59 protein-coding genes and 1 pseudogene (1 of these 60 running past the window's edge) are annotated in these 55387 nt (G+C 58.1%); 16 read left to right on the forward strand and 44 right to left on the reverse strand.

Features of this window, described 5'->3' with window-relative positions; genetic code table 11:
* Positions 1 to 29 precede the first annotated feature (29 nt).
* From FYB76_RS13055 to FYB76_RS13075, 5 genes are all read left to right on the forward strand, one after another.
* Positions 30 to 221 carry a type II toxin-antitoxin system RelB/DinJ family antitoxin gene (locus tag FYB76_RS13055; RefSeq protein ID WP_004883046.1) on the forward strand — a complete coding sequence of 64 codons (192 nt, stop codon included), beginning with the start codon at positions 30 to 32 and terminating at the stop codon, positions 219 to 221.
* Between the two features lie 61 nt (positions 222 to 282).
* On the forward strand, positions 283 to 1692 hold the full coding sequence (locus FYB76_RS13060) for a Shedu immune nuclease family protein (RefSeq protein WP_004883043.1): 1410 nt from the start codon (positions 283 to 285) through the stop codon (positions 1690 to 1692).
* A gap of 105 nt (positions 1693 to 1797) precedes the next feature.
* Positions 1798 to 3936, forward strand: a complete 2139-nt coding sequence (locus tag FYB76_RS13065) for an AAA family ATPase (protein ID WP_004883041.1) — start codon at positions 1798 to 1800, stop codon at positions 3934 to 3936.
* A 2-nt stretch (positions 3937 to 3938) separates the two neighbouring features.
* On the forward strand, positions 3939 to 5738 hold the full coding sequence (locus FYB76_RS13070; RefSeq protein ID WP_004883039.1) for a UvrD-helicase domain-containing protein: 1800 nt from the start codon (positions 3939 to 3941) through the stop codon (positions 5736 to 5738).
* A gap of 288 nt (positions 5739 to 6026) precedes the next feature.
* Entirely contained in the window at positions 6027 to 7274 is a 1248-nt protein-coding gene (locus FYB76_RS13075; protein ID WP_154133897.1) for a hypothetical protein, read from the forward strand.
* Positions 7275 to 7513: 239 nt separating this feature from the next.
* Here FYB76_RS13075 and FYB76_RS13080 read toward each other — a convergent pair whose 3' ends face one another.
* The 3 genes from FYB76_RS13080 to FYB76_RS13090 form a co-directional block, all read right to left on the reverse strand.
* The gene (locus FYB76_RS13080; RefSeq protein ID WP_004883035.1) at positions 7514 to 8581 is read right to left on the reverse strand and encodes a YhcG family protein; all 1068 of its coding nucleotides are present in this window, start codon (positions 8579 to 8581) and stop codon (positions 7514 to 7516) included.
* Complete coding sequence (locus FYB76_RS13085) at positions 8578 to 9777, reverse strand: site-specific integrase (protein WP_004883034.1); 1200 nt, start codon at positions 9775 to 9777, stop codon at positions 8578 to 8580. The genes FYB76_RS13080 and FYB76_RS13085 overlap by 4 nt, the downstream gene beginning before the upstream one ends.
* Positions 9778 to 10034: 257 nt before the next feature.
* Entirely contained in the window at positions 10035 to 10496 is a 462-nt protein-coding gene (locus FYB76_RS13090) for a CBS domain-containing protein (protein ID WP_008330875.1), read from the reverse strand.
* A 314-nt stretch (positions 10497 to 10810) separates the two neighbouring features.
* Here FYB76_RS13090 and FYB76_RS13095 point away from each other — a divergent pair, with 314 nt between their 5' ends.
* On the forward strand, positions 10811 to 11131 hold the full coding sequence (locus FYB76_RS13095; protein ID WP_154133898.1) for a DUF962 domain-containing protein: 321 nt from the start codon (positions 10811 to 10813) through the stop codon (positions 11129 to 11131).
* A 53-nt stretch (positions 11132 to 11184) separates the two neighbouring features.
* Here the strand turns inward: FYB76_RS13095 and FYB76_RS13100 are convergent, their stop codons facing one another.
* Positions 11185 to 12537: a YihY family inner membrane protein gene (locus FYB76_RS13100; protein ID WP_229296961.1), complete on the reverse strand. Its 1353-nt coding sequence runs from the start codon at positions 12535 to 12537 to the stop codon at positions 11185 to 11187.
* A gap of 290 nt (positions 12538 to 12827) precedes the next feature.
* Between FYB76_RS13100 and wrbA the strand changes: the two genes are divergently transcribed.
* The 3 genes from wrbA to FYB76_RS13115 are packed head-to-tail and all read left to right on the forward strand — an operon-like array spanning position 12828 to position 15323.
* Positions 12828 to 13469 carry an NAD(P)H:quinone oxidoreductase gene (gene wrbA / locus FYB76_RS13105; RefSeq protein WP_088754938.1) on the forward strand — a complete coding sequence of 214 codons (642 nt, stop codon included), beginning with the start codon at positions 12828 to 12830 and terminating at the stop codon, positions 13467 to 13469.
* Positions 13466 to 13858, forward strand: coding sequence for a DUF2069 domain-containing protein (locus FYB76_RS13110; RefSeq protein ID WP_154133900.1), 393 nt, complete (start codon positions 13466 to 13468; stop codon positions 13856 to 13858). The genes wrbA and FYB76_RS13110 overlap by 4 nt, the downstream gene beginning before the upstream one ends.
* Before the next feature lie 58 nt (positions 13859 to 13916).
* Positions 13917 to 15323 carry an FAD-binding oxidoreductase gene (locus FYB76_RS13115; RefSeq protein WP_154133901.1) on the forward strand — a complete coding sequence of 469 codons (1407 nt, stop codon included), beginning with the start codon at positions 13917 to 13919 and terminating at the stop codon, positions 15321 to 15323.
* Positions 15324 to 15510: 187 nt separating this feature from the next.
* Here the strand turns inward: FYB76_RS13115 and FYB76_RS13120 are convergent, their stop codons facing one another.
* Positions 15511 to 17625 (reverse strand): bifunctional diguanylate cyclase/phosphodiesterase, encoded by a 2115-nt coding sequence (locus FYB76_RS13120; protein WP_154133902.1) that lies wholly within the window; start codon positions 17623 to 17625, stop codon positions 15511 to 15513.
* Between the two features lie 480 nt (positions 17626 to 18105).
* On the opposite strand from FYB76_RS13120, the gene FYB76_RS13125 reads away from it, so the two are divergent.
* Complete coding sequence (locus tag FYB76_RS13125) at positions 18106 to 19446, forward strand: phospholipase A (protein ID WP_229296962.1); 1341 nt, start codon at positions 18106 to 18108, stop codon at positions 19444 to 19446.
* A 79-nt stretch (positions 19447 to 19525) separates the two neighbouring features.
* On the opposite strand, the gene gorA is transcribed toward FYB76_RS13125, so the two are convergent.
* The gene (gene gorA / locus FYB76_RS13130) at positions 19526 to 20893 is read right to left on the reverse strand and encodes a glutathione-disulfide reductase (RefSeq protein ID WP_154133903.1); all 1368 of its coding nucleotides are present in this window, start codon (positions 20891 to 20893) and stop codon (positions 19526 to 19528) included.
* A gap of 64 nt (positions 20894 to 20957) precedes the next feature.
* On the reverse strand, positions 20958 to 22613 hold the full coding sequence (locus FYB76_RS13135; RefSeq protein ID WP_154133904.1) for an iron ABC transporter permease: 1656 nt from the start codon (positions 22611 to 22613) through the stop codon (positions 20958 to 20960).
* A 108-nt stretch (positions 22614 to 22721) separates the two neighbouring features.
* Here FYB76_RS13135 and FYB76_RS13140 point away from each other — a divergent pair, with 108 nt between their 5' ends.
* Positions 22722 to 23867 carry an ABC transporter ATP-binding protein gene (locus FYB76_RS13140; protein WP_154133905.1) on the forward strand — a complete coding sequence of 382 codons (1146 nt, stop codon included), beginning with the start codon at positions 22722 to 22724 and terminating at the stop codon, positions 23865 to 23867.
* A gap of 58 nt (positions 23868 to 23925) precedes the next feature.
* Here the strand turns inward: FYB76_RS13140 and FYB76_RS13145 are convergent, their stop codons facing one another.
* The 10 genes from FYB76_RS13145 to FYB76_RS13190 all read right to left on the reverse strand — a co-directional run bounded on the left by FYB76_RS13145 (position 23926) and on the right by FYB76_RS13190 (position 33268).
* Positions 23926 to 24156, reverse strand: coding sequence for a hypothetical protein (locus tag FYB76_RS13145; protein ID WP_008330905.1), 231 nt, complete (start codon positions 24154 to 24156; stop codon positions 23926 to 23928).
* A gap of 152 nt (positions 24157 to 24308) precedes the next feature.
* Positions 24309 to 25700 (reverse strand): TAXI family TRAP transporter solute-binding subunit, encoded by a 1392-nt coding sequence (locus FYB76_RS13150; RefSeq protein WP_088754931.1) that lies wholly within the window; start codon positions 25698 to 25700, stop codon positions 24309 to 24311.
* 60 nt (positions 25701 to 25760) lie between these two features.
* Entirely contained in the window at positions 25761 to 26204 is a 444-nt protein-coding gene (gene cynS / locus FYB76_RS13155) for a cyanase (protein WP_034329823.1), read from the reverse strand.
* Between the two features lie 134 nt (positions 26205 to 26338).
* On the reverse strand, positions 26339 to 27193 hold the full coding sequence (locus FYB76_RS13160) for an ABC transporter ATP-binding protein (RefSeq protein ID WP_088754929.1): 855 nt from the start codon (positions 27191 to 27193) through the stop codon (positions 26339 to 26341).
* A gap of 13 nt (positions 27194 to 27206) precedes the next feature.
* The gene (ntrB, locus tag FYB76_RS13165; protein WP_088754928.1) at positions 27207 to 28055 is read right to left on the reverse strand and encodes a nitrate ABC transporter permease; all 849 of its coding nucleotides are present in this window, start codon (positions 28053 to 28055) and stop codon (positions 27207 to 27209) included.
* Positions 28055 to 29458, reverse strand: coding sequence for a CmpA/NrtA family ABC transporter substrate-binding protein (locus FYB76_RS13170; RefSeq protein ID WP_154133906.1), 1404 nt, complete (start codon positions 29456 to 29458; stop codon positions 28055 to 28057). Before FYB76_RS13170 ends, ntrB begins: the two co-directional genes overlap by 1 nt.
* Before the next feature lie 190 nt (positions 29459 to 29648).
* The gene (locus tag FYB76_RS13175; RefSeq protein WP_121045044.1) at positions 29649 to 30311 is read right to left on the reverse strand and encodes a response regulator transcription factor; all 663 of its coding nucleotides are present in this window, start codon (positions 30309 to 30311) and stop codon (positions 29649 to 29651) included.
* Positions 30308 to 31510: a PAS domain-containing sensor histidine kinase gene (locus tag FYB76_RS13180; RefSeq protein ID WP_088754926.1), complete on the reverse strand. Its 1203-nt coding sequence runs from the start codon at positions 31508 to 31510 to the stop codon at positions 30308 to 30310. Before FYB76_RS13180 ends, FYB76_RS13175 begins: the two co-directional genes overlap by 4 nt.
* Positions 31511 to 31566: 56 nt before the next feature.
* The gene (locus FYB76_RS13185; protein WP_154133908.1) at positions 31567 to 32328 is read right to left on the reverse strand and encodes an SDR family NAD(P)-dependent oxidoreductase; all 762 of its coding nucleotides are present in this window, start codon (positions 32326 to 32328) and stop codon (positions 31567 to 31569) included.
* A 220-nt stretch (positions 32329 to 32548) separates the two neighbouring features.
* Complete coding sequence (locus FYB76_RS13190) at positions 32549 to 33268, reverse strand: FadR/GntR family transcriptional regulator (protein ID WP_088754924.1); 720 nt, start codon at positions 33266 to 33268, stop codon at positions 32549 to 32551.
* Positions 33269 to 33542: 274 nt separating this feature from the next.
* Here FYB76_RS13190 and FYB76_RS13195 point away from each other — a divergent pair, with 274 nt between their 5' ends.
* The 3 genes from FYB76_RS13195 (at position 33543) to FYB76_RS13205 (ending at position 36793) form a co-directional block, all read left to right on the forward strand.
* Positions 33543 to 34448 (forward strand): LysR family transcriptional regulator, encoded by a 906-nt coding sequence (locus FYB76_RS13195; RefSeq protein ID WP_154133909.1) that lies wholly within the window; start codon positions 33543 to 33545, stop codon positions 34446 to 34448.
* 138 nt (positions 34449 to 34586) lie between these two features.
* Positions 34587 to 35441 carry a putative hydro-lyase gene (locus FYB76_RS13200; RefSeq protein WP_154133910.1) on the forward strand — a complete coding sequence of 285 codons (855 nt, stop codon included), beginning with the start codon at positions 34587 to 34589 and terminating at the stop codon, positions 35439 to 35441.
* A gap of 107 nt (positions 35442 to 35548) precedes the next feature.
* Positions 35549 to 36793: an MFS transporter gene (locus tag FYB76_RS13205; RefSeq protein WP_154133911.1), complete on the forward strand. Its 1245-nt coding sequence runs from the start codon at positions 35549 to 35551 to the stop codon at positions 36791 to 36793.
* 149 nt (positions 36794 to 36942) lie between these two features.
* On the opposite strand, the gene FYB76_RS13210 is transcribed toward FYB76_RS13205, so the two are convergent.
* The 4 genes from FYB76_RS13210 to FYB76_RS13225 form a co-directional block, all read right to left on the reverse strand.
* The gene (locus tag FYB76_RS13210) at positions 36943 to 37284 is read right to left on the reverse strand and encodes a hypothetical protein (RefSeq protein ID WP_154133912.1); all 342 of its coding nucleotides are present in this window, start codon (positions 37282 to 37284) and stop codon (positions 36943 to 36945) included.
* Positions 37285 to 37341: 57 nt separating this feature from the next.
* The gene (locus tag FYB76_RS13215) at positions 37342 to 37704 is read right to left on the reverse strand and encodes a hypothetical protein (protein ID WP_154133913.1); all 363 of its coding nucleotides are present in this window, start codon (positions 37702 to 37704) and stop codon (positions 37342 to 37344) included.
* Positions 37705 to 37747: 43 nt separating this feature from the next.
* Complete coding sequence (locus FYB76_RS13220) at positions 37748 to 38041, reverse strand: hypothetical protein (protein ID WP_154133914.1); 294 nt, start codon at positions 38039 to 38041, stop codon at positions 37748 to 37750.
* A 73-nt stretch (positions 38042 to 38114) separates the two neighbouring features.
* Positions 38115 to 38642, reverse strand: coding sequence for a hypothetical protein (locus tag FYB76_RS13225; protein ID WP_195724635.1), 528 nt, complete (start codon positions 38640 to 38642; stop codon positions 38115 to 38117).
* A gap of 11 nt (positions 38643 to 38653) precedes the next feature.
* Between FYB76_RS13225 and FYB76_RS13230 the strand changes: the two genes are divergently transcribed.
* A complete protein-coding gene (locus FYB76_RS13230; protein ID WP_195724636.1) occupies positions 38654 to 38974 on the forward strand; it encodes a hypothetical protein in 321 nt (106 codons plus the stop codon).
* Between the two features lie 120 nt (positions 38975 to 39094).
* Here the strand turns inward: FYB76_RS13230 and FYB76_RS13235 are convergent, their stop codons facing one another.
* The 23 genes and pseudogenes from FYB76_RS13235 to FYB76_RS13345 form a co-directional block, all read right to left on the reverse strand.
* Positions 39095 to 39382 carry a toxin-antitoxin system YwqK family antitoxin gene (locus FYB76_RS13235; protein ID WP_154133917.1) on the reverse strand — a complete coding sequence of 96 codons (288 nt, stop codon included), beginning with the start codon at positions 39380 to 39382 and terminating at the stop codon, positions 39095 to 39097.
* Positions 39383 to 39593: 211 nt separating this feature from the next.
* Complete coding sequence (locus tag FYB76_RS13240) at positions 39594 to 40004, reverse strand: SMI1/KNR4 family protein (RefSeq protein WP_154133918.1); 411 nt, start codon at positions 40002 to 40004, stop codon at positions 39594 to 39596.
* A 23-nt stretch (positions 40005 to 40027) separates the two neighbouring features.
* The gene (locus FYB76_RS13245) at positions 40028 to 40384 is read right to left on the reverse strand and encodes an SMI1/KNR4 family protein (RefSeq protein WP_154133919.1); all 357 of its coding nucleotides are present in this window, start codon (positions 40382 to 40384) and stop codon (positions 40028 to 40030) included.
* A 60-nt stretch (positions 40385 to 40444) separates the two neighbouring features.
* Complete coding sequence (locus FYB76_RS13250) at positions 40445 to 40873, reverse strand: hypothetical protein (protein ID WP_154133920.1); 429 nt, start codon at positions 40871 to 40873, stop codon at positions 40445 to 40447.
* Positions 40874 to 41367: 494 nt separating this feature from the next.
* Positions 41368 to 41811, reverse strand: a complete 444-nt coding sequence (locus FYB76_RS26640) for a hypothetical protein (RefSeq protein ID WP_195724640.1) — start codon at positions 41809 to 41811, stop codon at positions 41368 to 41370.
* A pseudogene (locus tag FYB76_RS13255) lies at positions 41741 to 42121 on the reverse strand (SMI1/KNR4 family protein). The gene FYB76_RS26640 and the pseudogene FYB76_RS13255 overlap by 71 nt, the downstream one beginning before the upstream one ends.
* 456 nt (positions 42122 to 42577) lie before the next feature.
* Positions 42578 to 43156, reverse strand: a complete 579-nt coding sequence (locus FYB76_RS13265) for a hypothetical protein (protein ID WP_154133922.1) — start codon at positions 43154 to 43156, stop codon at positions 42578 to 42580.
* Positions 43157 to 43516: 360 nt separating this feature from the next.
* Entirely contained in the window at positions 43517 to 43939 is a 423-nt protein-coding gene (locus FYB76_RS13270; RefSeq protein WP_154133923.1) for a hypothetical protein, read from the reverse strand.
* 64 nt (positions 43940 to 44003) lie between these two features.
* Entirely contained in the window at positions 44004 to 44405 is a 402-nt protein-coding gene (locus tag FYB76_RS13275) for a ribonuclease E inhibitor RraB (protein WP_195724637.1), read from the reverse strand.
* An 87-nt stretch (positions 44406 to 44492) separates the two neighbouring features.
* The gene (locus tag FYB76_RS13280) at positions 44493 to 44813 is read right to left on the reverse strand and encodes a hypothetical protein (RefSeq protein WP_154133925.1); all 321 of its coding nucleotides are present in this window, start codon (positions 44811 to 44813) and stop codon (positions 44493 to 44495) included.
* Positions 44814 to 45391: 578 nt separating this feature from the next.
* Entirely contained in the window at positions 45392 to 46081 is a 690-nt protein-coding gene (locus tag FYB76_RS13285) for a hypothetical protein (RefSeq protein WP_154133926.1), read from the reverse strand.
* 66 nt (positions 46082 to 46147) lie between these two features.
* Positions 46148 to 46549 (reverse strand): entry exclusion lipoprotein TrbK, encoded by a 402-nt coding sequence (gene trbK, locus FYB76_RS26810; RefSeq protein ID WP_229296963.1) that lies wholly within the window; start codon positions 46547 to 46549, stop codon positions 46148 to 46150.
* A gap of 177 nt (positions 46550 to 46726) precedes the next feature.
* A complete protein-coding gene (locus FYB76_RS13295; RefSeq protein WP_154133927.1) occupies positions 46727 to 47143 on the reverse strand; it encodes a hypothetical protein in 417 nt (138 codons plus the stop codon).
* 81 nt (positions 47144 to 47224) lie between these two features.
* A complete protein-coding gene (locus FYB76_RS13300) occupies positions 47225 to 47677 on the reverse strand; it encodes an Imm50 family immunity protein (protein WP_154133928.1) in 453 nt (150 codons plus the stop codon).
* A 54-nt stretch (positions 47678 to 47731) separates the two neighbouring features.
* Positions 47732 to 48184 carry a hypothetical protein gene (locus FYB76_RS13305; RefSeq protein WP_154133929.1) on the reverse strand — a complete coding sequence of 151 codons (453 nt, stop codon included), beginning with the start codon at positions 48182 to 48184 and terminating at the stop codon, positions 47732 to 47734.
* An 11-nt stretch (positions 48185 to 48195) separates the two neighbouring features.
* A complete protein-coding gene (locus tag FYB76_RS13310; protein WP_154133930.1) occupies positions 48196 to 48681 on the reverse strand; it encodes a hypothetical protein in 486 nt (161 codons plus the stop codon).
* A 165-nt stretch (positions 48682 to 48846) separates the two neighbouring features.
* Positions 48847 to 49479 (reverse strand): hypothetical protein, encoded by a 633-nt coding sequence (locus tag FYB76_RS13315; RefSeq protein WP_154133931.1) that lies wholly within the window; start codon positions 49477 to 49479, stop codon positions 48847 to 48849.
* Between the two features lie 165 nt (positions 49480 to 49644).
* Positions 49645 to 50070, reverse strand: coding sequence for a hypothetical protein (locus FYB76_RS13320; RefSeq protein WP_154133932.1), 426 nt, complete (start codon positions 50068 to 50070; stop codon positions 49645 to 49647).
* Between the two features lie 38 nt (positions 50071 to 50108).
* The gene (locus tag FYB76_RS13325) at positions 50109 to 50408 is read right to left on the reverse strand and encodes a hypothetical protein (RefSeq protein WP_154133933.1); all 300 of its coding nucleotides are present in this window, start codon (positions 50406 to 50408) and stop codon (positions 50109 to 50111) included.
* Positions 50409 to 50483: 75 nt separating this feature from the next.
* Complete coding sequence (locus FYB76_RS13330; protein ID WP_154133934.1) at positions 50484 to 50912, reverse strand: hypothetical protein; 429 nt, start codon at positions 50910 to 50912, stop codon at positions 50484 to 50486.
* Positions 50913 to 51248: 336 nt separating this feature from the next.
* A complete protein-coding gene (locus FYB76_RS13335; RefSeq protein WP_154133935.1) occupies positions 51249 to 51704 on the reverse strand; it encodes a hypothetical protein in 456 nt (151 codons plus the stop codon).
* A 644-nt stretch (positions 51705 to 52348) separates the two neighbouring features.
* Entirely contained in the window at positions 52349 to 52771 is a 423-nt protein-coding gene (locus tag FYB76_RS13340; protein WP_195724638.1) for a DUF2314 domain-containing protein, read from the reverse strand.
* Positions 52772 to 53260: 489 nt separating this feature from the next.
* Positions 53261 to 54184 carry a LysR family transcriptional regulator gene (locus FYB76_RS13345; protein ID WP_154133937.1) on the reverse strand — a complete coding sequence of 308 codons (924 nt, stop codon included), beginning with the start codon at positions 54182 to 54184 and terminating at the stop codon, positions 53261 to 53263.
* A 114-nt stretch (positions 54185 to 54298) separates the two neighbouring features.
* Here FYB76_RS13345 and FYB76_RS13350 point away from each other — a divergent pair, with 114 nt between their 5' ends.
* Positions 54299 to 55387: the 5' portion of an MFS transporter gene (locus FYB76_RS13350; protein ID WP_154133938.1), read on the forward strand. 114 nt of this gene lie beyond the right edge of the window; the window shows 1089 of its 1203 coding nt (coding positions 1–1089); the start codon lies at positions 54299 to 54301; the stop codon falls past the right edge of the window.

Raw genomic sequence — 55387 nt, forward strand, 5'->3', positions numbered from 1 at the left:
ATGTAGCTACATCTATTGTGAGCGCAACAATGGCAAGTAACGACGTCGTTCGTGCCCGGATTGACGGGCAGATTAAAGAAGCCGCAACTGTTGTTCTGGCTGAAATGGGGTTATCAATTTCGGATGCGATTCGGATGCTGCTGACCCGAATCGCGGCAGATAAGGCACTCCCCTTTGACATCAATCGTGTGTCGTCCGATTCTGATCGGAAGGCACCATAAGGTTGCGCTGAGGCAAGGCCCGCAAATCGTTTCTCTGAACAGTAGGGATCAAGAATAGTTCATGGCATCTATCAGACCTTCAGCATTCAATCAACGTGAGCGTTTGGACGGCGGCCCCTTCCTTGTCATTGAAGCAGCCGAACCGGAAGAGGAAGGCATTAACGTTTTCTTCACTGATATTCCCGCAGCGGAGCGCAAGCCGGATTCGCCAATAGCGAGACTGCTCAATGTGTGTCCAGACAGATTGACCATTTGGCCTCTTAATATTCGAGAAGATCGCGACGATTACCTGCAACCTAAATACGGCACCCTTGAACGCATCGTCGTCGCTCGGCCTGTTATCGAGCCCTACATACTGCCAGAGACTACTGACGATGTCGTTGGGCTTCTTGAGCAGTTGCCGGATGGGTTTGCCAAAGATTTTCGATTCGGTTTGGGGCTTCTGTGGGAATATCGGCAAATTTGCGAAACAGCCGCCAGCTTAGAAAACGTAAGCATACTCATTGTCCACAAAGGAAATGACGCGAAAATTGATTCGCCATTCTTTATTCTCGGAATAAGAAGATTTCATGAATTAAGAAAAGAATTAAATCGCATAGCCTCTCGCCACCAGAGAGACGCGCGCAAGGACAAGCAATTTCATGTCTACCAGACCTTATTACATGCTGCCGATTCAGCACAATTTCCCGCTCTAAAGAAGAGCGTAAGACCTGATGCACTAACGGAAATGACCGATGGTGGGCGGCAGCATGTGACGCTTTCCAAGCGTGATCGGCGCGCCGCTGTTCGCATGGTTCAAGACAATATAGAAGCACTGGCGGAATCTGAGCCGCGCTCGCTGCTGGCATTAAAGAATGATATTGAGCTCATCACACTGAATCAACTGATTGAGCGATACCAGGAAATGCTTGGAAAAGGACTGACGGAAAGCAAGTGGCAAAGCTTCTTTCTGGAAAATCCTTTCATACTTAGTCTTGCATTTGCCGTTCCAGCCATGCTGGTTCAGGGGCAAGCTTATGCAGGTGGCAAGCGACTTAACGGGTCCGGCGGAAAATTTTCAGATTTTCTATACGCATCCGCTTCCACGGGCAATCTTGGCCTCATTGAGATAAAAAAGCCGCAAACCGAACTGCTAGGAAAATCTCCCTATCGTGGAGATGATGTTTTTGGCCCATCGACAGAATTGGGTGGAGCGATTGCTCAAATTCTAGATCAGCGTTTCAAATTGCAGAGTGAACTACCCGTCATAAAAAATAACATGAACCGATACGACCTCCACAGCTATGCGGTTCGCTGCATAGTTGTCGCTGGCATGACGCCACAAGAGCATCAGCAAAGAAAGTCATTCGAGCTCGTTCGAAATGCGTTCGCAGAGATCGTGATCGTGACTTTCGATGAACTACTTGCAAGGCTAACCGAGATTAAAAATGCGCTCCAACCGATTCCTACCTTAGACACGGTGCCGTTCTAAAACCAACTGACAGTTGGCCATTCCGTAGTTGGGATCAATGGCTGCAGTGTTCAACCAATCCATCGGCCGATCGGCATGTGGATTTCAACAACAAGATTGAATCAAATGCATATATCCAAGCTCAGCCTGGTCAACTACCGGAACTTTCCCAACACGAAGCTGCTGTTCCAGAAGGGTATCAACACTGTCATCGGCGAAAATGGATCTGGCAAAACCAATCTCTTTCGCGCAATCAGATTGCTGCTTGATGACAACATGATTCGCTCTGCCTACCGGCTGGAGCATACCGACTTTCATCGCGGCCTAGGGCGCTGGCAGGGACATTGGATCATCATCAGTCTTGAGTTTGAGGAAATCTCTGCGGATGAATCAGTGCAGGCGCTCTTCCGACATGGGACGGGCGTAATTGAGGAAGAGGCGAACGGCAAGGCCACTTACAACCTGATCTTTCGTCCGAAGAAGGAAATCAGGCTGCGACTTTCTCAATTGAACGATGGTGATCAGGCAGGCCTCGACGCCATCCTGAACCCGGTCACCATCGACGACTATGAAACGATTTTCACAGGTCGGAGTGAAGCCGACTTCAACGACGAGGCCTTCTATAAGGATGTGGTCGGCGACTTCGCGAATGTTCGATTCAATGAAGAGGTTGAATTTCGTGTTATCGGCGCGAAGATTCCGAACGTGCTGTCCGTCTCCAAAGAAATTTCGTTCACTTTCGTCCAGGCGCTACGGGACGTCGTCTCCGAATTTCACAACAACCGGACAAATCCGCTCTTTTCGCTTCTGAAGGGCAAGAGCGGCGATATCGACCCCGTGGCGTTCCAGGCTATCACCGACGGGGTAAAGGCATTGAATGACTCCATCGAAGCGTTGCCAGACGTGCAGGTCGTCCGGACGGATATCAGAGACACCATCAAGGATGCGGCGGGTGAGGCGTATTCGCCGTCTTCTCTTTCTATCAAGTCGGATCTGCCAGACGAAGCTGACAAGTTGTTCCAGTCGCTCAAGCTGTTCGTTGGCGAATCGGGGGAGAGCCACGAAGGACCGATCCACGAGCTGAGCCTTGGTGGAGCAAACCTGATATTCCTCACGTTGAAACTGCTTGAATTCAAGTATCAAAAGGCTAAACAGTCGATCGCCAACTTTCTGCTTATCGAAGAGCCGGAAGCTCACATTCACACACATATCCAGAAAACACTGTTCGACAAGCTCAAATACGACGACACACAGATCATTTATTCGACCCATTCGACGCACATCTCTGAGGTCAGCAATGTTCAGAACGTGAACATCCTCGGCAGAGAAGGTGATCGTTGCGAGGCATACCAGCCTGCAATTGGCCTAAACCCAGAAGAGATCGGCAACATTCAACGCTACCTGGATGCTGTCCGTAGCAACTTGTTGTTTGCCAAGAGCGTCCTCTTAGTGGAGGGCGATGCAGAAGAAATTCTCGTTCCGATCCTGATCAAGAACGTGCTAGGCGTCAGCCTTGATGAACTCGGCATCAGTTTAATTAATATCCGCAGCACTGGATTTCAGAACGTCGCGGTTCTTTTCGATGATGCCCGAATCCGGAAGCGGTGCAGCATCGTCACCGACCTTGACAAGTCCATCATTGACACAACGCCGGCGGCGGGAGACTCCGAAGGGCTGCTCCGGCGCAAGGGCAAGTATCAGGCATCCCAGGAAAAAGGGGTCGCCAGGAAAGCGTTATTGGAAGACACCTTCAAAGATAACGGGTGGGTTTCTCCATTCTTTGCCCCCCATACCTTCGAGGTCGACTTCATTGCCGCCGGCAATGCGCGTAAGGTGGTCGGCATCCTTCCTGATGTCTACAAGGATGCACCAACCATCGCGACGGCCAAGGCGGAGCTCGAATCAGCGGACATCGCGTTGTTCGGTCAGCGCGCATTGACCATGGCGGACAACTACGGCAAGGGATGGTTTGCCATCTTGCTGGGAAAGAAGATCGATCCGCAGACCGCCATTCCGAAGTACATCTTGGACGCCATCGCTTTTGCGCATCCGGTGGTCACTAAGGAAGTCTGGTTTAACGTGCTGAGCTACCGCGTGAACTACATCGATGCAGAAGATATCTTCACTGCGTCTGCCGTATTCGACGACTTTAGGGCCAAGCTGCTGGCCTTCCGAAATGGAGACATCGACTTCGTCGGCATCCGAAACGAGATGCTTGCCACGTTCCCAGATGATCGCATCAACGATGTACTCGCGGTGTTCTGATCATGTTCATGTGGAACAAAGATGATCTGAATCCCGAGCAGGAAGCAGCCATTCTGAAGCCAGGGAGCGTCTTTCTCATCGCTTGCCCGGGCAGCGGGAAAACGCGCACGCTCACCTACAAAATCGCCTATGAGTTGTCCAGGCTGAAATCGAACAAGCAGTTTGTCGTTGCCATCACTTATACGCACCGTGCCGCCGACGAAATCCACGAGCGCATTGAGAGCCTTGGGGTGGATACATCCCGATTATGGATAGGAACGATACATTCGTTCTGTCTTGAATGGATATTGAAACCGTACGGCATCTATCACGAAGCGTTGGATCGAGGCTTCCGTGTGATCGATCAGCATGAGCGCGAGAAAATCCTGGAGGCATTGTGCAAGCCTTACCAGAAGCCAAAAATAACATTCTGGGATTGTGAGTTTTATTACACCGAAACTGGATATGTGCTCTCCTGCCCACAAGATTGGAAGCATTCGGGTCTTCACGTCATATTGGGCAAGTATTTTGAGATTCTGCACGAAAGTCGGCAGCTAGACTTTGAGCTCATTCTTTACTATGCGTACCAACTGATCGCACGTCATCCTGCGATCAGCACTCTTCTGGCACAGTTGTTCTCTTTCGTGCTGATCGACGAGTATCAGGACACCAAACGAATTCAGTATTCGATCATCACCGCCATTCTGAAAGCTGGTCAAGGTGCGACCAAGGCCTTTATTGTCGGAGATCCTAACCAGGCGATTTATCAATCGCTTGGCGGATATCCGATTGCCTTCGAGGATTTCAAGGCGATGGCCAATATCGATTTGGACGAACTCGAACTGTCGCGGAACTACCGTTCTTCTGAGCGCATCATTGAGTACTTCGGAAACTACAACGTTCACAACACACGCATCGAAGCCGCATCCGAGGACAAGGCGTACCCAAGCCTTATTTCATTCGACGACACAGTGAGCAAAAATGATCTGGACGCTGAGCTCATCCGGCTCATCCGTTTCAACATTGAGACTATGGGCATCTCACCTCACGAGGTGTGCATTCTCGCGCCACAGTGGACGCATCTTGCAAGCATGACACGTCGTTTGGTCGCCAGCATGCCGGAGTACTCATTCGATGGCCCCGGTATGGTTCCCTTTGCACGGGACACAGAGAATTTCTGGTACAGGCTTTCTAAGATTGCACTTACTCAGGCATCGCCGGGAATGTATGTGCGCAGACTGCGGTGGGCCGGGGAGATTCTGAATGACCTAGAGGCGGCCGGGGCTAGCGTGTCGAAGCTCACGCGGAGGTCCTTGTTGAGGGAGTGCAATGCAATTAAGATCGATGAAACAGATGGTCTTACCTACTTGAGCGCATTTTTCGAGCGTCTGTTTGCAAACTTAGCAATCGACTTTCGCCTTTTCACGCTGCTTCAAGAGCATCACGTTGCCTTCTTCGATAGTTCGCAAGCCCGGGTAAATCGATTGAAGAGTGAAGGTAGCGAATTTATAGGCGATATTGAGACATTCAGGAAGGTATTTCAGCATAGGACTGGAATCACCATCTCGACGATACACGGCGTCAAGGGAGCCGAGTTCGATGCAGTGATCGCTTATGCATTATTAGAAGATATGGTGCCGCATTTCAATGATCCGAACGGTCAAGAAAGCGCGATGAAATTGCTGTATGTCATTGGTTCGCGGGCAAGGAAGAACCTGCACCTTGTTTCGGAACGAGGTCGAGTTCGCCAGTATTCTGGCGAAGAGTATCAAGTAACTCGCAAGCTTGCCTCATGCAGTTTTGGATACGATCAAATTCCATAGAAATCACGAGTAGCGCAACCGCGCTCTCTATGGGATGCCCTACAGCTTTGTTTAGCGTTTGGCTGAATCATCTGCGCGCGGCTCGCTCTGCATGCCCTGCTGTCGCCAGCTCAACATGCAAGCGGAGCGCGCAGGCCCGGATCACAGTGTCGGGCCGTGGAGGGCTGGCGAATGCCAGTCCCGTCAGGGATGAGCGAATAGCGAACGTGGAGCAGCGCGATCCACAAAGTGGAGACGCTCAAGGTTCCGTCGCTTACTATTTGGACTACGGCGAGTTGAGTAAAAAATATGAAAAATATCTTTGAAGAAATCAATGAATTTTCTTCGGAAAAAATCGCGTTATTCAGCTTTGGGAAATTTTGCTACGTCTTTCTTAATAAAGACCCGATCTTTGTCAAGAAATTGCTTCCCCTCATCCAAACCTCTCTGGCAAATGAGAGCTTTCAGGCAGACGTAATGCGTGCTTATACGGAGGGCTGCATGAATGAAAAGGCGGCCATTCTGAAAGAATTTGAAGCCAAACGCGACCATCCAAACGCAGCCAAGTTTTATGGGCCACAGCTTGATCTAGTGGACAAGCGATTGGCTATAAAGACAATCCAGCATTTAATGGACTACTTAAATAATTATCTCAACGAGTATCCGGGATCGCTAGAAATTCTCAACAATTCCTACAAGCATATCCATGACGAAGATGGTGTTTCGTACATAAAAGAAAATTACGCAAATTATCGCATTGGCTGCATTTTTTATTCCAAGCACCAATCAATCATGGGGAGGGCTGAGATGCTGGAGCTAAAATATTCCAAGGTAGTTGAACGTGAGTACGAGAAAATTGGAATTGACATAAGAAAGGAAGATGCTCAGTTCTCTAAATATAGTCTTGTCAGCCTGAACGAGAATATTCAGATATTCAACGACAAGGATAGTCAGACAATACGCGATGAACGCATAGGGCGACACTTCTGGATAAAAGTTCCGAGGAAGCTGCTTACCTCTATCGAGGAACTCATTGAAAAAGGAATGCTGTCCGAAATAGCATTCAGGATTGATTACGTCTCCGATTATGTCCCTGCAATGGAGGAGATGGAGTTTGGCGCTCCGTTGCGATTGAAAATATCTTCCCTTCCTAGATTGTCAAAGTTCTACTCCACCGATAAATATGAGAACAATCTATGGATTCACCATGACGCAGAGAAGCTAAGTTTGACTTTTGAAGAATTGATGGAGGACTTTGAGGTGGCAGGCGACGACGTCGTAACGCAAGTCATCCATCTTGAATACAGTTCAAAAGGCGATGATTTTTTTATAACTCACTTGGATCACGAAATTATCGTATATACGTTGGATAGCTATCAAGAAAGATTGAGCAATGCCAACATCAAGGGGCATAGAAAAATAAAGACATTCAAAATAGATAACTCAATGATCCCGTTTGATATAAATATTAGCGGGGATCTTTTTCTGTTTCAGATTCTCGATTCGTATTTAAAAAATGATGACTTGATTCGTGAATATTTTGAAAAAATTAACTGACTTTATAGTTTGAGATATTTAATTAAAACAGCGATCGGCATAGAACATGGCGCTGCTGCCCGCGATAATCATGTGATTGGGCGCTCGCGCCCACTAGCCCCAGCGCATCCTTGAGCCGCAGGCCAGTTCCTTATCGGCCTATGGCGATTCCACACTAGCATGGAGCCTCGATAGAGCAAGAGATCCGTTGCCACATGCTCGTGCTGTGGTTTGGGTGTACGGTTGGACAGATGCTGCTGTCAGGACTTCTCGCCAGGCTGCCGCTGCTCGATCTGCAACCGCGCCCGTTCGGTCGCCTGCTGCAACCGCTCCCCCAGCACCGCACGCGGCGGCAGGGTCGTCAGGTATTCGGCTACGTGGATGCCCGACTTGTCCAGCTCCAGCAACTCGATCTGCTCTGACTTCTTGCCGGTACAAAGAATGATGCCCAGCGGCGAGGCTTCCTCCGGTTCGCGTTCGTGCTTGTCGAGCCAACGCAAATAAAGCTCCATCTGCCCCTTGTATGCTGCCTTGAACTCGCCGATCTTCAACTCCACCGCCACCAGCCGCCGCAGCTTGCGGTTATAGAACAGCAGGTCCAGGTGGAAATCCTCGTCGTCGATCTGGATGCGTTTCTGCCGGGCTAGGAAAGAGAAGCCCGCGCCCAACTCCAGCAAAAAAGACTCCATTTCGCGGATGATCGCGGCTTCCAGGTCGCCTTCCTGCCAGGTATCGCGCAGGCCCAGGAAGTCGAGGATGTACGGGTCGCGCATGACCAGCGCCGGCGACATGCGCTGCGCATCGCGCATCGCCGCCAGCTCTTGCGTGATCGTCTCGTCCGGCTTCTTGGACAGCGCCGTGCGCTCGTATAGCATCGAGTCGATGCGCTCGCGTAGCGTCCGCACGCTCCAGCGTTCGGCGCTGGCCATTTGCACGTAGTAGTCCCGCTGGAGCGGGTCTTTTAGCGGCAGCAGCGCCACGAAATGCGACCAGCTCAATTGTCGTGACAGCGTCACGACAATTGGCTCGTCCGAGAAGGTGGCGGCGAACTGCACCATCCGGCGCAGGTTCTTGTCCGCGAAGCTACGTCCGTAGTCGCGGACAAGCTGCGCCGCCAGGGTCGGCAGGATTTCGTCGCCGTACCCGGCCCGCTGCCCGGCAAGCACTTCCGTATGGATGCGCTGGCCAATGCGCCAGAACAGCAATGTCAGCTCGGCATTGACCGCCGAGGCGACGCGCTGGCGCGACGCTTCGATCAGTGCCCGGATGTCGCCCAGCAGCGCGGGCGGCGCTGCTGGCGCTGAGACGGATGCCTTGCGCCGGGTCATGCGGCCACCTCCTTGGCTCCCTGCATCCCGGTGATCGTCTTACGCCGATTCGCCACCAGTTCGGCCGCCTCTCGCACCGGCTTATCCTCGGTGTGGACGTAGCGCATGAACATGACGACGGTCTTGTGCGCCGTTAGCGCCATGCCGACCTTGACCGGGATGCCCGAATTGGCAATGTCGGTCGCCGAACGGTGGCGGATGCCGTGCGTGCCCACGTGCGTAGCGCCAGCCGCCTTGAGCGCACGGCTCCAGCCACCGTAATACTCGCCCGTGGTTAGATGCTTGCCAGCGTGGCTAGGAGAAGGCAGCACATAGCGGCTACCCTCCTGCCGGGGTGCCGTCGAGAGTAGCCGATAGGCTTCCTCGCTCATGGGCTTAGACATGCCGCCTGTCTTGCTGTCAGGCCAGACGACGCGCCGGTTCTGCAAGTCAACCCAGTTCCATTCCAGCGCGATGATTTCCGAGCGGCGGCCGGCGAACTCGAACTGCAGGCGGATTCCCAAAGGGATGACGTAGTTCTCCAGCCCCTCCGACTCGATCTTGTCGAGCTGTCGGAACAGGTTGCCCATTTCTTCGTCGCTGATGAGGTGAGTCGATTTGCCGGCAGGGAACATCGGGACGTGACGGCAAGGGTTGGTACCGTCGGGCCGATAGCCCCATACCTCGGCCATGTTGAACATCTTGCGCAAGACGCTGAATACCTTGTTCGCCTCGGTCTGCTTGTACGAAAGCTTTTCCATCAGTCCGGCGATTTCAGGACGCTTCACGTCCTGAACTTTCTTGCGTCCCAGCAGCGGAATAATGTTGCGATTGATGACAGCCTGATAGCCGGCTTGGGTGCTGAGCTTGTTGCGCTTCTTGGAGTAGTCCTCCATGAACTTCGTGCATAGCTCCTTGACCGTAGGTGCCTGGCGCGCCTCCGCCTTCTCTGCGGCGGGATCTCCGCCTCGGCGGACTTGGGCCAGCCATTCCTGCGCCAGCGACCGCGCCTGTTCGACGGTCAGCTCCCCGTACAGTCCTAGCGAGGGCTTGCGGCGCTCGCCAGCGTTCGTCCGGTACTGGAGCATGAACACCTTGCGACCCGCCGGGGTAATCTTGCACAGGAAGCCGGGGACCAGCGTGTCCCGGAGTTCGACGGCCTCTGCCTGGGGTTGCGCCGCATCGACAGCGGACTTAGTGAGTTTGATCTTAGCCATGATGACTCCTTGGAAAGACCTGGATTCCAAGGGCCGGATAGGAGTCAGGCGGTCGGAAGTCAGGTCAGGTTTCGGAAAGCACCGGCATATGTTGAACTCGCTTAAGTCATTGATAAACCTGCTGTATCGGGCTGTAGCGTAGTCCAGCGAATTTCGGTGCTGGAGTCATGGTGAAATAAAAAACCGCTCCATCAGGAACGGTCATGACGATGCCGCCTGCACCCGCAGGCGGCATCCAGTTTGAACAAGCCAGGCGTTCAGCTATTGCCTTCGCGCTCTTCTTCCTCGGCCGGCCAGTCGCGGATGTAGGCCTTGAGCATCTTGTTCTCGAAGCCCTGCGCATCCAGCACCGCCTTGGCCACGTCGTAGAAGGACATCACGCCCAGCACGGTACGGGCTTCCATCACCGGCACGTAGCGCGCGTGCTTTTCCAGCATGATGCGGCGCACTTCGTTGAGGTCGGTATCCGGGGTGACGGTGATGGGCGCATCGTTCATGTGCTTGCGCACGGTCGAGCCGCCCAGCTCGCCACCGTTCTTGTGCAGCGTCAGCAGCACTTCACGGAAGGTCAGCATGCCGACCAGGTCGCCGTATTCCATGACGACCAGCGAGCCGATGTCTTTCTCGGCCATGGCGGCCACGGCCTCCTGAATCGGGGTATCCGGCGTGACGGTGAAGAGGATGTTGCCTTTGACCTTGAGGATTTCAGAGACTTTCATGATGTCGTCCTGGTTTGGTTATATGAAGCTGTTTTGACTGTAGGCGATGACGCCGGGAAAATCCAATTCATGGGGGCAACAGGATAACTGATCCTGACCGCAGCCGCTCTGGATGCCTCCTCCACGCCTCCTTTGCAGGAAGGAAAACACATGGTACGGGCAAGGGCGACATTTGGGCAACCCGCAAAGACGCTGCTGCGCAGTATTTCCATGCAGAATTTGCGTTTGCTAGATGAAGCTTGCTTCAGCACAAGGATTGCAAAGAAGCGTTGCGCTGACTACCCTGAAGAGGTCAGGACTCTCCGGAGAAGACCATGGCCGCTACCCTGCCCGAACGGCATTACGCCAGTTTCAGCGAGTTCTATCCGACCTACCTGAGCGAGCACGCGCACCGGGTCAACCGGCAGTTGCACTTCCTCGGGTCGACGCTGGCATTGTTGAGCCTGTTGTTGCTGCTGATCACGCACCAGTGGTGGTGGCTGGCCGTGGCCCTGTTCTGCGGCTACGGATTTGCCTGTGCCGGCCATTTCATGGTGGAGAAGAACCAGCCGGCCACCTTCCGCCATCCGCTCTATTCCTTCATGGGCGATTGGGTGATGTACTGGCAAATGCTCACGGGACAGGTCTCGTTTTAGAAACCTTCATATCGGGTCCGAAACCGCCTGAGCCGGGCCACGTCGGTGGCGGCTCAGCGTTCCCACAGGCGCCGGCGGGCCTCCAGCGGCACGGCAGCGTGCGGCATGGCGGCCACGGTGGCCGCGACTTCTTCCTCGGCCACCCGCCCGGCCTGGCAATACTGCGCCAGCGACTGTGCCAGCTCGGCGTTGATGGCATCCTCGACCCGCGCCACCAGCGCTTCTTCCTCCCCGGCCTGGGCCAATACCGCCGGGTCGAACACGAACAGGCGATACACCCGTGCCAGCTGGATGGTGTCGGGATTGGCCACCAGGGCCCAGCGATCCATGTCATCGGTGATGCGGCGGTTCCAGCCGCGCCGGCTGCGGCTGCCCGCATCGGGCTTGACCGAGGCCACCCAGCCCTCTTCGCTCATGCGTGACAGCAATTGCTGCAGTTCTCCCAGGCCCAGCTTGGTGGCGCGCCGTACCTCGTCCATGCTCACCACGGCCGACTCCATGCCCACGCGCGCCGCGTGCAGGAATTTCAGGACCTTGACCGCATCGATGAATTCCGCACCCGGCGAAGGCACGTGCCACCAGCGCTCATAGCGCACCACTGGCAATGCTGCTGTCAACAGCGCGCCGAAGAGCGTGATCATCCACATCATGTAGATCCACACCAGGAAGATCGGCAGCACCGCCACCGTGCCATAGACCATGGTGTAGGTCGGGAATTGCAGGATGTAGGCCGCGAAGAGCCGCTTGGCGATTTCCAGCCCGACGCCGGCCAGCAGGCCGCCGGCGGCCGCATCGCGCCAGTCGACGGTCTGGTTGGGTACGGTGCTGTAGAGCAGCGTATAGGCCAGCGTGGAAAGCATCAGGGAAACCAGCGTGTAGAAGCTCGCGCCCAGCCACGGCAGGCTCTTGACGGCGCCGCCGGTGGCGGTGGAGAGGTACGAGGTCACGCTGATGGAAACCCCGATCAAGAGCGGACCCAGCGTGATGATGGCCCAGTACACCAGCACCCGCTGCACCAGCGGGCGGGACTTCTTGACGCGCCAGATCTGGTTGAACACGCTCTCGATGGTGGACATGGTCAGCACCGAGGTCAGGATCAAGAGCACCCCGCCCACGGCCGAGATGCGCGCCGACTTGGCGGCGAACTGGTTCAGGTAGCCCAGGATGGTGTTGGCCACGCCCTTGGGCATGAGGTTCTCGACGAAGTAGGCTTCCAGCGAGGCGCGGAAGGTCGAGAACAGCGGGAAGGCCGTAAACAGCGCCAGCGCGATGGTCAGCATCGGCACCAGCGAGAGGATGGTGGTGAAGGTCAGGCTGCCGGCCACTTGCGGCAGGCGGTCCTCGCGCAGTCGCCGGGCGGCGAAGCGCAACAGGTCGCTGAACTGCTCACGGGTCAGACCACGCATATGGGACAAGGAAAAACGCAAAGAAGACATCCGTTCGACTTCATCAGAGACGCGCATCCCGGGATGCATCGTCCCATCGGGGTTGAATCAGGCCGCCGCGCAGCAGGTGTGCCTGCAAGGCGCCGGACGGCAAGTTTGGCGATTATCGCCCAAGCGGGCGGCAAAATCCCGTAAAACTGCCCGACAGACCCAAAGTTTCTGCATCCTCTTGGGGCAGATGAAGAAAAAGCGGGGCCTCACCAGCTTTTCCTGCTGTCTGGGAGCAAAAAAACGGAAATATAATAAGTCACATGACGACCTCTTCGACCGCCACTTCCGTGCAGACTTCCTCCAACGCCACCCTCCTGGTGCTCTACTATTCGCGCCACGGCGCCACCCGCAAGCTGGCCGAACTGATCGCCCAGGGCGTGGAAAGCGTACCCGGCTGCGATGCGCGCCTGCGCACGGTGCCGGCGGTCTCCACCGTCACCGAAGCCGTGGAACCGGATGTGCCAAGCTCCGGCGCCCCCTATGTGGAAGCCAGCGACCTGGCCGAGTGCGACGGCCTGGCCCTGGGTTCGCCCACGCGGTTTGGCAACATGGCAGCGGCCATGAAATATTTCTGGGACGGCACCTCGCCGCAGTGGCTCTCCGGCGCCCTGGCGGGCAAGCCGGCCTGCGTCTTCACTTCCACCGGCAGCCTGCATGGCGGCCAGGAATCGACGCTCCTGAGCATGATGCTGCCGCTGCTGCACCACGGTATGCTCATCGTGGGCCTGCCGTATTCGCATCCCGAACTGATGAACACCTCCAGCGGCGGTACGCCTTATGGCGCCAGCCACTGGGCGGGCGTCAACGGCAACCAGCCGCTGTCGGACGACTCGCGTACCCTGGCCATCGCGCTGGGCAAACGGCTGGCAGAAAACGCCATCAAATTACGGAGACCATCATGAACAGCAGTGCGCGCTACTTCCACCTCGGAGCCAGTTCCAGCCTGATCGCCCTGATCCTGCTCTGCCTGGCGTGGGAACTGGTGCTGGCGCCACTGCGACCGGGCGGTTCGTGGATGGTGTTGAAAGTGGTACCGCTGCTGCTACCCCTGCGCGGGGTGTTGAAGCGTGATGTCTATACGCTGCAATGGTCCTCCATGCTGATCCTGGTCTACCTGGCCGAGGGCCTGGTGCGCGCCACCAGCGACAGCGTGCATGCCTCGGTGCTGCTGGCCTGGGTGGAAGTGGCGCTGACCACGCTGTACTTCGTCTGCGCGCTCTCCTACCTGCATCCCTTCAAGAAGGCCGCCAAGGAAATCGCCCGCCAGGCGATCCAGAAGGCCTCCCAGTAATCACTCATCGTCCCCATCCCGACCGGGCGCGCCACTGCACGTGGCGCGTTTCACTTTCATGACCGACTTCCTCGCTGCCTGCCGCGCCGCCATTGGCGCCGCCCATGTCCTCACCGATGCCGCCGACACCGCCGGCTACCTGACCGACCAGCGCGGCCGCTACACCGGCCGCGCCCTGGCCGTATTGCGCCCGGCCGATGCCGCCGAAGTGGCCACGCTGGTGCAACTGTGCGCGCGCCATGCCATCCCGCTGGTGCCGCAAGGCGGCAACACCGGCCTGGTGCTGGGCAGCGTGCCCGACCAGCAGGGCAATGCCGTGGTGCTCTCGCTGCGGCGCCTCAACCGCATCCGCGCGGTCGACCCGGTCAACAATACGATGACGGTGGAAGCCGGCTGCGTGCTGCAGCACCTGCAGGAGCAGGCGGCCGCAGTGGAACGCCTGTTCCCGCTTTCGCTGGCGGCCGAAGGCAGCTGCACCATCGGCGGCAATCTCTCCACCAATGCCGGCGGCACCGGCGTGCTGCGCTATGGCAATACGCGCGAGCTGTGCCTGGGGTTGGAAGTGGTGACGGCCGAAGGCGAGATCATGAGCAGCCTCAAGGGCTTGCGCAAGGACAATACCGGCTATGACCTGCGCGACCTCTTCATCGGGGCCGAGGGCACGCTGGGCATCATCACCGCGGCGGTCGTCAAACTCTTCCCGCAGCCGCGCGCGCAACTGACCGCACTGGTGGCGCTGCAGACCCCGGCTCAGGCGCTGCAGCTGCTGCAGCAGGCGCAAGCGCGCTGTGGTTCGGCCTTGACCGGTTTCGAGCTGATGTCGGATTTCTGCCTGCAACTGGTCTGCAAGCACTTCCCCGACCAGCGCCTGCCCTTCGCCCAGCCTCATCCGCAATACGTGCTGCTGGAACTGTCGGACAACGAATCCGAAGACCACGCCCGCACGATCTTCGAAACCCTCATCGGCCAGGCGCTGGAACAGGGGCTGGCGCAAGACGCCGTCATCGCCGCCTCGCTGGCCCAGTCCAGGGCACTGTGGCGACTGCGAGAAAGCATCTCGATGGCGCAAGCGCACGAGGGCAAGAACATCAAGCACGACATCTCGGTGCCGATCTCGCGCATCGCCGAATTCATGGAAGTGACCGATACCCTGGTGCAGCAGGCCGCACCGGGTTGCCGCATGGTCAGTTTTGGCCACCTGGGCGATGGCAACCTGCACTACAACGTCTCGCCCCCGGTGGGCGTGGCCGATGCCGATTTCCTGGCGCGCCAGGGCGACATCAACCGCGTGGTGCATGACAGCGTGGACCGCTTCGGCGGATCGATCTCGGCCGAGCATGGATTGGGCGCACTCAAGCGCGAGGAGATCCTGCGCTACAAGTCGCCTGTGGAATTGCGTCTGATGCGCGCCATCAAGCAGGCACTGGACCCGCAGCAACTGATGAATCCGGGCAAGGTGCTGTGACGCCAGTTTGAAGCGCGATTCAACAAAAAGGGACGGACGCTGAACCGAGCCGTCCGCCCCAACCTCCCCCTCAGGAGCCTGCCTGAAACGCTGGTCTTGCTCGCGTTTCCCTATGTCGTGATCTTTGCATCAAGCGCGCTGCTCCAATCCAAGGAATAGCAGGCGATGCCACGGCCAATTTGTGGATTCAGGCCGCAGTTTTGTGCTGCGCGGACGGCGCCTTCCCATCCGGCTGCTCGCGCATGGTCTGCAGGAACAGGTCCGGCGCCATCGGCCGCCCCATCAGATAGCCCTGCAGGGCGTCGCACCCCACCGCGTGCAGGAACTGCTGCTGGCCCTCGGTCTCCACTCCTTCGGCCACGATGCGCAGGTTCAGCGTGCGGCCCAGGGCCACGATGGCCGAGACAATGGCGGCATCCTCAGTACCCTCGCTCAAGTCCCGCACGAAACCGCGGTCGATCTTCAATTCATTGGCCGGCAGGCGCTTGAGGTACAGCAGGCTGGAGTAGCCGGTACCGAAATCGTCGATGGAAATCTCCACGCCCAGGTCGGCGATCTGCTGCAACGTCGCGAGGCTCTGCTCGGTGTTGCTCATGGCGGTCGACTCGGTGACCTCCAGGGTCAGGCAGGACGGCGGCAGCTGGTGTTTCTCCAGCGCAGCACGCACCACATCCAGCAAGTGCGGATCGGCAAACTGTACCGGCGAGAGATTGACCGCGATCTTCCAGTGGGCATAGCCCAGGCTGAGCCACTCATGCATCTGGCGGCAGGCCTCCTCCAGCACCCAGGCACCGATGGGGATGATCAGGCCGGATCGCTCGGCCAGGCCGATGAATTCATCCGGTCCCACCAGCCCGCGCTGCGGATGCTGCCAGCGCAGCAGCGCCTCCGCTCCCAGCACCGTGTCGTCCGAGAAGCTGAACTTGGGCTGGTACACCAGCCGGAACTGATTGCGCTCAAGGGCCACCCGCAGGTCCTGCAGCCACTGCAGCTGCTGATGGGCATTGGCATTCATGGACGGCTCGAAGAAGTTGTAGCCGTTGCGGCCGGCGCGCTTGGTGTGATACATGGCGGCGTCGGCATTGATGACCAGGTCATGGCGCGTGGCCCCGTCTTCCGGGTAGATGGCGATACCGACGCTGGCCGAGACGCGCAACTCCTGCCCGGCCAGGCGGAACGGCTGGTTGACCACCTCCACCAGTTTCTCGGCCACCGGCATGGCGTCTTCCGGTGCGACCAGGTCGACCAGGATCACGAATTCGTCCCCCCCCAGGCGCGCCACCGTGTCGTGCGCCCGCATGGCCCCGAGCAGGCGCTGCGCGACCTCCACCAGCAGGCGGTCGCCGACATGATGGCCCAGCGAGTCATTGATGGCCTTGAAGCCGTCCAGGTCCATGAACATCAACGCGAAATGCCCGCGGTGACGGGACGCCTTGTTGATGGACTGGGTCAGGCGGTCCTCCAGCAGGGTGCGATTGGGCAGCTTGGTGAGCTGGTCGTGCAGCACCATCTGGGTCAATTCTTCATTGGCTTCGGCCAGCGACCGTGCCAGCTTGGCGGTACGCGACTCCAGCCGGGCGTCCAGGACGGAAGTGAGCAAGGCGATGGTCAGCACCGCCAGCGTGACCACGATGATCAGGATCGCCAGCCAGCCGGTGCCCACGCCCTCGCGCGCCGACAGGCAGACCGAGCCATTGGGAAAGGTCGCCGCCGCCATGCCGGTGTAGTGCATGCCGACGATGGCCACGCCCATCACCACCGAGGCGCCGGCGCGTGCGGCTTTCACGTGCGGCGTGTTCTTGCGCAGGCTGAAGGCGATCCACAGCGCCGCCGCCGAGGCCGCCACGGCGATCAGGATCGAGGCCAGGAACAACACCAGGTCGTAATCAATGCCGGGCTGCATGCGCATGGCCGCCATGCCGGTGTAATGCATGCCGGCAATACCGGTTCCCATCAGCAACGCACTGCCGAAGAGCCGGCGCAGCGGCAATTCGCTGCGCGTGACGATCCACAGCGCGAAGCCAGAGGTGGCCATGGCGATGAGCAGCGAGAGCGAGGTGATCCAGACGTCGTAGCCCAGCGCAATGGGCAGGCGGAAAGCCAGCATGCCGATGAAGTGCATCGACCAGATGCCCACCCCCATGGCCACCGCGCCGCCGGTCAGCCAGAAACGCGCTGCGCGCGACTGCTGGCGGCTGGTGGTATTGATGCGCTCGGCCATATCCAGCGCCGTGAAGGACGCAAGAATGGCTACCAGCAGGGAAACGACAACCAGCAGCTTGTCGTAGGAGGCAATGAGCATGGCAATAAGGACGGCTAAATGAGCAAAGCTTGCAAGAAAGCTGGCTGGCCCATGCGTTGGCGCATCGGCAAGTCCCGCCCCGGCGAACAACTTGGCAACATGGATGAGTTGTCATCAAGCTTAGGGGGCGCGAGATTGTCACACAATCAGGGAATACCCGTTGTCAGATTGATATCCATGGTCGAAAAAACCACAAATCCCGCGTCAAAGAAGCAACATTTCACTGCCAAATGTCCCCCGAAAGCATCATCAGGCCAGAATTGCCTGGGTCAACGCCGTTCAATGGGCAGAAGGACAGAAGGACAGAAGATATCGATGCTGTGGCAACTTTATGCTGCGCCGCCGATCTGTTGTGACTGCAGTGCAGGCATGGCAGCCCGGCATGCACACGGCGCCCTCCCCGGATGCCCTCCCCTCTGCACTGCACGGAACTGACTGCAAGACGACAACAAAACACAACAAATCGACAACAAGGAACCTATGCTGAGCTTATCCCGATTCCGCCCGCCCACGGAAAAAGATGGCCTGCCCGCGCGCCAGCGCCTGTCGCGCCGCGTGGCCCTGGCCCTGTGCGGCGTGGCCGCGCCGCTGTGGCTTGCCGCCCCGGCCCATGCCGGTATTTCGATGGTGCAGCCGCCCAAGCGCATCGACGCCACCAAGCCACTGGAACTGACCCTGCTGGTGTCCGAGGACGAGCAGGCCCAGCGCACCTACCGCTTGCCCGCCACCTTGCTGGTGGCGGCCTCGGCCGACATGATCCCGCCCCAGCAGATCGTCCTGCAGCGCGTGGATGGCGAGGACAGCCTGACCCTGAAGCAAGGTGAATTCCGCAAGGTGCGCTATCGCGGCGAGCTGCCGCGCCGCCTGCGCGGCATGGTGCGTATCGAACCGATCGGCATGGATGCCTCGCCGGTGCTGGTGGCGGTGGTGCGCCCGGATCCGTCGCTGGGGCCCCTGCCGGAATCACCCGACCTGATCAACACGCCGCTGGCCGACTCCAGCAGCACGGTCGCCCCGGTGGCGCCCTCGGCCACGGTCTTTACGCCCGGCACCAATGCATCGCCCGTCGACAGCGCACCGGCGGCTGAGGACATCCTCTCCAACAATCGCCGGCTCTCCTTCAATGAGCCGATGTATTTCACGGTGGGCCACAACAATGGCGACACCAATGCGCGCTTCCAGCTCAGTTTCAAGTTCCGCGTATTCGTGCCGGACGATCCGCGCTCGCGCGGCCTGCTGGACAATCTCTACCTGGGCTACACCCAGTTCTCGCTGTGGGACCTGTCAGCCCCCTCGGCGCCCTTCCGCGATACCAGCTATCGTCCCAGCCTGTATTACGCCCTGCCGGACGTGGGCATACAGAACCGCGTCTTCAGCCGCATCGGCATCGCCACCGGCCTGGAGCACGAATCCAATGGCCGCGACGGCACCGCCTCGCGCAGCATCAATACCTACTTCATCGAGCCGACCTTCAACTTCGGCAACCTCAACGACTATCACTTCAAGGTCGCCCCCAAGGTCTATGCCTATCTCGGCCCCACCCGCGACAATCCGGACATCGGCGACTACCGCGGCCACATGGACCTGAAGCTGGCCTACGGCAAGCCCGATGGCGTGGAAGTCGCCACGATGCTGCGCAAGGGCAAGCTGGGCGGCAAGTACAGCGCCCAGACCCAGGTCACCTACCCGCTCTCGCGCCTGCTGCCGGGCACGGCCGGCTACCTGATGGCCAGCTACTTCTATGGCTACGGCGAGAGCCTGCTGACCTACAACCAGAAGGATCATCCGCAACTGCGCATCGGCTATGCGCTGTGGCGATGAGCGCGTGGCGCGTCACATGAAGCAAAACGGGGATGCACATGCATCCCCGTTTTTTTGACTGCAGCGTGAAGATCCGGACTCAGGCCACCGGCGTGCGCATGGTCACGAACTCTTCGGCGGAGGTCGGATGGATGCCGATGGTGGTATCGAACTGCGCCTTGGTGGCTCCGCATTGCAGCGCCACCGCAAAGCCCTGGATCACCTCGCCCGCATCGCCGCCGACCATGTGCACCCCGAGCACCTTGTCGGTCTGTGCATCGACCACAAGCTTCATGAAGGTGCGCTCGGTGTTGCGCGAGAGGGTGTTCTTGAGCGGCTTGAAGTCGGTCTTGAAGATTTTTACTTCACCATGGGTCTTTCGCGCCTGTTCTTCGGTCAGTCCCACGGTGCCCACATTGGGATGACTGAATACGGCTGTCGGAATGTTCTGGTAGGACATCACGCGCTCGCCCTTGCCGAACAGGCGCGCCACCACCACCATCGCTTCGGCCAGCGCCACGGGCGTCAGGGCCACGCGGTCGATCACGTCGCCCACGGCGTGAATCGATGGCACGTTGCTCTCGAAATTGTCATTGACCACCACGGCGCCATTTTCCTTCAAGACGACACCGGCCTTCTCCAGGCCCAGCCCGCGCGTATTCGGTGTACGTCCGGTAGCGAACAGCACGCACTCGGCCGCCACGGTTTCGCCGTTGGTCAGACGCACCTGCTTGACGCTGTCTTCACCGGCATGGGGCGCTTCGATGGCAGCAATGCTGGCATCGAAGACCAGGCGGATACCCTTCTTGGCCATTTCATCGGCCAGGTGGATGCCCAGGTCGGCATCCATGTTGCGCAACAGGCGCTCGCGGCGATACACCAGCGTCACGTCGCTGCCCAGGCCATTGAGGATGGACGCCAGCTCCACCGCGATATAGCCGCCGCCCAGCACCACCGCGCGTTTCGGCAGGCCCTTGAGGTGGAAGAAATCGTCCGAAGTGATGCCCAGCTCGCTGCCCGGAATCTGCGGCTTGTCGGGATGGCCGCCAGTGGCCACCAGGATGTGGCGGGCGGTGAAGCGCTTGCCGTCGACATTGACGGTGTGCGCATCTTCCACCGTCGCAAAGCCCCGATGCAGGCTCACGTTGGCACCATCGAGCAGGCGCTGGTAGATGCCGTTCAGGTGCGTGATCTCGCGGTCCTTGTTGGCGACCAGGGCGGACCAGTCAAAGGTGGGGGCGCTGTGCAGGGTCCAGCCGTAACCGGCGGCGTCGGCGAAATCCTCGTGGAAATGGGCGCTGTAGGACATCAGCTTCTTGGGGATGCAGCCGACGTTGACGCAGGTGCCGCCCAGATCGCCCTTCTCGGCCAGCCCGACGCGGGCCCCGGCCTGGCCGGCGAAGCGCGCTGCGCGCACGCCACCGGAACCGCCGCCGATGGTGAAGAGGTCGTAATCGTATTGGCTCATGGTTTCTCCAGAGAGTGGCCGCAGCCCCCTGGCTACGCCCATTGTTGGTCTTTGCGTCTTTGCGTTATGCGGGCGGAAGCGCGCTTTGCAAGTCCGCACGGCGTCGGTCATCGAGCGCCCGCATCACCAGCAGTACCGGTGCCAGCCCCACCAGCACGATGGACAGGGCCGGCAAGGCTGCCTCGCCCAGGCGCTCGTCGCGCGCCAGGTTGTGCGCGATCACGGCCAGGGTATCGGTATCGAAGGGACGCAGCAGCAAGGTCGCCGGCAACTCCTTGACCACATCGACGAACACCATCAGTGCCGCCACCGCCAGCGACCGCCACAACAGCGGCATGTGCAGGCGCCAGGCAATGACTGCGCGCGAACTGCCGAGCGTGCGCGCCGCTTCATCGAGGCTGGCCGGAATGCGCGTGTAGCCGGACTCCACCGACTGCACCGCAACCGCCGTGAAGCGTACCAGATACGCATAGATCACGCCCAGCGAGCTGGCCGTGAGCAGCACCCCCAGGCCGGCAGCCGGCCACAGCGCCTGCAGCCAGGCCACCGGCAGCAGGATGCCGACCGCGATGACCGAGCCGGGAATGGCATAGCCCATGCCCGCCAGCCGCGCGGTCAGGCGCAGCACCAGCCCCTGCAGGCGCGGCAGGTGCGCGCCGCGCAGCGCGAAGCACAGGCCCAGCGCCAGCACGATGGCCGCCAGCGCCGCCATGCCGCCGAAGCGGAAACTGTTCCACACCCAGCCGGCATAGCGGGCCAGGTCGAAGGCGGGCATGGCGGCGTCGCCGCTGCCCCACTGCCCGGCCCACAATTGCAGCAGGATCACCACCGGCAGCACGAACCCCAGCAGCACCGGCAAGCCGCATACCGCCCAGGCCGCCAGCGTCTGCGCAGGGGATAATGGCGGCAGGCGCGCCTCGGCGCCCTCGCTGCCGCGTGCACCGCGTGTGGCGGCAAAGCGCATGCGGCCTTGCTCGCGCCGCTCCAGCCACAGCAGCACCGACACGAAGAGCAGCAGCAGCGAAGCGTACTGGGCGGCGGCGATGCGGTCATCCAATACCACCCAGGCCTTGTAGATGCCGGTGGTGAAGGTGGTCAGGCCGAAGTAGGCCGAGACACCGTAATCGGCCAGCGTCTCCATGAGCGCCAGCGCCGCCCCGGCCGCCAGTGCCGGACGCGCCAGCGGCAAGGCCACGCGGCGGATGCGTTCGGATAGCGGCGTGCCCAGCATGCGCGCGGCCTCCATCAGGTGCATGCCGCGCTCGGAGAGCGCATTGCGCGCCAGCAGGTAGGCATAGGGGTAGAGCGTGAAGACGAACATGCACACCGCCCCCGGCAAGCCGCGCACATCCATGCGCCAGCCCGGGAACCAGCCGCGCAGCGTGCTCTGCACGGCGCCCGCATATTGCAGGAAATCCGTATAGGCATAGGCCGACACGTAGGCCGGCATGGCCATCGGCAAGAGCAGCGCCCAGGACAGCCAGCGCCGTCCGCGAAACTCGAACAGGCTCACCGTCACCGCCGCCGCGCCGCCGACCACGACCACGCCCAGCGGCACCATCAGCGCCAGCCAGCCGGAGGTGGCCAGGTAGCCGGGCAGCACGGTCTGCATCTGCTGGCGCAGGTTGTCGATGCCGGCCGCATCCAGCCCGAACCAGGCAGCGAGGATGCCGAAGAGCGGCAAGGCGATCAGGACAGCGAGCAAACCGATGATGTGCATAAACAGGAACGGCCAAATAAAGAATTGCCAAGGGAAGTCAGCGGTCCATGCGCTACACTGCGCACTCCGAGACAAACGCGAATTGTAACCATTTCATCGAGCCTGCCCATGTTTCTGGAAGTCGATCACGTCAGTATCCGTTATCCCCGCAGCGCCCAGGCTGCCGTCGATGCCGTCTCGCTGCGCCTGCAGCCGGGCGAACTGGGCGCCCTGATCGGTCCCTCCGGCAGCGGCAAGACCAGCCTGCTGCGTGCCGTGGCCGGCCTGGAACCGGCGCAATCAGGCCGTATCCGGTTAGACGGAACATTGCTGGAAGGCGATGGCGTGCGCGTGCCGGCCGAAGCGCGGCGCATCGGGATGGTGTTCCAGGATTTCGCGCTGTTCCCGCATCTGGATGTGGCGGCCAATATCGGCTTCGGTCTGCGCGGCATGGCGCGTGCGCAGCGGGAACAGATCGTCAAGCAGATGCTGGCCCTGGTCGGCCTGCCCGAAGCGGGCAGCAAATTCCCCCACCAGCTGTCCGGCGGCCAGCAGCAGCGCATTGCCCTGGCGCGCGCGCTGGCGCCGCAGCCGCGCCTGCTCTTGCTGGATGAACCGTTTTCGAGCCTGGACGTGGAACTGCGCGAACGCCTGGCGCACGACGTGCGCGACATCCTCAAACGCACCGGCACCACCGCCCTGATGGTCACCCACGATCAGCTGGAAGCCTTTGCGGTGGCCGATGTGGTGGGCGTGATGCGGCACGGCCGATTGGAACAGTGGGATACGCCTTACGCGCTCTACCATCGTCCTGCCACCCGCTTTGCGGCGGATTTCATCGGACATGGGGTGTTGCTGCGCGGCGAGGTGCAAGCGGCAGCGGATGCAAAGGTTCAAGGTGAGATCACCGTCCAGACCGCAGCAGGACTGTTGCGCGGCCTGCCGGTATCAGGCGGGAAGGAGGCACAGGCGGCGCAGGTCGATGTCTTGCTGCGGGCCGACGACGTCATGCACGACGACGCCTCCCCCTTCAAGGCGAGGGTGGTGCGCAAATCATTCCGGGGCGCTGAATTCCTCTACACCCTGCAACTGGAGAACGGCCAGCAACTCCTGTCGCTGGTGCCCTCGCATCACGATCATGCGGTCGGGGAATGGATAGGGATCAGCCTGGATGTGACGCATTTGGTGACGTTTGCGAACATGGAATCGTCATTGGCAGCGGCACCCTCTGCTGCAGCAGACGGCGCCCCCGGGGCCACCGGCAAGCCGGGCTGATCGACCCCGGCCGCCCTCCCCAGCGCATCCACCACCAGCCAGTCAAGCGCACGCCGCATCAGCCGCGCGCCTTCGACAGCACCACCAGCCAGCGGCGCAACAACAGGATTTCCACGTGGCCGGGCTCGATGCCCGCGCTGCACTCGATCACCGGATTGACCCGGTAACGGCGCACGTAGGTATCACGGCAGATGAAGATTTCGCGGCGACCCAGGCGGATGGCCAGCGAAGACGGGGTGGACGATGCAACAGCGAAGCGAGCGTCGGAAGCAAGATCAAAGTGGGTCATGGCAGCGATTCCTCTTCTTGTCGATAGGAGGCTTCACTTTAGCATAGTACTGTATGAATACACAGTATTTTTTATACAGTACTGGTTGCGCCATGGCGAGCATACAACAGCCGCCACCAGCCTGCCCTTGCCAGCCCGCGAGCGTGTGGCGCTCAGGCCACACCGGCCGCCAGCCGGGCCCGCACGAAGCCGATATGCTCCCGCAGCACGTAGAACTGGTCGGCAAAGGCCAGCGGCATCTTCATGCGATTGACCGCAATCTCGATCTCATCCAGGCGCTTGAGCATCTCGGCCTGCTCCTCCGGCGACTCGCGCGAGAGCCCGCGTTCCAGCGCGATCAGCTCGCCATACCAGCGGTAGATGCGCGAACGCACCCGCCAGCCATAGAGCATCGGTACCAGGCGGATGCCCGGGATCAGCAGCAGGATCACCGGCAGCACGATCACCACCGCGCGGTCCACCAGGCTGGCCATCCAGAACGGCAAGGTGCGGTAGAAGAAGGTCTTGCCGGACTTGTAGTAGCGCGCCGCATCGTCGCTGATCGGATATTCATGCTCCAGCGGGGCCGGGAATTCCCCGGCCTTCTGCATCACGTTGGCCTTGCCGTGCACCTCGCGGGCCGCTGCGATGAGCAGGTCCGAGAGCGCCGGGTGCAGGTCCTCGCGCGCCACCAGCTCGGCCGTGGGCGCGATCAACTGCGTATCGCGCGCCGGCAGGTTGTGCGCCAGGTCGAACACGCCCATGGGCATCTTGAGGGTATTGAGGTAGCGGAAGCGTCGCACGTAGGCATCGGCCTGCGAGAAATCCAGCAGCCGGATGCCTGGCGCGCGCAAGAGCTTGCCCATGGTCGCCACCGAGACCGAATCGCCCATCAGGAAGGCGGCATCGATCTTGCCGCTGGTCAGCGCCTGCGCGGCCTCATCGCCACCGATGTTCAACAGCTCGGTTTTGCCGCCCGGCTCCACGCCATTGGCTTTCAAGAGCGTGGCGGCCAAGACGCTGGAGCCACTGCCCTGCCCGCCGATGGCAATACGCTTGCCCGCCAGCTCCGACAACTGGCGCAGTGGCGGAACCGGGCGACCATCCTCACGCGGCGGCGGGACCCGGTAATACACCGACACCGGCACATAGGAGATGCTGCCCAGCGACACCAGCGGGCCCAGGGATTCGGCCGGAACTGCACCGGCCAGGCCACCCTGCACGAAACCGACATCGACGTTCTGGTCCGGATCAGCCAGGCGCTTCAGGTTGTCCAGCGAGCCCCCGGTCTCGACAATATCCAGCCGGATGCCGTCGCGCGCCAGCAGCGCCTTGTAGCGTTCGGCCACGCGCCAGAAATTGCTGTCCTTGGGACCGGCGGCAATGGTGATGGAAGACGGCGGCGCCGGCCGGATCAGCCAGATCACCAGCCACGCGCCGATCAGGATCAGCAGGATGATGGGACCGAAGCTGACGGCGAGATCGCGCCACGAGATGGCCACGAAGCGCGCCCGGATGCGGGTGGCCGAGGGGGCGTAGGCGGAGAGTTTCTTGTCTTTGAGCATGCGCGCTATTCTAGCCGCGCATTCCGCCTTTGCATCGCCGCGCTTGTAACCCGATGTGACTCAATAGGTCTTGTACGGCAGGAACTTGCCCGACAGCATCACGTTGACGCGATCGCCATTGGGATCGGCCTGGCGCTGGATATCCATCTTGAAGTCGATGGCGCTCATGATGCCGTCGCCGAACTCCTCGTGGATCAGCTCCTTGATGGTGCTGCCATAGACACTGACGATCTCGTACCAGCGATAGATCAGCGGATCGGTCGGCACCGGGGTCGGCAGCGAGCCCTTGTAGGGCACGATCTGCAGCCACAGCGTTTCTTCATCGGTCAGTTCGAACAGCTCCTGGGCCACCGCGGCCTGCTTGGCGGTCAGGGTCATCTGGCCCAGCATGGCGGCGGTAGTCCACTCCTTGCTCTGGCCGATGCGTTCGGCGATCTGGGCCCAGGTCATCTTCTTGCTGACCTTGGCGGTGACGATCTTCTGGGTGACTTGGTTGCGGTCCATGCGCTCTCTCCTTGTGGTGGACGAAAAATGAAAACCGATGACACTGTGTAGTGCGCGTCATCGATCCTGACGAAACGATGCTGCAAAACGACGATATGAACTGACGAAATGGCAGGTCACCCTGCCCCTCGCCTTCAGGCGGCCGCCTGCTCCAGTCCCGGCATGACGATGCGGGTCGGCAGGCGCGCCGCACCGCTGGCCTGCGCCGCCTGGATCTGGCGCGAACGATGCACCAGGAAATCGACCAGGTGATTGCGAATGCGATAGAACTGCGGATCGTGGTGCATGCCTTCGCGCGTGCGGTTCTTGGGCAGGGTATTGATGACCACCTCGGCGATGCAGGCCTGCGGGCCGTTGGACATGAGGAAGATCTTGTCGGCCAGCAGGATCGCTTCATCCACATCGTGGGTAATCATGAACACGGTCTGGTGCGTGGCCGCGCAGATCTTCAGCAACTCGTCCTGCACCACGCCACGGGTCAAGGCATCGAGCGCACCGAAGGGCTCATCCATGAGCAGCATCTTGGGCTCGATGGAGAAGGCGCGCGCAATGCCCACGCGCTGCTTCATGCCGCCCGAGAGTTCGGAGGGCTTTTTATGTTCAGCGCCCTTCAAGCCGACCATCTCGATGAAGCGGCGCGCATGCTCCTCGGCCTTGGCAAGCGGCCAGTCGGGCCAGCGCGAGCGCACTGCGAACACCACATTGCCCAGCACGCTGAACCAGGGCATGAGGGCATGGCTCTGGAACACCACGCCACGATCCAGGCTCGGCCCCTTGACCTCGCGCTGGTCCATGATGACCACGCCCTCGCTGGCCGCTTCCAGCCCGGCCAGCACGTTGAGGATGGTGGTCTTGCCACAGCCCGAGTGCCCGATGACGCAGACGAACTCGCCGCGATCGATACCGAAGGAGACCTGCTCGAACACCGGCGGCGCACCCGCTGCATAACGCTTGCCCAGGCCCTGCACGCTCAGGAAATTGTGATCCATGCTGCTGCTCCCTTCATTCGACATAGGTGACCCACTTCTGCAGCCGCGCGAAGATCAGGTCCAGCACCATGCCGGTCACGCCGATGACCAGGATGGCGAAGATCACGCTAGTCAGCGACAGGTTGTTCCATTCATTCCAGACGAAGTAGCCGATGCCGGTCCCGCCCACCAGCATCTCGGCGGCCACGATCACCAGCCAGGCGATGCCCATGGAGATGCGCATGCCGGTCAGGATGGTCGGCGCTGCCGCCGGCAGGATCACCAGGAAGGCGCGCCGCAGCGGTGCCACCTCCAGGGTCTTGGCCACGTTCAACCAGTCGCGCCGCACCGAGGCCACGCCGAAGGCGGTGTTCATCAGCATCGGCCAGACCGAGCAGATGAAGATCACGAACACCCCCGACACCGAGGAATCCTTGATGGTGTAGAGCGCCAGCGGCATCCAGGCCAGCGGGGAAATGGGCTTCAAGATCTGGATGAAGGGATTGAGCGCCCGCTGCATCAGCGGCGACATTCCCAACAGGAAGCCCAGCGGCACCGCCACCACCGCCGCAATCGCAAACCCCAGCCCGACCCGGCCCAGCGAATAGGCCAGCTGGATGCCGATCCCCTTGTCATTGGGACCGTTGTCGTAGAAGGGATTGCTCAGTTCCTTGCGGATGGTCTCGCCCATCTGCGCCAGGCCCGGGAAGCCATCCCGCTTGGCCGCACCGCTGCTCTTGCCCATCAGCTTGGCGTATTCGTCCTGGGCGGCACTGGCGGCACTCTCCTTGGGCAGCGTGGCCAGGTGCCACACCATCAGCAGTGCGGCCAGCAGCAGCAGGGAAATGAGCGCAGCGCGCCAGCCGAGATGCTGCGCCGGCATCACGCGCTCCTCTTGATGGCGAAGCTGTTCACGTAGGCGTCGGCCTTGTTGGCATCGAACTCCTTGCCCATGATGGAATACTTGCGGTAGGTCCCCTCCGGCACCGGCTGGCCCAGCTCCTTCATGTGCTTCTTGGCCTCGGTCAGCAGCAGCACCTTTTCGGCGATGGCCTTGTAGTCGACGTCGCCCTTGATGTAGCCCCAGCGCTTCATCTGCGTGAGGATCCACACCCCCATCGAATCCCAGGGCACCGGATCGAAATCGGCACGACCCGGCACGTTCTTGACGTTGCCGAGGCCATCGGCGAAGCGGCCGGTGAGGACCTGCTCCACCACCGTCTCCGGCTGGTTCAGGTAGGCCGGCGGCGAAATCACCTTGGCCACCAGCGAGCGGTTGGCCGGATCGCGCGCCATGGCCGCCGCAGTCAGCACGGCGCGGAACAGCGCCGCGAAGGTATTGGGATTCTGCTTGATGAACTCTTCGGAGGTGCCGAAGGCGCAGCACGGATGTCCGTCCCAGATCTCCTTGGAGAGGATATGAATGAAACCGACTTCGTCATAGACCGCGCGCTGGTTGAACGGGTCCGGCCCGAGGAAACCGTCGATGTTGCCGGCACGCAGGTTGGCCACCATCTCCGGCGGCGGCGTCACGCGGATCTGCACGTCGCGGTCCGGGTCCAGGCCGTGCTCGGCCAGGTAGTAGCGCAGCAGGAAATTGTGCATCGAATATTCGAAGGGGACGGCGAACTTGAAGCCCTTCCATTGTTTGGGATCGCGCTTGTCCTTGTGCTTGGTATGCAGCGTGATGGCCTGGCCGTTGATGTTCTGGATGGTGGCCACGCGCATCTGCGTGGCATTGCTGCCCACGCCCATGGACATGGCCATCGGCATGGGCGAGAGGAAGTGCGAGGCGTCGTGTTCCTTGTTGATCATCTTGTCGCGGATCAGCGCCCAGCCGGCCGTCTTGTTGAGCGACACGTTCAAGCCCTGCTTGCGATAGAAGCCCAGCGGATCGGCCATGATGAGCGGCGCCGCACAGGTGATGGCGATGAAGCCGATCTTGAGGTCCTTCTTTTCCAGCGCGCCATTCTTTTCCTGCGCCATGGCCTGCAGCGAACCCAGCGGCAGCACGCTGGCAATGGCCGCCCGTGCCGCATTCTTGCCCACCGCCCGCAGGAAATCACGGCGCTCGGCCACGCGCGGGAAGAGCGAACGCATCAGCGTCTCTTCCACCACGTCATTGGTCAGGGTTTCCACATCGCGGCCGCGCTGCAGGCGCTGCTGCTCGGCCAGCACATCGGCCTCGTGCTGCTGCTGGCTGCCGTGGCGGCCGCAGGAACAGCCCTGCCCGGCGCGTTCGGCGTCATAGGTGTGGAACAGATTGGTCTCTGGTACGTCCGGCATAAATCCCCCGTTTGGTGAGTGTCAGGTGAGTTGCTGCTTTCACCTGCACTACCTGCAAGGGATTTGCCAGCCCGCTGCAATACGTCATGGGCGCACGACATCTTGTAGTGCTGCCACTACAAGCAACGTCGATCACATCGTCAGAATGACGAAAACGCGCTGCAAAATGACGACACCAGGAGAGAAATGCTCACACCGGCAGCAACTGGTGCCGCACCGCATACATGGCGATGCCCACATCATTGGAAGCGCCGGTCTTCTCCAGGATGCGGCTGCGGTAAGTGCTCACCGTATTGGGGCTCAGCTCCAGCTGGTCGGCGATTTCCTTGACGCTGCGCCCGGCGGCGATCAGCTGGAAGACCTGGTATTCGCGGTGCGACAGGCTCTCATGCGCGGCACGCTGCGGGGCCGTGGCGCGCTGGGCCAGGCCGGAGGCCAGCGTCTCGGCCATCTGCGCGCTCACGTAAAGGCCACCGCCAGCGGCCTTGCGGATGGCTTCCACCAGTTGCTCGGGGTCAGTACTCTTGTTGAGATAACCCGCTGCGCCCAGCTTGTAGCAGCGGGCCGCGTATTGTTTCTCGGGATAGGTGGACAGCATCAGCACCGGCAGGCGCGGCATCTCCTGCTTGATCTGGCGCAGCACGTCCAGCCCGTCCTGCTGGGGAATGGCGATGTCCAACAGCACCAGGTCGATCGCCTCGACCCGCGCACTGTGCAGCACCTCGGGGCCGCTGGCGCATTCGGCCGCCACCTCGATGTCGGGCGTATCGGCCAGGATCTGCTTCAAGCCCTCGCGCACGATGCGATGGTCGTCGCAGAGCAGGATGCGGATGTTGTCGCCGGGGCGGCTCACGAGGCCTCCCGGCTGGCGTGATGGGGCAGGCGCAGGCAGACCAGCGTCCCCGGCCTGCCGTGCCCTGGTGCAAACCGCGCACCAGCAATGCTCAGTGCGCCACCGAAGTGCAAGGCGCGCTCGCGCATGCCCATCACCCCATAGGATGTGGCCGCTTCCTGCGCGGCGCGGGGCGTGCCCACGCCATCGTCTTCCACTTCCATGCGCAGTTCTGCCGGGGTGAGGTGGACCGCGATGCGCACCTGCGTGGCCTGCGCGTGGCGCGCCACGTTGGAGAGCATTTCCTGGAAGATGCGAAACGCCGCCGTGGCCTTGGCGCCATCCGGCACGAAGGCTTCCGGCGCGATATCGAACTCGACCTCGCAGGGCAATTCAGTGGCTTCGGAGAATTCCTGCACCTGCCATTCCAGGGCGGCGATCAGGCCCTGGTGATCGAGGATGCTGGGGCGCAGGTCGGTGATGATGCGTCCCACGTTGTCGACCGCCGTTTCGATCAGGCGGCTCATGGCTTCGCACTTGCGGGCCACCGGATCGAGATCGGTCACGCGTTTGGCCATCCAGTTTACGTCCAGTTTCAGGGCGACCAGCAGGCTGCCCAGCTCGTCGTGGATTTCGCGGGCAATGCGGGTGCGCTCATCCTCGCGCACCGAATGCGCATGCGCCGACAATTGCCGCACCTGGCGCAGCGCGGCTGACAATTCGCGGGTGCGCTCGGCCACGCGCACCTCCAGTTCGGCCTTGGCGCGCTGCAACTGTTCCTCGGCCTGGCGCCGCTTGGAGATATCGCTGAAGGCAATCACCGCCCCGCGCACCTGGCCGCCATCGATGATCTGGTAGGAAGAATATTCGGTCGCAAAGCAGCTGCCATCGGCGCGCCAGAACACTTCCTGGTCGACGCGGCAGGACTCGCCCTTGCGGAAGGCCTTCAGGATCGGGCACTCGGCCTCGGGGTAATGGCCGCCGTGCTCATGGCTGTGATGCACCAGTTCGTGCATGTTGTGGCCCAGCACGTCTGCCGGCGCATAACCCAGCATCGCCGCACCGGCGCGGTTGATGAAGGTGCAGCGCCCCTCGAGGTCGATACCGTAGATGCCCTCGCCGGTGGAGTCCAGCAGCAGTGCCAGCTTGTCGCGCAGCAGGCCGCCTGGCGGGGCCAGGGCGGCAGAAGCGGAAACGGGCAGGAAAGGATCGTGGCGCATGATCCCTTCCTGCCCGCAAGAGCCATGCCAGAACCGGCAGGGCGCGGCCTCGCAGGTTACGGCATGTACTGGCCGCCGTTGACGTCGATGATCTGTCCGGTCACGTAGCCCGACATCTGGTCCGAGGCGAGGTAGAGGAAAGCGCCGCTGCATTCGTCCGGCTCGCCGATGCGGCCCATGGGGATGGTCTTGCGGAAGCCCTCCAGCTGTTCCGGGGTGGTGAAGCGTTCCTGGAACGGCGTCATGATCACGCCCGGCGCCACCGCATTGACGCGGATCTTGTCGGCCAGCAATTCCTTGGCCATGCCGCGCGTGATGGTGCTGACGAAGCCTTTGGAGGCGGCATAGATCAGCGCACCGGGGCCACCGCCATGGCGTGCTGCCACCGAGGTCACGTTGATGATGTTGCCGCCGCCCTGGCCGCGCATGACGGGAATGACCGCACGCGTGAAGGCCACTACCGAGCGGGCGTTGATGTTGATGATCTCGTCGAAGAGTTCATCGGTGACCGTTTCCAGCGGAGCCCGCTTGACCAGTGCGCCGGCGTTGTTGATGAGTACGTCGATGCGGCCCATCTGTTCCACGGCCTTGGTGATGGCGGCGTTGATGGCCGCCGTATCGCGCACATCCGCGCCGATGGTGACGGCCTTGCTGCCGGCGGCGCGCACTTCTGCGGCTACGGCCTCTGCCTCTTCCTTCGAACTGTTGTAGTGGACCACCACGTGCGCGCCACGTGCTGCGAAGGCGCGCGCGGCGGCCGCGCCGATACCGGTGCTCGCACCGCTGATGAAGACGACTTTACCTGCCAGATCCAGCATGCTGTTCTCCTGCAATCGATTGATAAGGAAAGATCCTGCCTGTCCGGCTTGTAGAAATGCTGCATCAACAGGCGGCCCTGTGCGCCTTGCCGGTATCGCTTCTTGTAAGGGGCACCGCAGGCCATGCTGCGGCTGTGCTGCCACGCCACCGTTGTGGAATGCTGCGGGACCAGCCCGGCAGCAACGGCGGCGCTTCCTGCGTTGGATGGTACGGACAGACTCAGTCGTGGACCGATTCGTTCTGGCTGCGTCCGGCGCTGCGATAGGCATCGCGCACCCGCAGCAGGTGATTGCGCATGGCCTCGGAAGCCTGGTGCGGATTGCGCGCCTTCAGGGCAGCCAGGATGTCGCGGTGATCCTGCAGGCTGCGTTCCAGCGTGGAGGGGATGCGCGAGGTGATGGAGCGGCTCTTCTTGCCCAGCATGTAGAGACTGCCGGCGACGCTTTGCAGGAAGGGATTGTTGCAGGCCTCGATGATGGCCTCGTGGAATTCCACATCCGCTGCCGAGAAGGCGGCCGGGTCCGACAGCAGCCGCGCCTCATCCTCCACGTTGCGCGCCAAACGCGCCAGTTCGGCGTCCTCGATATGGGTGGCGGCCAGTGCGGCCACGCCGGTCTCGATGATGAGACGGGCGTCGAACAGCGCCTCGAGCGTGCCGGGGTTGAGATCGATGATCATCTCCAGCGGCTCCAGCAGCTCGCGCGTTTCCAGCGAGCTGACGAAGGTGCCCTCGCCCTGGCGGATGCGCAGCAGGCCCAGCAATGCCAGCCCGCGAATGGCCTCGCGCACGGCAGGACGGCCCACGCCCAGCATGGCCGCCAGCTCGCGCTCGGGCGGCAGCTGCTGGTCGGGTTTCAGCAGGCCGCTGCGGATCATGGTCAGCAGCCGCTGGGCTACCTGCTCGGAAATGGATTTCTGGACGATGGGGTCGAAGGACATGCTCTCTGGGTATTTGCCTGTAGGGTGAATCGCTGCCGTCGCGGCAGTGCCGGCCTGGCCCGCCAGCCCGGCGATTGCGGGCGACAAAAGGTAAGACCAATCGGGGGTGAGGATAGGTATGGGGGAGGATTGTGTCAAGCGGCGGGAAAATTGGTGCGGTGCGCAAGAAAATTCGGCATGGCTCGCCGTTTCCGAACAAGCGCATTGGCCTGCGGGCATCTGGTAGGCTACGCAGCGCATTGCGCCAAGCCATCCACTTCACCGCCGAGCACTCATGAACCTGCGTTTCGTCGAGGCCTTCCACTGGGCCGCCTCGCTCAAGAGCATCACCCGCGCCGCTGAAAAGCTCCACATCACGCAATCGACCATGTCCAGCCGCATCGCCTCGCTGGAAGAAGAACTGGGCGTGGTGCTGCTGGATCGCCGCGAGAAACAGTTTCGCCTCACCGTGGCCGGGCAGCGCTTCCAGCGGCTGGCCGTGAAACTGCTCGACATGCAGCGCCAGATCCGCCAGGAACTCGGCGGCAACAGCGCCGGCCCGCTGCTGCTGCGCATCGGCAGCATCGAATCGGTGGTGCACAGCTGGCTGCCCGCCTGGCTGCAGGAAATCCGCAGCCGCTATCCCGATTTCGCGCTGGAACTCACCGTGGAAACCTCCCCAGTGCTGACCGAGCAGACCCGGCGCGGCGCCCAGGACCTGGTCTTCACCTCCACCGTGGGCAGCGACACGGCCGTGCGCTCGCGTCTGATGACGCCGATGGAAATGGTCTTCGTGGGCCATCGCGAACGCTTCGGTACGCGTTCGCATACGCTGGACGAACTGGCCGCACACGACCTCATCACCTTCCAGCGCGGCTCGCAGCCGCACCAGGGATTGCTGCAGCTGTGCCAGGAATGGGGCGTGATCGAACCGCGCGTGCATGCCATCTCTTCCATCTCCGCCATGGTGCAGCTGGTCGAAGGCGGCTTCGGTGTGGCCACCCTGCCGCGCGCCTCGGTGCGCGAACTCACGCGCCGTCTTCCCTTGCGCATCCTGCGCTGCGAGGCCACGCTCCCGCCCTTGCAGATCCACGCCAGCTATCGCGAAGACCCCAGTTCCAGCCTGGCCGAACTCGTGCTCGATTCGGCATTGGAGCATGCTCGCCGCACACAAGGCAAAGGCCGCGCCACCGAAAAATGAGCCCCTGGCACGGAAATCGCTACAGTGGAATTTCCGTTGTCCTCATCGAAAAAATCGATAACAAAAGATATAAATTTTTTGTTGGACGCTGTCCCGGCACGCTCCTAACATCGGCTCCATTCCAAGAAGGAGACCGCCATGCCAGAGACTGCCACCGCCTTGCCCGCCGTACCGATCCATCCCGCACCAGCGCCTGCGCTGTCGGCTGCCTCCAGCGCGCTCGACGTGCGGCTGGCCGCCCGCAGCGGCGCCTTCACCGGCCACACCAGCGGTGTCGCCAGTGCCCATGTGCAGGTCAACCTGGCGATCCTGCCGGCGGCGCTGGCCGATGATTTTCTCGCCTTCTGTGAACGCAATCCCATTCCCTGTCCCTTGCTGGCCGTCTCCACGCCGGGCTCGCCCGCCCTGCCTGCACTGGGCCTGGACCTGGACGTGCGCAGCGACGTGCCGCGCTATCACCTGTGGCGCTACGGCGAACGCGTGGCCGAAGTGAACGACCTGCGCGCGGTGTGGCGCGACGACCTGGTCACGTTTGCGCTGGGCTGTTCCTTCTCCTTCGAACATGCGCTGCTGGCCGCCGGCATCCCGCTGCGCCACGTGAGCGAGGGGCGCAACGTGGCCATGTACCGCACCAATATCCCGACGCAGCCGGTGGGCGTGTTCCAGGGGCCGACGGTGGTCTCGATGCGGCCGCTCAAGGCCGCCGATGCCATCCGCGCCATCCAGATCACCGCGCGCACGCCGCAGGTGCATGGCGCACCGATCCACATCGGCGACCCGGCCCTGATCGGCATTGCCGATATCCGCCAGCCCGACTATGGCGAAGCGGTGGACATCCACGCCGATGAGCTGCCGGTGTTCTGGGCCTGCGGCGTCACACCGCAAGCCGCCATCGTCGCCGCCCGGCCCGAATTCTGCATCACCCATGCACCCGGCTACATGCTGGTGACCGACAAGCTCAACAGCGACCTGCTGCTCGACGCGCAGGCCTAGCGCCTGCTGCCGCCCTACCGTTTTTTCATCGATGGCCGCATGCTTCTTGCACGCGACCACCGATGCCGCACGTCAGTGATTTACATACATTCATTACGGGGATCATCATGTGGCTGCAAGAGACAACGACATCCGAGCGACGCACGCTCACGGCGACCTTCACCGGCTATGCGGTGGATGGTTTTGATTACATGATCTACACCTTCCTCATCCCCACGCTCTTGGCCGCGTGGAGCATGAGCAAGGCCGAAGCGGGCTACATCGCCACCGGCGCCCTGCTGACCTCGGCCATCGGCGGCTGGGCCGCAGGCGTGCTGGCCGACCGCTATGGGCGAGTGCGCGTGCTGCAATGGACGGTGCTGTGGTTTGCGCTCTTCACCTTCCTCTCCGGCTTCACCACGTCCTTCGGCGAACTGTTCTTTACCCGTGCGATGCAGGGCTTCGGCATGGGTGGCGAATGGGCCGTGGGCTCGGTGCTGATCGCCGAAACCATCTCGGCCCGCCATCGCGGAAAGGCTTCTGGCCTGGTGCAGAGCAGCTGGGCGGTGGGCTGGGCGGCTTCGGCGCTGGCGTTCTGGGGCGTCTATGCGGTGCTGCCGCCGGAGACGGCGTGGAAGGTGCTGTTCTGGATCGGCGTGCTGCCGGCCCTGCTGACGCTCTACATCCGCCGCGCCATCAGCGAACCGGAGGTCTATCTGGCGACCCAGGCCCGGCTGCGCGAGAGCGGCCAGCGCGGCAACTTCCTGCGCATTTTCCATCGCGACCTGCTGCGCACGACGCTGCTGGCCAGCCTCCTGGCGACCGGCATGCAGGGGGCGTATTACTCGGTGACGACCTGGCTGCCGACCTTCCTGAAGACCGAACGCCACCTGTCGGTGCTGGGCACCAGTACCTATCTGTTGGTGCTGATCGGCGGGTCCTTCTGTGGCTACCTGACCTCGGCCTGGCTGTCGGACACCATCGGCCGCCGCCGCTGTTTCATGCTGTTTGCGGCCATGGGGATCGTGCTGGTGCTGAGCTATACGCAGCTGATCATTACCGATGCGTGGATGCTGGCGCTGGGTTTTGTGCTGGGATTTTTCCTGTCGGGGATTTTTTCGGGGATGGGAGCTTATCTGTCTGAACTGTTTCCCAGCGATGTGCGCGGTTCGGGACAAGGATTCTGCTACAACTTCGGGCGTGCGGTCGGGGCGATCTGCCCGGCGCTGGTGGGCTATCTCAGCAACAGCCTGCCGCTGGGGCAGACCATCGGGTGGATTGCGGCGGGGTGTTATGGGCTGGTGATCGTGGCTTGCCTGATCTTGCCGGAGACCCGGGGCAAGGAGCTGGAGGCGGTGGTGGCGGCGTCTTGAAGGAAGGGGCGATGCATGCCCTGCCGGATGCCGTGTTGGCTACAGACCGTGGGGCCTTTTCCGGTGTCTTTGGCCAAGGCGGGCGCACGTTTGGAACAGGGCACGCTCCGCTTAAACGATCAGTGGCACTGGCACGGCTGGAAGCAGCATCAGTTGGTCATGGCAGGCGCGCGCGAAGTCAATGCTCGCAGGACCTTTGACCGGAGGAAATACAGACCGGCAACAAGGGAATAGATAGCAAATCCCCCGAGCAACATGATGGAGGCGATCGTTCCGTCAGACCGGATCGCCGACCAGCCGGCAAGTAGTGTACTGAGCAGATAGAGGATGCCCAGCATGTAACGCGCAAAGCGAGAGCCACTAAGCAACCATGCAAACAAGCCGCTGAACAATATCATCCGTCCAAGACTCTTGCCGAGAGGAGCACCGGCTATCAAGGCAAGAATCTCGACCAAAAAACTGATGCCGAATATCAGTCCAAGTATTTTCATTGACGCATTTCTCTTCAAGCTATTCCTCATTGTTAAAGTTCTATTCGAGCCGATTACTCAGTCGTACCACGGCGAAATCATTGCACCAAAAAGAAACGCAGTCACCGAAACAGCGGTCAGCAAAACTGGAGATATCTTTTCCGGTGAAACACGCAGTCTCGTCAGGAGAAAAGCCCTGACATTCAGAAGGAGAACTCCCGGCAATATGGCGATGGCCGGATACAGAATCACACCCCACCCTACTTGCGCAGCTTCATTCAAAAGCGCCACCCCGAACAATACGAATAACGCCGGTGCAAAGGGCAATACGATGTCTGAGGGAAGCAAGGTCTTGTGTTTCCGGAGATATCGCCACGGTGCGATGAGTGCTGTCAGGAATGCCAAGAGCGTCACAGCGAGAAAGATGTATGTCAGCGTCATTTTTATATTTCTTCGAAATGGCTGTTTCTATCCGGATGCAGCCCTAACGCTCCAATACCTGAACGTCGGCCTTCTCTCCCGAATCAAACAACTGTGCGAATTCGATCACCTCTGCAAGGGACTCATCGATATGAGAAGTAGTCGTAATGAAATGAGACTCAGCTGACCCTTGATCCAAGCCTATCCAGTCCAACGCCTCCTCCCATTTGTCGGCATCAGCCCCCAAGACGCAAAAGAGCCTGATACCATCACTGCAAAGCCGGCGAAGGAAATCCTCATCTCGCTCAGGAACATAGCCGGATCGGGATAGAAGAACAATTTTCTTAGAATAGGTCATCCTGGATTACTTTTTCTACTCCTGGCAGATTGCTGACCTGGTACGCGGCACATCTGTATCGTCTACGACTTGGCTACCGCACATTGAGATTCAGCAAGGTGCGATTCAGTCTTTCAAAATCAAGAGGTAGAGGCACATCGCTGATGCAGTTCGGATTGCATCTGAAGTCGCGGTCATTCATCTGGAGCCAAACACTAAACATGGCTGAATCCCTTTCCAGAACCTTTTCAACCTTGACAGCAATATCCTGCCAAAGCTTGGCATCGTGATTGTTAGAGCAAACGAATATCGAACGGTCCTCACCCTCTCGTCCCGAATAGTAGCTTACAGTCGCCCTGTCAGATTCCCATCTAATCGCCGTTTCATCCTTGATCCTGATTTTCAAGTCGGGCCCGATGACATCTTGAAGATCGGTTCGAATTTTGCCCGCCATGCGGGCGGGCACTGACGCCCTGAAGTTCATGCAAGTTGGCGTTTCTTCGATTCTGAACGCCGTGTAATAAAGCGTCGCCCCTACTACCAAGGCCAGCAGGACAACGACAAGAAATGCACCCGCTCCCAGCTTGATGAATAGTTTTCGTGACAATGAGCTCATGGGCATCTTGCTCTTCCTTGTTTGATCGCCCTGAAACGAACGTTAATCTGCTTGTTCGACGCTCACTGCTGACCAGTAGCAGATCTCAGGAATGGCATTTTCCTCTTCAGATATTTCAAGCGCTTTCAAAAGGCTCACTTCGATCGCATCCATCCAAAAAGAAGATAGCAAAAGCCATTGATGACGCCGATCAAAATTGCACCGATTTCCAGCGCGACCAGAAACTGATTTACGCCAAAATAGAAATTTATAAAGTGCAGGATAAAGGCCACGGCCGTCAAAAAGATGGCCAAGGAAAATTGAATTTTGAATCTCCTGGAATACTTTGTCATAGCTGATCTGCCGTTTCTTTCCAACTGGTTCGCCTGCTCTTGATAGCGGGCATTAGGGCCTATCCCAACGTCCTTCGCGTGGAAGGTCGGCATCTGGCCGGAAGCGGGCGTCCATTAAGTCAGATTTCATTCCGAGCTCCCGTCTTCACGCCAATACTTCCACTCACCGGATTCGACTCCGTGCGCATACTGGCCCTCTGCTGCCAATTGACCATTCTTATGAAAATCGCGCCAAGTGCCGTGCTCATGGCCGTCAACATAATTCCCTTCGGACTGCAGCTCGCCCGATTGATAGTAGGCGCGGAAGAGACCGTGCCTAAGCCATCTTGAGCCATCTTTTGAAAGATAGCGAGAATACCGAAACTTCAATTCGCCAGTCTCGTAAGGAATTTCTGCGATGTTCAGTTCCGACATGGTTTTGATCGTTAATGGATCGGGGGCTTACTCAGAGTTTTTCCGGCTATTTCTTCGCTCTATATTCTAACCAACGTCCGCTCCTGGCCGATTGCGGCCGAAACGAATTTTGATTTGCATTGCCTCTTAATCCGCGGCCATTATCATCTACCTCTGTCAGGTATCGCCCCTTTATAAATAAAACCGGTCAATTGCATTCTCGAAACAAACTCTACGTGAGCTTCTCGAAATCTGCCTTATAGACCTCGAGGATAGTTGAGCCGACCAGTTCGTACTCACCCTCCATGTGATGGTGGAACGCTATGATCTCCCCCGGCCGTTTCCAATTGATACCCCAGGCCTCATCAGCGCTTGACAGGCCAAAAAAGACGAAGGGTTTAATATCAAATTCCGGCCGAAATCCCTCCCACTCCATCCAGAGCGAGGTGGTGACACCAACTAATTCGTCCAGAGGTAGTAGATACGAAGAATTACCAATGCTTTCCCTGAATCCGTCAGCTTGCATGTACAGCACCTTCAGTTCCTCGGGCAGTCGAATGCCGAGATCAACCTCTGCACTTTCAATTGCAGCTGCAGATGAAGGCGCGCTAAAACGCCAGCCTGGAAATTGTTCTTTAATCATTTCTCTATTCGCCTTTACCTGAATCAATATATGTCGCCGCAGACGATATCCTCTTCTGGCCGGTTACGGACGAATCTACTGGCGAACGATTGAAAGTCATCTGCTATTCGGATGGCGGCCTCAGGCGCCATTCCAATTAGTGGCAGCATGTAGACAGAGCCTTGTTCATCAAAGGCCAGCACTTCCCCGCCGCCATCTCCCGCAAAAGCAACGAAGCCGGGCGCGTACGTTTCGATTTCAATATCAGAATTGCTTCCAGGAATTTCGTCCTTAGCCCAGAGGACAATGTAGCCTGGGCGGGCCTCATCGACAGTGAACCCTTCGAACAAACCATTTTCTTGAATGTAGTCGAAATAGCTGCTTGGTATCGACGGAAGCATATTATCTAGCCCATTACTTTTGAACGTCGGCTTCTGGCCGAAAGCGGATTCAATCTGCCCCTAGCTCGCAGTGCATTGGCTCTTACTGCGGCGTTTCAGGTGGCAAGCAACGGAAATGGCCGCAAAGCTTCCTAACACCAAGAAGCATACCGTTGCAACTTGATCCATGAACGGTGATATTGAACCCATGAAGCCTGCTGTCTTATCAATGCCATTTGAATAAGGCCATGGATAACCGAGCTCACAGACACCACCCCAAAAATATCGATCCACTGCATGGCTGATAGCAATGGCAAGAAGTAAAAACAGAAAGGCCTGAGCGCGAATAGCTATAGGCTTTGCAAAGAAAAACAGAGCACTCGCCAACAAAACAAGAATAGCCGTCCCGAAGTGCAAGACTAGCTCAGTGTTGGTGGAAAAGAAAACCACTAGCAGGCTTACTACAAATACGCCAACGCTCTTAAGAAAAATAACCAAGGTTTTCAACATTGGAAGCTATCCAGATTGTGATTTGTGCGACTGATTTTTCCGTGTGAATTCAAATTACCCTGACGTCCAACTTGTGGAATGATGCATCATTACGGTTGCCAAACGAGCCAGATTCCCACGACGAAGGAGCGTCCACTTCTGGCCGGTTACCGCCATTGCGGATGCAGCCCTAACGCTCCGATACCTGAACGACCGCCTTCCCCTCTGTATCAAACAACTGTGCGAATTAGCTCACTTCTGCAGGAGACTCTTCGATATGAGAAGTGGTCGCAATGGTATGAGGCTCAGCTAGCGCTTGATCCACGCATATCCAGTCCAAGGCCTCCTCCCATTTTTGGGCATCAACCACCGATACGCAAAAGCGGCTGAAGGAAATCCTCATTCCGCTCAGGAAAATAGCCGGGTCGGGATAGAAGAACGATTTTCTTTGCATAGCTCATCATGGATTACCTTGCGTGTTCTTAGCCGAGAGCAGACATCCCTTATTAAATAATTTAGTTCTTGTTGGCCAACTCGATTGAGTCGTCAAAGTCTTTGAGGATCGTGAGAACGCTATTGTTATTCCGGTATTTCCTGCGCAAGCTACTCAAGCGACGATCTGTCCCGGTGCAGTATTTTTTCGTCATTTTGAAGAGGAATTCTCTTCTCCCTTTCACTTCAGGCTCATCACCGACGTCCCACGGCTCGCTTCGAAAATGATCGCATGCTTTCCTTGTGTCGACGAAAGAACTAACGTCCTTAGGAATAGACTGCGCCGAACTATTGATGCTGGAAATCAATGCCAGGACTATGAACGCGATCTTCGATGCAATCAAGCCGACCTCCTCTATAGAACATGCTCGCTCCTGGCCCATCGAGGAAATCAGATTAGTTTCCCTCGACGCATACTTGTTGATGCCAGAGAGCCAACGTTGGCCATCGTTCGTCTGTAACTCCATTGTGAGACCAATAAACGATGCTCCCATCCGGCGTGATACAGAAATAGTCGCCGTTATCTTCAACGAATGGCAAATATTGGCGTGGCACGCCGATATCGTTTCATGCAGTCTCTGCAATCTCAATCAAATCGCAATAACCGGAGCCAGGCAAAACAACGGCAGCATCAAATAACGCATTAGCCACGTTTCCACCATCTCGTAAAAACTTCCGATAGTCTGGGTGAAACTTGATTCCAAGACGGTTTTCAGCCGCATCAATTTCCAGATCTGTTGGTGCCCGAAACGGGCTGTCGACTAAGTTTTCTGTCATAGCGCGCGGTATAAAAAAATGACCGTTTCTGGCCGAATGTGGACACTATAGATTCGACAACAAAGCCCTAGACTCATCAGAGACGCCCACCTCGTGACGCTCGTGCTTTTAGTTCAAGAATCCATGGATTATGTGCGTTATCCAGACACCGTCTTATTGGCCAACCTGGCGCAGTTTCTATTAAATGCATGATCGAAAAAGCTAGGCCATAGCAATTGTCATCACCAAAGAGCGCGAGCAGCGCTTCAGCTTCTTCATCACGGATAGGGCGCTCGATTGCACGATACGCCTCGTCAAGTTTTCTCAATATGTCATCGCTAGCATCCTCCTCGCTTGGAAGCCGCCCTAACTCGACAAGGTTCTGAATTTCTTTTCTCATCTTCATTCTCACAGTACGTGAGCCAGCTTCCGTCCGCTTCTGGCCGGCAGCAGAGATGGCTGCCTGTAAATATGGACCTAATCGCACATAACGTCAGTAGCGACGATGACCCAATGCCTTGCCGGTCTATCTATCTCAAAGCTGGAACTGCACGGCCCACCATCAGAGAATGCAATTTCAATTCCTCCTGCGTACAGACGTGAGACACGAACGTCCCAAGCTTTTCTCCTCACAAGAACAATAGTAGCGCCTGCCACCTGAACTGCTGCAAAGTGCCCATGCTCATCATATCTTTCAGTATCTACGCTACGGATTGTTTCCGCAGTATGCGAAATTACGTACTGGTAGGACTGATAATTGTCTCCGCATAGCATTTCATGCGCCAGACGCGAGGCAAGCGCCGGTTCATGATTTGCGGCAAGAACATGTATTTCGGCCTCTATCCGCTGGCGCTCAGAGAAAACGCAAGCATTTTGATATCCTTGAAATCTGTCATTAAAGGGGGCTGGTTTTATTGGGAAAGTGTGTGCGTAGGCAGATGAAAAAAGGTTGAGCGCAGACAGAATTAGTGTCGTGATGGCTGGGCGATATCTTTTCATTTTTTGGCAATCCTGGTTAGCCACGACCATTATGGCCTCATTGCCAACGATGGCCATTTTGTCTTCTTCTGGCCGACAGCAGTTCTAAAATCACTCAAATATTCCTCTAGATGGATGACTATCTATTTCGCAATCGAAACCGGTATGTCGCCCAGGTATTCTTTCTGCTCATAAGATCCCTTTGTTGCTAACCCTTCTGAGGTATCTGCATTGGGGTATATCTCGACTGTTTGGCGAAGCACTGGTTTATATCCACGAAAGATATGGGCCCGCATTGCATGCAATCTTTCCGAAATCCGAATTCGCCTGGCCCTGAGTTCGGAGGACCAAGTACATATCTGAAATGAATGGGCTATCTCATCAAGGTCAACGTTAGCTCCATGGTCAAGCAGAAATTCAAGGACATCAAATCATCGATTACGGCAATCGTCTCTGAACTTCCCTTCTGTAGAAGACACGGAAAATCAGATAGGCCAGGAAAATGAGCACCATTAAAAACAGGCAGAACGGCCAGATGCTGAAGGTGCCAAGGACAAGCACGCCAGGCTCTCCAACTATCCGGTAATGCTGTCCATCCCGCGGTTCTGGTATGGAGAAGATTCCCAGATATGAGTCCAGAACGAAGTAGCAAGCGTAACTTGCCACAACGGTAGAAACGAAATAGATCCACGGACGTGAAAGCCTGCGCCAGAAAAGCGCTGCGGCTACTGCAGCACAGAACAGAGGAAGCACCATTATCAACATGGTTTCCCATCCCATCTGGTCCAGCAGCATCAATATGGCAAGGCCGATGGTCAATATCGTGAGAGCAGATCCTGTCGCCAAGGAGGAATTCTTCATGGAATCATTTGAATGAGGTACTGCTTGTCTACCAGGTTCGCTCCTGGCCGCTTGCGCACTTCGGCTATTTGATCCCGACGGTTCCCCAACCATCGTAGTAACCATGATAGCTGGCGGCCAAGGCTGAAAGGTCGCGCGTTATCGCTTGCATGGCACCGATCTCCGGCGCCATTTTTCGCTTCGCATGCACCTCCCACAGCGTTCGCTTGGGGACCTCTCCAATACCGGCGATCTGATAACCGCGAGCTCGAAGATGGTCGGCTGCTGCCACTGCATCGCTCTCCTGGCCGAAGACAAGAAAGAAGTCGATGTCGTGTGTCTTGGTCAAATCTGCGCCGTGACGCTGCAGGTTTTCGATCACCCGAGCATCCTGTTGTTCAGCAATTGAAGTCTGGGCTGCCGCAGGAAAGACCGTAAGCGATGCGCCTGCCAATAGCGAACATGGAAGCAAATGAATCAGTTTCATCATCTTTTCAAAGACTTGGGACTCGGTGCGCCCTTGGCCAATTACGGACCTCGTAGCCTGTATCGGGATCGGTGACATCATTCGCATTCAGCTTGAGCATTTCGCCTTCGCTTTCAAATCATTCACACCTTCCCTGAAACTTGCATATTCCGGAGGCAAGATAATCTTCTCGGACGGATTGCGCCGAATCCGCTCCTCTTCAGCGCGCAGGCTCTCATCAAATGCAGCGCAGCCTTCACTTCTATTGCCTTGCACCAGATTTGTCAGCCCAATGTTCAAATAGAGATTGGGAAGAATATCGACCAATTTATTTTCTTTCGCAAGGGTAGTGGCTCGCTTGAAATAGAGCAATGCGCCGCTCAAGCGAGTACCGAAGCTGACATCCTTGTCCTTGAATCCATACTGCATGTAATGTTGCTTTGAACGGCCTACCGCTTGCGACCTCAAGAACAGCCCATAGATACGCTGTCCCTCGACCATCCCCGCGACATCATGTTTTTGCTCATAAATGGAGATCGCCTCGACGATCAGTGGTTCGGCGGCAACGGCCGGTCACGATTCTCGAAGAGATCCTGGGCGATTCGCAATTTGCGCGCAGGATCGTCAACTTGCGGAACCAATGCCGCAGTACATGACGCCAAAAGCAGGATAGTTGCAAAAGCAATGCTTGTTGAGCGAAGCATCAAATGCATCCATGTTAGGTTATTTCTCAAAGTGAACTCCTGTCCGATTGCCGCTGCCTGTCATTACTTTCAAGCGTCACCGCTTTAATCCACAGGGCAATTTCATTTTGCACCACTGAGTCCGCATCTAGCGGAAATCAGGCCGGCTACTCCGATTGCCTGACCGTCTTCCCGAAGGCTGGCAATCCCAGCGAAAGGGCCTGCTGATAGAAACTCTCCTCCGTGAAACTTGAGACAAATGGCAGTGCGATGCGATTCACTATCGACTCTCGTCCATCATTCCGCGATGACCTGTCCGTCCACTCATGGCAAGACATACGGCTTGCCGATCAACTGGGTCTCAAAAAGACGGAACACGGCCTTGGACGTATCAAGGTCAGGATATTGCTGTTTGACTTTGTCCAGATATTGCGTGAAGTCAGCACGTGTCTCCGGATAGAAACGCCAAGGCATGGGGGCCTGCACGCAATCAAGCGCGAAGTGTCCCACGTAGACGATCTCCCCGGCACCGACCTTGAAACTCCCTACCTTGGAGCGCCCATCCTGAAACAGGCTCTTGCGGTCACCGCTGAAATGCGCTGTTTGCGTCATGGAACGTGCCACATGAATCAGATAGAGACTGAATTCATACTCCCCGGGATCAACCAGGAAGGCGTAATTGGAAAAGGGAATTTGCTGCGCATTGCCCGATTCCGAGCCCTGAATGACCAGTTCGGGACGCTGGCTCAAAGGCCGGGTGCCTGGCTCGATCTTGTCAAAACCCAACAACTGCAACTGTGCATAGTCGTTGCGGCCGCAGCCCCAGCTGCGTCCCCAGTTGGCTGAAATCAGCACGACACCCTTGGTGCCTGCTGCCTGCTCCTGCGCCGCGCTGGTGAAGGGCTGCGCGGGCTCGGCCTGGGCCGGGTATGCCAGCAGCAGGCAAGTAGCCGCGGTGATGGGCAAGAGCCAGTTTCTGGCCGACCTTCCGGATATCGTTTTCCACAGCTTCATGGATTCCCCTTTTTCTTTGTTTATCTCAAGTTCACTGTGCAGCTGATGACGCCGCATTCTGTCAGATTATTCTTTTTTGGCGCAACGTGATGACAAGACCGATCGCTCCAGAACGTCGCTGACTTTTCGAATCGCTTCCGGCGTACAGTTTTCTGCATTGGGCGTTGACGATATCTTTGCCGGCTGACGTGTGAAGCTTCGGTAAGCAAAGACGACCATGATGGCCACTGCAATGACTGCGATGGCCAGATTCGCGCGCGGTTTCAAATCAAGACTCCTCGTTGATCCTGAAAAACCAGCGATGATACCGTGCGTGAGTACTCTTGGTCCGCAACGACTGCTCATGAGAGCGCGAAGAGCTTGTCCGCGATACTGCTCTGACCAGCCAAGATGTCGTGCTGTCCACTCATCTACTTCAGATGCATCTACATTGGAAGGCAATGCGTCCAGCTTGAATTGCTTCCACATCACCTATGCTGATGTCCACAACGACCACCATAGCCAGCAGCAGCCACCGCCCTCCTCCGGCCCCTCCTGGTTAGCTCCCAACTTTTTTGCTCATCCGATTCTTTCTTGGCCAAAGTTTTGTAGGCGGCTCGTCATTCCAGGTTAAAGGTGACAGCCTGCTTCTACAGGTGGACGCGATCACGCTCCCTCAGCCGCCCAAGTAATCTCTGAACACTGTGGCTCTTCGGAACTGAAGACACTCAGGCAACCGTTACCTGTTACCACCATCCATTCGCGAGCATCGAGCTCCGAATCCTGGAGCAGTTTTTCTTCCGACAGCCAACCGCCATCAATCACCTCGATGAGATGAGTGCCGCGCGGAAATCCTTTGGTATGGACATAGCGATGCAAATCCAATCCATCCAGAAAGCGAAACCCTGCCACCGGAGCCTGAAAGACAATTCTGATGCCGCGGACCATATCCCCGTCTGATGAGCAAGCAACGTTGACGACCAGCTCACCTTGGGCATCCAGGACCAGTGATGAGATATCGGAATTCGATTGAACGCCGCTAGCCGGCAAAAGCGCGCGAGCCGTGAAGTGGTTGGATTTCATTTGAGTCGCTCACATGGTCAGGCGAAATAACTGACAGGGTCGAAGTTCTCTGATTGTGCGGGGTCACATACGCAGGCACGCTTACCGGCCATCAAGAACAGGAAGCTGTTCCATCGATTCCACCTGAATTGACTGGCATCGGAATGTTCCTTTCAGACCCCACGAGGATTCGATGCTTACGTTCGCTGCCAACGTATCCGACATGGCGTCCACAGCGATCTCGATAGAATGAATGACATTCTGGCCATTGAAGTCAGACATGACAAGTTCCTCTATCCCCTTGAAGACGAGATGAACAAGAAGATTTTTAGACAGCTTCAAGTGATACTGCGCAGTTCCCAGTCCAATCTGCTCATGTCGCCGGACGTGAATGCTCAGGCGAAGTGATGAACTCCCTTCCGTACCGGGGCCGGCCTCTCGCTGAAGAAGAACTGCAACGACTTCATCATCATGAAAAGACGGCCATTCTCCCAGTTCAACAAGCAGTTGCTCTGAACCATCGATGAAATAAAGAATGTCTGCTTTTGCGTTCATTGTTATGAATACAGCGCGAAACGCCGAGTCTGCATCCTGCGGAATTCAGGCCGGCTACTCCAATTGCTTGATCGTCTTCCTGAAGGCTGGCAATCCCAGCAAACGGGTATGCCGATAGAAACTCTCCTCCGTCATGGGTCCTGTAACGCTGATAGCTGGATCAGCGTAGAGACTGTCTTTTCCAATCTCCAGGAAGAAATACTGCACGATTTTCCTATCGTTGTCTGGATGCCGTTTCGCGACGATGTAGCGCTCATCCCAACCTACTGCGAATACCGTCTTCTGAATTCTGCCGATACAGTTTCCCCCGGGTAGCTCGTAACACAGGTACATATCCTCCTGGCTGTCGAGATGGGCCAACAGGTAGGGGCCGACCAAGCGCTCATCTGAAGAACCACATCCAGCCAGCAGAAACATGAGAGCCACTAAAGCAAAGAAGTTAAGCCCCTTGCGATTTATCACCATGGTTGATCTACCGTCTCTTTCAATCGGGTCCTGCCTGTTCATGGTCGACCCGCTCAGGAGGCAGCACTCGCTCGTGTCGGCGTCCACAGCTTCACAGGGCGCAATTCGCGTTTTGCTGCTGGCCAGATGTAGACCGAATATAAGTCTTCGGCGGGCTCCCATTCATTCTGAACGGTATCTGCTCCGCTGATCAGGTAAATGAAGCCATAAGACCCGGGCGCGATCTCCAGTCGAGACGCGTCCTTGAAGTTCTCTGTGCAACCCAGCGCCAGGAGTTTTCCTGTGGGAGAGGCGAATGCACCTTCTACCCCGTGGTCGCATTCGTCCAACTGGATCTCGGGAGGCTCGTCGACAACACGCAGCTCAACTTGCACATCAACATTTCTCAGGGTTCCAAAAGACAACGCTGTTTCGCCAGCGGCGACCATCATGCCAACGGGTGCACCGCGCCAAAGCTCGCCGAAATCATCCTTCGATTCTTCATCCTGGACGATGAACTGAAAATAGTCCGCAAAAATGGGCCATCGATATTTCGCCATGTTTCCCTCTTGATGTCTCGCTATTTCCGAACTGACTCTCCACGCGAAAATTGAGGAGAGGACAGCCTCGATTGCAGTGTCCTGCAAATATCGAAGACGGCTACCGGCCCATAGCGAAGATGGCGACCCCATCAGCTAACAGCCAACAGCCAACAGCCAGGTTTTTCACTTGCAGATTTGCGCGAGAATTTCCTCGACTTCCGGGGTGATCTCCTTCCGGGCTGCGTAGGCTCCCTTGTCCAAAGGGGGAAAAGTCACCCAGATTTTCAACATGCGACGGCCCATCGGAACACCCCAGATGGCCGTCACAAAATGCTCTCCCGTTCTCTTGTCTTTCCAGAGGAAGCCCAGATCCATGCTGGCCATACCCTGCCCGCCCACGTTCAGCGTCCCACGCTGGGAATAAAACATCAACACTCCCTCGTGCAAGGATCTCACGCCAGAGACGGACTGCGCCATATCCTTGATGTCATCGTCCCTGCTGTCTCCTTCCCGGTCCATCAGGAAGATAGTGAAGTCAAGATAAGGATCTCGGCGAGTGTAACCGGACAGCATGGTATTTCGGGACGCCCTCGCTTGAACCAGGAATTCCGGAGGATATTCCACTGCCGTAAAACCTGTGGTCGAAGCTGGCGGGCAGATTTCAGCCTCGCCGGACGCGCTCTTGCACGAATCGCATTGCACGGCCGCCTGAGCCAGATTCCAGCTCAAGAGCATTTGTACCAGGATGACGATGGCTAAAGCTGGCTTGAATATTTTCTTCATGCGCCGTGTATGGGCGGAGGAGTGATTGGACATTGCTTATCAGCACAATAAATTTGAATTCAGATTGGTGGTGCGAAAACGCCGGATTCAGCACTTGAGGGAGTGCGCTGCTTCACTTCCTCACACTGCAGTAGTTCGAAACGGACGCATTTTTAGACCCAACAGAATGCCTTCATCAATTATGCCCGCAATTGGCCGCTAGTTGCCTTTCAGCGCAGTTGAAATGTCGTGCCACAGTCTTTCTCGTTCAAATCTCTTCGGCATGACATAGGCTGGCGATGCAAGCTCTTCCAAGAACAATTCTTGAAGGAGGGACGATAATTTTCCGGGTGGATGTTTGAGAACGATTTCTGGGTCGACCGGAACGGCGATTCCGACAAAACGAACTGTTTCACCAGTCGACATGTGTTTAAAGCGCCCTGACCGGTTATTCGCGAAGCAGTAACGCTCATTCTCCATTGGGTCGGAATCCACCGACACGAAGAACGCGACAAATAGGTCTATTCCTGTGCCGTATTGGTTTGGTTCAATGATCGGACAAAGTCTGTCCTCCAGCACGGTTGTTATGCCGCTAATCAGCGCCCCTACTTCCGAGGAAGTGATACTTGTAATTCGAAGTTGCATGGCAAATGAGAATTTCTGCTTTTGGCCGATTGCGGACCTTAGTTTTTTGATTTTATTGACTGCACCTTTTCTATCTCTTCTTTCCGCTTTCGATATTCGGCTATATCTATCCGGCCATCTACCAAGGCGGCGACATCGGGATCAGAGTGCGAAGAAAATTGCTTCAATGCGGTTTTGAATCTAGAACCTACCCTTAATAGCCAAACGACAAAGAATATGAGCGCCAGCCCTAATAGGTTGCGATAAGACAATGTTGTCTTTGCGACGATTTCTGGAGCAAAAAAGATAAGCAGCCATGCAATACAGAACGCTGCCAAATCCCAATATTTTTTGAGCACGAGATTTCCCCCCCTCTCCCGGTTTGAATCCATGTTGAGCGGCGGCTTCTGGCCGAAAGCGGATTCAATCTACCCCTAGCTCGCAGTGCCTTGGCTCTTACTGCGGCGTTTCAGGTGGCAAGCAACGGAAATGGTCGCAAAGCTTCCTAACACCGAGAAGCATACCGTTGCAACCTGATCCATGAACGGTGATATTGAACCCATGAAGCCTGCTGTCTTATCAATGCCATTTGAATAAGGCCATGGATAACCTAGCTCGCAGACACCGCCCCAAAAATATCGATCCACTGCATGGCTGATAGCAATGGCAAGAAGTAAAAAAAGAAACGCCTGAGCGCGAATAGCTATAGGTTTTGCAAAGAAAAAAAGAGCACTCGCCAACAAAACAAGAACAGCCGTCCCGAAGTGCAAGACTAGCTCAGTGTTGGTGGAAAAGAAAACCACTAACAGGCTTACTACAAATACGCCAACGCTCTTAAGAAAAATAACCAAGGTTTTCAACATTGGAAGCTATCCAGATTGTGATTTGTGCGGCTGATTTTTCCGTGTGAATTCAAATTACCCTGACGTCCAACTTGTGGGCGAAGCAGGTGATGGGATGAGAGTCTTTGACGATGCGTCAATCCGTAATCACCGCCACGTTTTGAGAGTCTGCAAACAACCAAGTCATAACGGAAAGTCCTCATTACTAATTTTAATGGGCTTCTTGCCTAAGAGATTTTATACGTCCACTCTCCGCTACTAGTCCGCTTCTGGCCGATTGCGGACTTTGAATCAACCATCGCTGCACCATGTATTAGATCGTCAGCATCTGACGGCTTTCGGCCATACTTCCACAACTCAACATTCGCAATATTCCAGCTTTATTCCGCGCAGCTCGAGATAAATGGCGTGTTCCTTATCCCATTGTGGAGAAATATAAAAACATGACCGCAGTGTTTGCATGTTCTCGTCCCGAATGACGACAATATCTCTCACCATAAGATAGGGCGGCAGCTCATCTTTTTTCAGATTTTCTGGAACGTCACGGGAAGCAAGCCATTCCAAATTTGCATCGAAGCCCCGATAGTGTTCATAGACTTTATCCAATAATTTATCGGGATGTGCTTGCATGAATGAGACTAATCTTTCAGCTTCATTCACCATCCGCAAATCTGGCTCGCCAATATCCGGGCGAAGTTCGACGGCAAATAAACCCAATACGCTTGAAATTAAAACCGGGTGGACCCAAAAATCGAAAGCGTACGGCCCTCGTGGTGCTTTAACAAATTCGTAGAGCTGAAAAATTCCTGGCATGTGGTCCGATTATTGAATGTCTGCTACTGGCCGGAGCGGACAAGTGACACTGCGTCAGTTTCAAGAAGTCCTGCTCCAAGGTATCACCTGCAAAACGAGGGCCGGCATCCCAACTGCGGTGGCATAAATATGGAAGAACCAAGCTTCATGTTGGTGATTCTTCCTGCGCCCAATCATCTGGACCAGACCTGATGTCATCCAGCGTCGCGGCAGGTTTTTCTCGCAACTTCTTGCGCATGGCTGCGGCGCTACCTGAGGCTTCCCTGAGCGCGCGGGCAGCGTGCAAAATCAGATTCTCGGCCTCATCATCGTGCACAGACCCATGCTTGATCAATTCAGCGCACACCAATGCGCTTCGACACTGTTCGTACAAACCTAACTTATCCAGATCTCGTTTAGCCGCCTCGAGGCTTTCTTAACCATTTCGATTCCGTGAGGAATGAACTCAGGATTCGTTCCTCTGCGATAGCTGCTGACGGCACCCAATGCGTAATCAAGATTTTTCTCTAGCTCACGCAGTTCTTTCTTACCCATCCCCTATTTTCCTTTTTCAATGGCCCCGGGCCAAGTCCATCATCAAGCGTAACGGATACGCCCTGGCGAAATTCCCAGAATGCATTGCCAGAGAAATCAGCCGACAAGGCTCACCATGCCTGATGCTCCATCCACTGCCGAACGCCGGTGTGTTCGTCAAACAAATGCCGCTGATTGTCGGGCAGGCGGCTTCGTTGAACACGCAAGGTGAAGCCACCATATAACTTGCCTTGATCGTTTACAAACCAATCGTAGACATCTGCACGTCGGAAGTGCACATATTTTCCGGGTGGATACCAATCATGGAGTTCAGCAGGTACTTCGAAGATGATTCCAAAGAACGCATCCCCATCGTCTGGATCAGCTTCGGCGATATTCACCCAAAGGAAGAGGAATCGCTCCTCTCCAAGCTTCTTGGATGCTACCGGATCTTTGAAACGAAGTTTCACGCAACATGCGGGGACTTTGCCCTCACGCACGAATGAATCCAGTTGGTCAAATGTTGCTGCAGCCGATTGGTAGGCGACTTGCATCTCTGTATCGCCATCGTGTGTTCGCGTGAATAAGGGTTCTTTCGATGAACGCCTGAAGACGTCTTTGATTTTTCCCCACATAGGCCTTCCCCTTTTTGATTCTTGTAATGCGCTCTGCGAATTTATTATTGAAGAAAAGTATTGCTGACTATAGCAGGGCTTGTTTCAACGCTCCCTTCTGGCCGGAGGCGGATTTCGGATGGGAACCATCCATAGCGTCGCCTCTGGAAATTGAGCGCTGCTCCACGCAGCATCCTGAACTGCGATGCATCGAGCGTGTGCAGCATCTGGCGGACGATGGCCCCGCTCTACGCGGTCAACTGCCAGGGGGCAAGGCTTGCCCACGGCGCAAGCGCGCTGTCTTCAATGGATGCGATGAAATGAGAAAGATGCGCGGTAGTCATGATGCTCGGGCTGAACGATCGATGAGAAATCCCATACAAAACAGAAAATGTTTCCCCAACCGCAGAGAGCGACATTGAAGCAAAGTCAGCTCGCCAGCGCCGCGCCTATCCCCAACGTCCTCTCAAAATGCCCCACCACCGCCCGCACCTTGGCCGAATGCTCCCGGCTGCGCTGCCACACGATATGCAGAGGCAAGCCCTGCGTCACATGCGCAGGCAGGATAGCCACCAGACTGCCCTCGCGCAAGGCCTGCTCCACCACCCAGGTCGCCAGCTGCGCAACGCCCAAACCCGCCTGCACCGCCGCTACCTGCGCCTCGGCCTGTCCGAGGATGATGCGTCCCTCTACATGCTGCCGCACCACCGGCTGGTCGCCCTCCTTGATGAGCCACGGGCTGCTGCTGCCATCCGCGCGCGCATACAGCACCGCATCATGTGCCTGCAATTCCTGCAGCGAGCGCGGCTCGCCACGGCGGGCAAGATAAGACGGCGCAGCACAGAACACCAGTTCTTCATGACCGAGGCAGGTGTAACCCAGCGTGGCCGGCCAGACATCGCCGCCACCGATGCGGACCACCACATCAAGCCCCTCTTCCACCAGATCCACAAAACGATCCGTGAAGGACACCTGCGGCGTGACCTGCGGATGCTTCTCCGCAAAGGCCAGCAGCGAAGCCATCCCGCGCAGGCGGCCAAAGGTGGCTGGCATGTCCACGCGCAGCCGTCCCGAGGGCGCAATCTCATCCGAGGCCAGCATGTCCTCGGCGCTCTTCAACTCATCCAGCACACGCACGCAGACCTGGTAGAACGCATCGCCCGCATCAGTCAACTCAACGCGCCGCCGGCCTCGCTGCAACAGCGGACGCTTCAAGCGCTCCTCCAGCCGCGCCACGGCCTTGCCTACCGCTGAATTGGTGAGATGCAGGCGCTCGGCCGCTGCCGTGAAGCTCCCGGCTTCGACGACGGCGACAAAGGTCTCCAGTCCTTTCAACCTTTCCAGTGGTGACATCTTGCACTCCCAAAGATGGAATATTTTTCTATCTAATTGACGATTTTATATCCAACAGTGGAATTTCGCTCTCACATACCATGGTGGGCCCCTGTTCAAAACGGAGTCTTTCCCATGCCAGCTGCCCCCAGCGCCGATGCGCGCACCCGCCCCCAGCCTGCACAAGAGGCAAGCGGCGGCAGCGCATCCATCGCCATTCTCGCGGTGGCTGCCTTCGTCATCGTGACCACTGAATTCCTGATCGTTGGCCTGCTGCCCGCACTGGCGCGCGACCTGCGCATCAGCGTGGCCACTGCGGGCCAGCTGGTCACGCTCTTTGCCGTCGTGGTGATGCTGTGCGGCCCGCTGCTCACGGCGAGCCTGGCGCATCTGGAACGCAAGCGCCTCTTCATCGCCATCCTGGTGATCTTTGCGCTCTCGAATGCGCTGGCCGCCGTCGCCTGGAACATCTGGGTGCTGGCCGTCGCACGCTTGGTGCCGGCGCTGGCATTGCCGGTGTTCTGGGGCACGGCCAGCGAGACGGCGGCGCAGATCGCCGGGCCGCAAAAAAGCGGACGTGCGGTCTCGACGGTCTATCTGGGCATCTCGGCGGCCATGCTGTTCGGCATTCCGCTGGGCACGCTGGTATCGGAGGCCGTGGGCTGGCGTGCCGCCTTCGGCCTGCTGGCGCTGCTGTCATTGCTGGTGGCCGCGCTGATCGCCGGCTTCGTGCCGCGCGTGCGCACCGCTGCCACCGGCAGCATGGCGGCGCAGGCACGCATCCTGAAGAGCCGCTTCTTCCTCGCCAATGTGGCCTTGTCGGTGCTGGTCTTCACGGCCATGTTCACCGGCTATACCTACCTGGCCGAGATGCTGGAGAAATCGGCCGGCATCGCGCCCGCGCAAGTGGGCTGGTGGCTGATGGGCTTCGGAGCGGTTGGCCTGGTCGGCAACTGGCTGGGCGGGCTGTGGGTGGATCAGAAGCCGCTCGCCACCACCGCCCTCTTCTGCACCATCCTCGCGCTGGGCATGGCGGGCAGCATGCTGTTGAGCCACGCGGGCTGGGCCTTTGCGCTGGCACTGGCGGTCTGGGGCATCGCCAATACGGCGCTCTATCCGATCTGCCAGATCCGCGTGATGAAGGCCGCCTCGGGTGCGCAGGCGCTGGCCGGCACGCTCAATGTGTCGGCCGCCAATGGCGGCATCGCGCTCGGTGCCGCCGTA

Source organism: Herbaspirillum sp. CAH-3 (genome assembly GCF_009668275.1).
Taxonomy (GTDB): Bacteria; Pseudomonadota; Gammaproteobacteria; order Burkholderiales; family Burkholderiaceae_D; genus Herbaspirillum; species Herbaspirillum aquaticum.

What these genes read in the sequence shown, in the direction of transcription:
- FYB76_RS13055 (WP_004883046.1), top strand. Translation starts at nt 30, where the DNA reads ATGGCAAGTAACGACGTCGTTCGTGCCCGGATTGACGGGCAGATTAAA.
- FYB76_RS13060 (WP_004883043.1), top strand. Translation starts at nt 283, where the DNA reads ATGGCATCTATCAGACCTTCAGCATTCAATCAACGTGAGCGTTTGGAC.
- FYB76_RS13065 (WP_004883041.1), top strand. Translation starts at nt 1,798, where the DNA reads ATGCATATATCCAAGCTCAGCCTGGTCAACTACCGGAACTTTCCCAAC.
- FYB76_RS13070 (WP_004883039.1), top strand. Translation starts at nt 3,939, where the DNA reads ATGTTCATGTGGAACAAAGATGATCTGAATCCCGAGCAGGAAGCAGCC.
- FYB76_RS13075 (WP_154133897.1), top strand. Translation starts at nt 6,027, where the DNA reads ATGAAAAATATCTTTGAAGAAATCAATGAATTTTCTTCGGAAAAAATC.
- FYB76_RS13080 (WP_004883035.1), bottom strand. Translation starts at nt 8,581, where the DNA reads ATGACCCGGCGCAAGGCATCCGTCTCAGCGCCAGCAGCGCCGCCCGCG.
- FYB76_RS13085 (WP_004883034.1), bottom strand. Translation starts at nt 9,777, where the DNA reads ATGGCTAAGATCAAACTCACTAAGTCCGCTGTCGATGCGGCGCAACCC.
- FYB76_RS13090 (WP_008330875.1), bottom strand. Translation starts at nt 10,496, where the DNA reads ATGAAAGTCTCTGAAATCCTCAAGGTCAAAGGCAACATCCTCTTCACC.
- FYB76_RS13095 (WP_154133898.1), top strand. Translation starts at nt 10,811, where the DNA reads ATGGCCGCTACCCTGCCCGAACGGCATTACGCCAGTTTCAGCGAGTTC.
- FYB76_RS13100 (WP_229296961.1), bottom strand. Translation starts at nt 12,537, where the DNA reads ATGCGTGGTCTGACCCGTGAGCAGTTCAGCGACCTGTTGCGCTTCGCC.
- wrbA (WP_088754938.1), top strand. Translation starts at nt 12,828, where the DNA reads ATGACGACCTCTTCGACCGCCACTTCCGTGCAGACTTCCTCCAACGCC.
- FYB76_RS13110 (WP_154133900.1), top strand. Translation starts at nt 13,466, where the DNA reads ATGAACAGCAGTGCGCGCTACTTCCACCTCGGAGCCAGTTCCAGCCTG.
- FYB76_RS13115 (WP_154133901.1), top strand. Translation starts at nt 13,917, where the DNA reads ATGACCGACTTCCTCGCTGCCTGCCGCGCCGCCATTGGCGCCGCCCAT.
- FYB76_RS13120 (WP_154133902.1), bottom strand. Translation starts at nt 17,625, where the DNA reads ATGCTCATTGCCTCCTACGACAAGCTGCTGGTTGTCGTTTCCCTGCTG.
- FYB76_RS13125 (WP_229296962.1), top strand. Translation starts at nt 18,106, where the DNA reads ATGCTGAGCTTATCCCGATTCCGCCCGCCCACGGAAAAAGATGGCCTG.
- gorA (WP_154133903.1), bottom strand. Translation starts at nt 20,893, where the DNA reads ATGAGCCAATACGATTACGACCTCTTCACCATCGGCGGCGGTTCCGGT.
- FYB76_RS13135 (WP_154133904.1), bottom strand. Translation starts at nt 22,613, where the DNA reads ATGCACATCATCGGTTTGCTCGCTGTCCTGATCGCCTTGCCGCTCTTC.
- FYB76_RS13140 (WP_154133905.1), top strand. Translation starts at nt 22,722, where the DNA reads ATGTTTCTGGAAGTCGATCACGTCAGTATCCGTTATCCCCGCAGCGCC.
- FYB76_RS13145 (WP_008330905.1), bottom strand. Translation starts at nt 24,156, where the DNA reads ATGACCCACTTTGATCTTGCTTCCGACGCTCGCTTCGCTGTTGCATCG.
- FYB76_RS13150 (WP_088754931.1), bottom strand. Translation starts at nt 25,700, where the DNA reads ATGCTCAAAGACAAGAAACTCTCCGCCTACGCCCCCTCGGCCACCCGC.
- cynS (WP_034329823.1), bottom strand. Translation starts at nt 26,204, where the DNA reads ATGGACCGCAACCAAGTCACCCAGAAGATCGTCACCGCCAAGGTCAGC.
- FYB76_RS13160 (WP_088754929.1), bottom strand. Translation starts at nt 27,193, where the DNA reads ATGGATCACAATTTCCTGAGCGTGCAGGGCCTGGGCAAGCGTTATGCA.
- ntrB (WP_088754928.1), bottom strand. Translation starts at nt 28,055, where the DNA reads ATGCCGGCGCAGCATCTCGGCTGGCGCGCTGCGCTCATTTCCCTGCTG.
- FYB76_RS13170 (WP_154133906.1), bottom strand. Translation starts at nt 29,458, where the DNA reads ATGCCGGACGTACCAGAGACCAATCTGTTCCACACCTATGACGCCGAA.
- FYB76_RS13180 (WP_088754926.1), bottom strand. Translation starts at nt 31,510, where the DNA reads ATGCGCCACGATCCTTTCCTGCCCGTTTCCGCTTCTGCCGCCCTGGCC.
- FYB76_RS13185 (WP_154133908.1), bottom strand. Translation starts at nt 32,328, where the DNA reads ATGCTGGATCTGGCAGGTAAAGTCGTCTTCATCAGCGGTGCGAGCACC.
- FYB76_RS13190 (WP_088754924.1), bottom strand. Translation starts at nt 33,268, where the DNA reads ATGTCCTTCGACCCCATCGTCCAGAAATCCATTTCCGAGCAGGTAGCC.
- FYB76_RS13195 (WP_154133909.1), top strand. Translation starts at nt 33,543, where the DNA reads ATGAACCTGCGTTTCGTCGAGGCCTTCCACTGGGCCGCCTCGCTCAAG.
- FYB76_RS13200 (WP_154133910.1), top strand. Translation starts at nt 34,587, where the DNA reads ATGCCAGAGACTGCCACCGCCTTGCCCGCCGTACCGATCCATCCCGCA.
- FYB76_RS13205 (WP_154133911.1), top strand. Translation starts at nt 35,549, where the DNA reads ATGTGGCTGCAAGAGACAACGACATCCGAGCGACGCACGCTCACGGCG.
- FYB76_RS13210 (WP_154133912.1), bottom strand. Translation starts at nt 37,284, where the DNA reads ATGAAAATACTTGGACTGATATTCGGCATCAGTTTTTTGGTCGAGATT.
- FYB76_RS13215 (WP_154133913.1), bottom strand. Translation starts at nt 37,704, where the DNA reads ATGACGCTGACATACATCTTTCTCGCTGTGACGCTCTTGGCATTCCTG.
- FYB76_RS13220 (WP_154133914.1), bottom strand. Translation starts at nt 38,041, where the DNA reads ATGACCTATTCTAAGAAAATTGTTCTTCTATCCCGATCCGGCTATGTT.
- FYB76_RS13225 (WP_195724635.1), bottom strand. Translation starts at nt 38,642, where the DNA reads ATGCCCATGAGCTCATTGTCACGAAAACTATTCATCAAGCTGGGAGCG.
- FYB76_RS13235 (WP_154133917.1), bottom strand. Translation starts at nt 39,382, where the DNA reads ATGTCGGAACTGAACATCGCAGAAATTCCTTACGAGACTGGCGAATTG.
- FYB76_RS13240 (WP_154133918.1), bottom strand. Translation starts at nt 40,004, where the DNA reads ATGATTAAAGAACAATTTCCAGGCTGGCGTTTTAGCGCGCCTTCATCT.
- FYB76_RS13245 (WP_154133919.1), bottom strand. Translation starts at nt 40,384, where the DNA reads ATGCTTCCGTCGATACCAAGCAGCTATTTCGACTACATTCAAGAAAAT.
- FYB76_RS13250 (WP_154133920.1), bottom strand. Translation starts at nt 40,873, where the DNA reads ATGTTGAAAACCTTGGTTATTTTTCTTAAGAGCGTTGGCGTATTTGTA.
- FYB76_RS26640 (WP_195724640.1), bottom strand. Translation starts at nt 41,811, where the DNA reads ATGGAGTTACAGACGAACGATGGCCAACGTTGGCTCTCTGGCATCAAC.
- FYB76_RS13265 (WP_154133922.1), bottom strand. Translation starts at nt 43,156, where the DNA reads ATGGCCATCGTTGGCAATGAGGCCATAATGGTCGTGGCTAACCAGGAT.
- FYB76_RS13270 (WP_154133923.1), bottom strand. Translation starts at nt 43,939, where the DNA reads ATGAAGAATTCCTCCTTGGCGACAGGATCTGCTCTCACGATATTGACC.
- FYB76_RS13275 (WP_195724637.1), bottom strand. Translation starts at nt 44,405, where the DNA reads ATGAAACTGATTCATTTGCTTCCATGTTCGCTATTGGCAGGCGCATCG.
- FYB76_RS13280 (WP_154133925.1), bottom strand. Translation starts at nt 44,813, where the DNA reads ATGCAGTATGGATTCAAGGACAAGGATGTCAGCTTCGGTACTCGCTTG.
- FYB76_RS13285 (WP_154133926.1), bottom strand. Translation starts at nt 46,081, where the DNA reads ATGAAGCTGTGGAAAACGATATCCGGAAGGTCGGCCAGAAACTGGCTC.
- trbK (WP_229296963.1), bottom strand. Translation starts at nt 46,549, where the DNA reads ATGTGGAAGCAATTCAAGCTGGACGCATTGCCTTCCAATGTAGATGCA.
- FYB76_RS13295 (WP_154133927.1), bottom strand. Translation starts at nt 47,143, where the DNA reads ATGAAATCCAACCACTTCACGGCTCGCGCGCTTTTGCCGGCTAGCGGC.
- FYB76_RS13300 (WP_154133928.1), bottom strand. Translation starts at nt 47,677, where the DNA reads ATGAACGCAAAAGCAGACATTCTTTATTTCATCGATGGTTCAGAGCAA.
- FYB76_RS13305 (WP_154133929.1), bottom strand. Translation starts at nt 48,184, where the DNA reads ATGAACAGGCAGGACCCGATTGAAAGAGACGGTAGATCAACCATGGTG.
- FYB76_RS13310 (WP_154133930.1), bottom strand. Translation starts at nt 48,681, where the DNA reads ATGGCGAAATATCGATGGCCCATTTTTGCGGACTATTTTCAGTTCATC.
- FYB76_RS13315 (WP_154133931.1), bottom strand. Translation starts at nt 49,479, where the DNA reads ATGTCCAATCACTCCTCCGCCCATACACGGCGCATGAAGAAAATATTC.
- FYB76_RS13320 (WP_154133932.1), bottom strand. Translation starts at nt 50,070, where the DNA reads ATGCAACTTCGAATTACAAGTATCACTTCCTCGGAAGTAGGGGCGCTG.
- FYB76_RS13330 (WP_154133934.1), bottom strand. Translation starts at nt 50,912, where the DNA reads ATGTTGAAAACCTTGGTTATTTTTCTTAAGAGCGTTGGCGTATTTGTA.
- FYB76_RS13335 (WP_154133935.1), bottom strand. Translation starts at nt 51,704, where the DNA reads ATGCCAGGAATTTTTCAGCTCTACGAATTTGTTAAAGCACCACGAGGG.
- FYB76_RS13340 (WP_195724638.1), bottom strand. Translation starts at nt 52,771, where the DNA reads ATGCAAGTCGCCTACCAATCGGCTGCAGCAACATTTGACCAACTGGAT.
- FYB76_RS13345 (WP_154133937.1), bottom strand. Translation starts at nt 54,184, where the DNA reads ATGTCACCACTGGAAAGGTTGAAAGGACTGGAGACCTTTGTCGCCGTC.